Here is a 57671-nt window from a genome sequence, read left to right as displayed (position 1 = left end):
GCGTTTGGCAAAACGTGACATGCATATCATCGTTGTTGATTTAAACCTTGACGCTGCAAACTTAGTGAAAGATGAAATTCTTCGCGACAGTGGCAGTGCCGATGCGTACGCCGTCGATGTTGCAAACCATCAACAAGTTCACGAGTTATTTAATACGATTACCAAGCACTACCCCATTGATATTTTGGTTAACAACGCCGGTATTGCCCATATCGGCAATATCGAAAACACCACAGAAGCTGATTTGGACAGACTCTATAACATTAATGTTAAGGGCGTTTATAACTGTATTCATGCAGCTATCGAGAGCATGAAATCTCGAAAAAGCGGCGTCATTATTAACCTTGCTTCGGTTGCATCTTCGGTTGGTATTGCTCAGAGGTTTGCATATTCAATGACGAAAGGCGCGGTATTAACCATGACCTATTCCGTTGCAAAAGACTATATAAATGATGGCATCCGCTGTAACTGTATTGCGCCTGGTCGAGTGCACACCCCATTTGTTGATAATTTTTTAGCCCAAAGTTACCCAGATAATCAAGCTGAGATGTTTGAAAAGCTCTCCAAAAGTCAACCTATAGGCCGCATGGGTAAACCAGAAGAAATTGCCGGACTGGTCGAATATCTCTGCTCAGATGATGCAGCCTTTATTACCGGCAGTAATTTTCCCATTGATGGCGGCTTCGTCACCTTGAATAACTAATAGAAGTAAAGAGAATCATCATGAAACTACTAAGATACGGCCCTTTTGGCCAAGAGAAACCCGGCATTATTGATAGCGATGGTAAGCTACGTTGTTTAAGTAACGTGCTCAAAGACATCAATGGCCAAGCTTTATCACCAGTAACACTCAATTTTATTAGTCAAATTGACTTAAACACCTTGCCGCTTATTGAAGAGCCTGTGCGTATCGGTTCATGTATTGCTGATGTAGGTAAGTTTATTTGCATTGGCTTAAACTATGCTGATCACGCCGCAGAATCTGGAATGGCGATCCCCAATGAGCCTGAAGTATTTAGCAAGGCCACCAGCGCGATTAGCGGCCCTAACGACGATATCATCAAGCCCAAAAATAGCGAAAAGCTAGACTGGGAAGTTGAACTTGCCATTGTCATTGGTAAACACGCCTCGTATGTCGATGTAGAAAACGCTTATGATTACATTGCCGGTTATTGTGTATGTAACGATGTGTCTGAACGAAACTTCCAGCTAGAACGCGGTTCACAATGGGATAAAGGCAAAGGCTGTGACACATTTGGACCACTTGGCCCATGGTTAGTCACCAAAGATGAAATTCCGGATCCACTTAATTTAGATATGTGGTTAAAGGTGAACGATACCCAATACCAAAACGGCAACACAAAAACTATGGTGTTTGATCCAGCGTTTATAGTTAGTTATCTCAGCCAATTTATGAGCCTACAACCGGGTGATGTTATCTCTACCGGAACGCCACCGGGAGTAGGTTTAGGGCAAACGCCACCGGTTTACTTAAAAGACGGCGACACAGTTACCCTTGGCATTGAAGGCCTTGGCGTACAACAGCAAGTCGTCGTTGATTATAAAAAATTACACTAATTAATAAATCCCAAATTGCATTTGATCTAGACCCAAAATCCGATAGAGCAACAGCCTATCGGATTTTTATTCAAACACTAATTGGCGAGTTTCAAACCAATAATGCCAAGAGCAATCAGCAGTAAGCTGGCAATTTTTAATAGACTTACGCCTTCAGATAATAACGTCATGCCAATAATTGCAGAGCCAATTACGCCGATACCTACCCAAACTGCATAAGCCAAACTGAGTGGTAATGATTTAAGCGCCACGCTTAAGCAATAGAAGCTCGCAGCCATGGTTAAGATGGTAAAGAATGAAATGAGTGGTTTAGTAAAACCGTTTGATTGTTTTAGGCCATAAGCCCAAGCGACTTCAAGTAAGCCAGCAGCAATAAGTAGGATCCAATTCATGGTCGACCTCTTTATGGGGTCGTCCCCGAATTTAAATAACAACTTTAAGGTCGTCCTCAAAGCGGTGTAGTACATCACCACACCCAACGAAATCTAGCACGCCCAAATTAGTAAGGCAACTAAAGCCAAAAAAAAGCGAGCAACCTGCTCGCTTTTCTCTACTTGTTTTTTTTTATCGCCTATTAACTCACAGTTAGCGACCAATAATCAGTGCGCCACCTTGAGCTAATAAGTTTAAGGTTAACTTGCCACTGTTACTTACTGTGACTTGCTTAGTACCAGCACTGCCATCTTTTTTGTCAAACATCAGGGTGACTTTATTGCCCGCTAACATAGGTAAATCGATATCGAATGTTTTGGCTTTATTTTCACCATTCACGGCTGCTACCCACCATGTTTGCTGATGACGCCTTGCGATCGTTACATCTTGACCCGGCTGACCTGCAATATAGCGTGTTTCATCCCATACCGTTGGCATCATCTTTAAAGTATCAATAACAAATTGAGGCTGTTCTTCAAGGTTATTTGGCGTCAGGCCAAAATGCTGTACTGGTGATTGATAAAGCACACCTGTTGCCAGTTCAAATGTATCTGTGGTTTTGCGAATAGTGCCGACGGTTTGATCTTGAGATAAGCGTTTGTTTAAAAACACTGGGGCAAAATCCATAGCGCCAATAGCATTACGAGTGAACGGTAAAATAGTCGCGTTATAGGCATGTAAATCTAACGAATTTTGATGAAAAACAAGGTTTTCCGATGCTAGAACCGCTTCAGATGTGACGAAGTTAGGATACATTCTTTCCCAGCCACGCGGGATAGTGCTGCCATGAAAGGTGATCACTAAACCATACTGATTTGCATCAGTGAGAATATCTTCATAGAGTTTAATGGTCTCTTGTTTGTCACCACCAAAAAAATCTACTTTAAGCCCTTTAACACCAATGCTTTGCAACCACGCCATTTCATTTCGACGTGCAGGTGCACTGTTCATTCTATTTTGTGGGGTTTGAGGTGCGTCATTCCACCAGCCATTTGAGTTGTACCACAAAATAACATCAACGCCCTTACCATTAGCGTACTTAACCAATTCAGCCATTCTCTCGCGGCCAATGTTTTTATCCCACCAATTGTCGATTAATACATATTCAAAATTTAATGATGAAGCTAAGTCAATAAATTAGATTTGATCATCGTAGTTGATACTTGGGTCTTGCCAAACAATCCAGCTCCATGTTGAACGACCCATTTTATAATCTTGGCTTGCTTGATAAAGGGGTTTAACTAAATCAAACGCCACGGTTGATTCAACGATTGGTTTTAAACTTGCTCCTAACGTGATGGTGCGCCAAGGTGTGGTTGCAGGCATTGCCATAGCCGCATAAGTTGCACCAATGCCATTGTTTTCTCCAGCCTGAGGAAATGAAATACGGTAAATACCGTCTTTTGTGCCTTCGCTTAGTTTAGAGCCAAGATAATGACTATCAACACCGGTTTCAGAAATTAATAACCAACCTTTATCGCTATTTTTAAATAATGCAGGAAAGGTATAGCCCACGCCGTTCGCTGACGGTGTTCCAAGGGCTTCGTTAAAGGTGTAAGGCTCTTCGTAACTTGGTTTTGTTTGCATCCAGCCCGTTTCAGGTAAGGCTTGTGGGCTTATAAATGTAGTTGCATTATCTGGTAGGTTAAAAGCACTGTATTCAGCTAACACCTTAATACGGGTATCTGTTTCAGCACCCGATATCTGATAACGAAATGCAACATCACTATCAGACACGTTAAATTCGACGCCAAGCATTCTGCCCTCTTGGTTTTCAAATTGCGCTTTGAGTGAATTTGCCGTGTAGTTTACTTCACTCACCTTCGCATTATGCAGCTTATAGCTTTCATTGACTGAAGCAGTTGTATGGCTTTTATATTTTAGGCTTTGTGAAAAATCACCCAGGTTGGTATTTAAACCAAGCTGTGATTGCTGCAAAAACTCTTGGTTGCCATAATTTACGCTATAAACAAGCTGATTTTGTTGTTTTTCGAGTTTTACAGTTATTTGTCCATCTGGGCTTGTAACGCTAAGCGGTAATTGTGCGTGAGCAAGCATAGAGCTTGTTAGAAGTGATATATAGATACTTGGTTTTATCATTGTTGTTATCCTTAAGCTGCAAAAGCATTAAGTGATATCATAATACAAATGTAAACTTTTTGTCACTCAAGCCAATTAAAATAAGCTGTGATCGAAAAATGTACTCCATCCGTTAGATATTGTTACAGTTACTAGGTTGTATATTTACGGCAAAAGGCTAAGCTTTAGATAAATAACAAAAACTTAAACAATTTATGAAACTACTAACCGTATTTTTTTTATTCGCCTCATATCAAGCTCTTGCGGGCCTTACGCCTGTTAGCTTTGAAAAAAATGGCGAAATCATCACTGAAGAAGCGGTGCGTTTCAACGGCGGATATGGTTATAACTTAGATGCCAAACATGTTTTAAAGCTCGTTACTTTAGATTGGCCTCCTTATATAGACGAAAACTTATGCAACAAAGGCTGGCTTTACCAATTTGCTGTAAGCTCCTTACTTGAAAAAGGCTATGGCGTGCACATTAGCTTTTATCCTTGGGCACGCGCCGTAAGAGAAGCTGAATTAGGTCGCGCTGATATTCTCTTTCCTGAATATTTCATTGAAGATGATGTTATTTCAGATAATTTCCTCGATAAAACCCGCAACGATTTACTCGCCTTGAGTCATGCTATTCCAGGTGGGGATTTATCATTCGTGGCATTAAAAGGAACTCAAATTCCATTTAATGGGGATTTAAACTCTGTAAAAGACTTGCCTATTGGTGTAGTTCGCTCATATAAAAACACCAAAGAACTCGATGCCATGATTGATAATAAAGAAATCGATACAATCGTCGCTAATAATGAGTACCAACTAATTCACCTGTTACTTAGCAACCGCGTAAGCCTAATTGTGGCAGATCTTGAAGTGTTAAAAGCAAGCGTTTACAAGTCTGAATTATCAATTAGCGGCAAACGACAAATACTAGAATCACTGGTCGCATTAGAGCCCAAGCTTGAATACAAACCGCTATATTTTTCTGTCAGCAAATCAACGCCGCACTGGCAAAAAGTTTTAGAAGACTTAAATGATGAAATAGAACTCATGCAACAGAGCGGCAAGTTTGACGAGTTTATTGAAGGTATGAAGCAACAGTGCTACGGATTAGACAAAGCGGCGTAACCGCCGCTTTATTTAAATTATATCTGTGCACAGCTGTGTACTATTGAGGAACTCGAACCCAGCCTTCCATTAATACACGTGCACTTCGGCTCATACTTGCTTTTGTGACTTGCCAATTGCCATCAACAAGTGTTGCAGCAGCGCCGACTTTTAAAGTGCCAGAAGGATGACCAAAGTTTACTTCCTGACGCTCACCACCACCTGCAGCAAGGTTTACCAAGGTACCAGGAATAGCAGCTGCAGTACCTATTGCAACCGCAGCCGTGCCCATCATGGCATGGTGCAACTTACCCATCGACATAGCACGTACTACTAAATCAATATCGGCTTCGTTTACAACTTTACCGCTTGATGCATGATAAGTTTTAGCTGGTGCAACCCAAGCTACTTTTGGCGTATGTTGACGTGCCTTTGCTTCATCAATATGAGAAATTAACCCCATTTTCAACGCCCCATAGGCGCGAATCGTTTCTAACTTTTCAAGTGCCGATGCATCACCGTTAATGGCTTCTTGAAGCTCTGTGCCATCGTAGCCAACTTCACTGGCGTTAATGAAAACTGTAGGAATACCCGCATTGATCATCGTTGCAGACAACATACCAATACCCGGCACCTCTAATTCATCGACTAAGTTACCTGTTGGAAATAAGGCCCCTTCGCCATCTGCAGGGTCCATAAATTCAAGTTTCACTTCAGCGGCTGGAAAGGTCACGCCATCAAGCTCAAAATCACCAGTTTCTTGCACTTCACCGTTAGTAATTGGCACGTGCACTATGATGGTTTTACTAATATTGACTTGCCATACTTTAACTTCAACAACGCCGTTCTCTGGAATTTTGCTGGCATCAACAAGACCGTTTGACACAGCAAAGGCCCCGACTGCTGAGGTTAAATTACCGCAGTTACCACTCCAATCAACAAACGCCTTATCGATAGCAACTTGACCAAACAGATAATCAACATCGTGATCAGCTTTAGCGCTTTTCGATAAAATCACCGTTTTACTGGTGCTTGAGGTTGCACCGCCCATACCATCAGTTTGTTTTTGGTAAGGATCGGGGCTGCCAATCACACGTAATAACAGGTTGTCGCGCGCCTCACCTGCCACTTGGGCAGGCTCAGGTAAGTCAGTTAAGTTAAAGAACACCCCTTTACTGGTGCCGCCACGCATATACGTCGCTGGCACCTTAATTTGTGGTTTAAACGCCATCGCTTAGTGCTCCTCAGATTCTAAGAAATCTTGCGCGAAACGTTGCAGTACACCACCCGCTGAATAAATTGACACTTCTTCAGCGGTATCTAAACGGCACGTCATTGGTACTTCAACGATTTCACCATTGGCACGGGTAATCACTAGTGTCAATGTTGCGCCTGGTGTTGGCTCACCTTTGACACTAAAACTCTCACTACCATCAATACCTAGCGTAGTTCGCGTCGTGCCTGCTTTAAACTCAAGCGGTAATACGCCCATACCAATTAAGTTAGTGCGGTGAATACGCTCAAAGCCCTCGGCTGCAATCACTTGAACACCAGCTAAGCGAACACCTTTTGCAGCCCAGTCACGTGATGAACCTTGACCATAATCGGCACCTGCCACAATGATAAGCGGTTGTTTGCGCTCCATGTAGGTTTCGATAGCTTCCCACATACGCGTCACTTTGCCTTCTGGTTCAATGCGAGCATATGAACCTTGCTTCACTTCACCATTTTCTTTAACCATTTCATTCAATAACTTAGGGTTAGCGAATGTAGCACGCTGTGCTGTTAAATGGTCACCTCGGTGAGTAGCATACGAGTTAAAATCTTCTTCTGGGAGACCCATTTTAGCCAGGTATTCACCAGCAGCACTTGACGCTAAAATCGCATTCGAAGGTGATAAGTGGTCAGTAGTGATGTTGTCGCCCAACACAGCTAACGCACGCATATCACTCAGAGAGCGTTCACCCGCTAAAGCGCCTTCCCAATAAGGAGGACGGCGAATATAAGTACTTTGTGGACGCCATTGGTAAAGCGGGTCGTTGTCTTCACCGTAATCTACACTTAAATCAAACATTGGCTCGTAAACCTTTTTAAACTGCTCAGGTTTAACACTTTGTTTGATCACCGCATCAATTTCTTCATCTGATGGCCATAAATCCATAAGGCGAATTTCGTTGCCTTGTTGATCATGCCCTAATACATCTTTTTCGATATCAAAACGAATAGTACCGGCAATAGCATAAGCAACAACCAGTGGCGGTGAAGCTAAGAATGCTTGTTTAGCATAAGGGTGAATACGACCATCAAAATTTCGGTTACCCGACAGTACAGCCGTTGCGTATAGGTCGCGGTCAATCACTTCTTGCTGAATTTTTGGATCAAGCGCACCACTCATGCCATTACAGGTTGTACACGCAAAAGCGACAATACCAAAGCCAAGTTGCTCAAGCTCAGGCAACAAATTAGCTTCTTCTAAATAAGACTTAACCGCTTTAGAACCCGGTGCCAGTGATGTTTTAACCCATGGCTTACGAGTTAAACCTTTAGCGTTGGCATTACGCGCAAGTAAACCTGCAGCAATAACGTTGCGTGGGTTACTGGTATTAGTACAACTTGTGATTGCTGCAATGATACAGGCGCCATCTGGCATTAAGCCTTCTTCATTCTCAACAACGCCAGTGATACCCGCTTTATCAAGATCGCTAGTTGCAACACGGCGATGTGGATTCGAAGGGCCCGCAATATTGCGACCAACTGATGATAGATCAAAGGTTAACACACGCTCATATTCAGCCGTTTTAAGGCTATCACTCCAAAGGCCAGTCTCTTTTGCGTATGTTTCGACTAGTTTAACTTGCTCTTCTTCACGACCAGTTAAACGTAGATAATCAAGTGTGTTGTCATCGATGTAGAACATCGCTGCTGTTGCGCCAAACTCTGGCGTCATATTAGAAATAGTTGCTCTATCACCTAGGGTAAGTGCATCAGCACCTTCGCCATAAAATTCAAGGTAGGTCGACACAACTCTTTCATTACGTAAAAATTCGGTGATCGCTAATACAATGTCGGTTGCAGTAATACCCGGTTGTGGCTTGCCTTTTAGTTCAACACCCACAATGTCAGGTAAACGCATGTAAGATGCACGGCCAAGCATCACGCTTTCAGCTTCAAGACCACCAACACCGACTGCAATAACACCTAGCGCATCGACCATAGGTGTGTGGCTATCTGTACCAACTAATGTATCTGGGAATGCCACGCCATCACGTTTTTGGATCACAGGTGACATTTTCTCTAAATTGATTTGATGCATAATGCCGTTACCCGGCGGGATCACATCAATATTTTTAAATGCTGTTTTCGTCCAATTAATAAAGTGGAATCGGTCATCGTTACGACGGTCTTCAATAGCACGGTTTTTTTCAAATGCGTCAGGTTCAAAACCTGCGTGTTCAACCGCTAATGAATGGTCAACAATTAACTGTGTTGGTACCACAGGGTTCACTTTTGCAGGATCGCCGCCTTTTGCAGCAATAGCATCACGCAGACCTGCTAAATCAACTAACGCTGTTTGACCTAAGATATCGTGACACACAACGCGCGCAGGAAACCATGGAAAATCTAAATCACGCTTGCGGTCAATTAACTGCGACAGTGCATCATTTAGCATTTCAGGATCACAGCGACGAACTAAGTTTTCGGCAAGTACTCGCGATGTGTAAGGAAGTGTGGCATAGCTGCCTGGTTTAATTGCATCAACAGCAGCGCGAGTATCAAAGTAATCGACTCCGGTGCCTGCTAATGGTTTTCTAAAATTTGTATTCATGATGATTCTACTTGTACTTGGTGACGGTGAACAAAGATGGGCTGATTGTTTTTGTATTTATTTCGCCCCTTCATAAAGGGGCAGCTAAGCTACCCCTATCACTGATTTAATTACGATTAACGCTCAGAAATTGGCGTATAGCTACGCGCTTCTGGGCCCGTATAATCTGCACTTGGGCGAATAATACGGTTATTAGCACGTTGCTCTTTCACGTGTGCTGTCCAACCTGTTACACGGCTCATCACGAAAATTGGCGTGAATAACTTAGTTGGGATACCCATGAAGTGATACGCAGATGCATGGAAGAAATCAGCATTACAGAATAATTTCTTTTCACGCCACATAACTTCTTCACAGCGAACAGACACAGGATAAAGCACATCATCACCCACTTCTGCTGCCAGTTTTTCTGACCACTTTTTGATGATCACGTTACGTGGATCTGATTCACGGTAAATGGCATGACCAAAGCCCATGATCTTGTCTTTACGTTCAAGCATGCCCATCAGCGCATCTTCAGCTTGGTCTGCACTTGTGAAGCCTTCAATCATATCCATAGCCGCTTCGTTCGCACCACCATGTAATGGACCACGTAAGCTACCAATCGCACCCGTTACACAAGAGTGAATATCAGACAATGTTGATGCACACACACGCGCAGTGAATGTTGATGCATTAAACTCATGCTCTGCATAAAGAATTAAAGACACATTCATTACTTGCTCAAACAGTGCTGATGGTGCTTCGTCATGTAATAAACGTAAGAAGTGTGCACCTACCGAATCATCATCTGTTTCAGTTTCAATACGAACGCCGTCATGGCTAAAACGATACCAGTAACAAATAATGCTTGGGAATACGGCAACTAGGCGATCAATCGCATCATTCGCTTCTGAGAAATCTTGCTCCATTTCCAGGTTACCTAGCATAGAACAACCAGTGCGCATTACATCCATTGGGTGCGCGTCTTTAGGAATGTTCTCAAGCACTGTTTTTAGTGCATCTGGTAAACCACGTAGTGATTTTAACTTTGCTTTATATTCAGTCAGCTCAGACTCTGTTGGTAATTCACCACGCGACAGTAAAAAAGACACTTCTTCAAACTGCGCTTTATCTGCTAATTCACTAATATCATAACCACAATAAGTTAAACCTGAACCTGACTTACCTACTGTACACAGTGCTGTTTCACCTGCTACTTGACCACGTAAACCTGCGCCGCCTAATGCTTTATCTACCATGAGTGTTCTCCTTATATGTTGTCGTTATGATTTTTTAGCTGAGAAAAGGTTATCGAGTGTGTTTTCATATGAGTGATAATCTAAAAACTCATATAATTCCGCACGTGTTTGCATATTGTCTACTTGGCTTTGTTGTGAGCCCTCGCTAAGAATAGACGAATACACATTAAGTGCAGCTTTGTTCATCGCTCTAAATGCACTAAGTGGATAAAGTACAATTTCAACACCCACTTCGCTCAATTGCTCTTTTGTATAAAGTGGTGTTTGACCAAATTCGGTGATGTTCGCAAGAATTGGCACATTTAACGCTTTAGCAAACGCTTGGTAATCTGCTAAATCATGCACCGCTTCTGCAAAGATAGCGTCTGCACCAGCTTCAACACACGCTGCTGCGCGGTCAATCGCTGCATTTAAGCCTTCTTTTTGGAATGCATCAGTACGCGCCATAATGTAAAAATCACTGTCTGTTTTGGCATCAACCGCAGCTTTAATACGGTCAACCATTTCATCTTTAGACACGATCTCTTTATTAGGACGGTGACCACAACGTTTTTGTGCTACTTGGTCTTCAATATGGAAGCCTGCTGCGCCTGCTTTGGTCATTTCTTTAACGGTACGAGCAATATTAAAAGCACCGCCCCACCCTGTGTCAGCATCAACAAGAAGCGGTAAGTCGGTAGCGCTGGTGATTCGACGAATATCTTCAAGTACATTATCAAGGCTAGTCATACCTAAATCTGGCATGCCGTATGATGCGTTAGCAACACCCGCACCTGAGAGGTAAAGTGCTTGGTGACCGGTTTTCTCTGCCATCATTGCGCAGTACGCGTTGACGGTGCCAACCACTTGTAATGGCTTGTTGTTGGCGATTGCCTGTTTGAACTTTAATCCTGCTGACATTGGATAACTCCTATCTTTGAACGGTTTCAGCTCTTTGGCTGACTCTATTTTTTAAATCTAAATTGTGACTGTTTAACTACCGCGCTACTGATTTTTTGCTGCGAGTAAGTCAAACTTAGTCTGAATATTTGCCTGAGACGCACTAATATGGCGCTTCATAAGCATTTCGGCTAATTCACCGTCATGGTTTTCAATGGCATTAATAATAGCCAAGTGTTCATCAAACGCTTTTGATACACGTGGCCCTACCATCCCCATTTGTACACGGTACATACGAATTAACTGGTACAACTCATTACATAAAAGATGAATTAAGTGTGCGTTTTTCGACCCTTTAATAATGCGATAATGAAAATCAAGGTCGCCCGCTTCTTGGTAGTATGATTCACCTTCTTTTACACGCTGTGTTTGTAAGTGCTGGTTCAATAACTGTTTTAAACCCTGCACTTCTTCAGGTTCCATGTTGTCGGCAGCTAACCGACAAGCCAGCCCTTCTAAGGCACTACGAACCTGATAGACTTCGATTAAACGCTCTGCGGTTAGCGCAACAACACGACAACCGACATTTGCTTTACGCTCTACCAAATAACAGCTCTCTAAACGATTTAGCGCCTCACGTAAGGTGGCACGGCTTACACCATAGCGTTTAGCAAGTTCTGGCTCAGAAATTTTGCTACCCTGCTCAATGGTGCCTTGGACAATTTCACGACGCATGTCGACAAACACTTGGTCTGATGCAGTTGTTATCGTGATATCGTTGTAGTTATCGTTGGCTTTTTGCTCTGTCATAATAGGTCTATCAAAGTACTAAATTAAGATTGTCGACAATTTGTGAGTTCACTATGCGCCCTATCATTGCATGTGTCAACCTTGAGAACGGAAAAACAGACTAAAAAACCATCAAAATGTCGACATAAAATGATATTTACCAAAAATAATGGCTATAAAGAACATTTATATTGGTAATATGTCGACACTTCAATCTCGCTCTTAAAAAGCTAAAAATATCCCCCGATAGCGCTATAAATGGTATGATCCAGCTAATATTACGTGATGTGAGAGCCATTTAGTGGACGCTAATACATATATTCCTGACTCATTTATTGATGATGTAAAAAGCTACCTTCCTGAACATTTATCATTAGACGATTTTATTGCAGCCTGTCGCCGCCCACTTAGACGATCTGTTCGCGTAAATACTTTAAAAATGTCAGTCGCTGAATTTCAGCGTCAATGCGCCAAAAAAGGATGGGAATTAACAGCAATTCCATGGTGTGAAGAAGGATTCTGGCTAACACGTCCTAGCGACGAAGAAGCGGCCCTTGCCATCGGAAATACCGATTTACACTTAAGTGGTGCTATGTATGTGCAAGAAGCCAGCTCAATGTTACCGCCGGTAGCACTGAGAGCCGAAGTTCAGCAAAGCGATGCGGTACTTGATATGGCATCGGCACCGGGATCAAAAACATCACAAATCGCTGCCATGATGGATAATAGTGGCGTGTTAGTGGCCAATGAATTGTCATCGTCACGCTTAAAAGTATTAGCAGCAACCCTTAAACGTTTGGGCGTAGGTAATTGTGCATTATCACATTTTGACGGTGTGATCTTTGGGGATTACATGTATGAGTGCTTCGACAGTATTTTGCTAGATGCCCCGTGTTCAGGTGAAGGCACGGTTCGTAAAGATGCAGACGCCTTAAAAAATTGGTCAATTGAATCTAATATTGATATTGCTGCTGTGCAAAAAGCCCTTATAAAAAGTGCCTTTTATGCCCTAAAGCCTGGCGGCACATTAGTTTATTCGACCTGTACTTTAACACCGCTTGAGAACCAACAAGTGTGTGAGTATCTATTAGCAGAGTTTCCTGATTGCATCGAGGTACAATCACTCGATACCCTGTTTGATGGCGCAGACAAAGCAACAACCAGCGAAGGTTATTTACATGTTTGGCCGCAAACTTACGACAGTGAAGGTTTCTTCATCGCTAAATTTAAAAAAATAGCGTCAAGCAATAAACCTAATCAAAAAGTTAAAAAAGGCGCATTTCCGTTTGCTGAGTTTGATAAAAAGCAAAGCCAAGCGTTTATGCAAACAATTAAAAAACAGTTCGGTCTAAAATCACTCAAAGGCACGTTAATGCAGCGTGATAAAGAGCTCTGGTTGTTTCCTGATGGCTTTGATGAACTGCAAGATAAAATTAAATACTCACGTTTAGGTATTCAACTTGGTGTGATCCACAAAGGTGGTGTTCGCTTAACTCACGAGTTTGCCACTGTCTTTGGCCAAGATTGCGATAAAAATACCTTTGAGATGTCTGCTTGCCAAGCAAACGATTACTTTAATGGTAAAGATATTAGGCTCGAAAAACCAACGCAAGATAATGGTGAAGTAGTTTTAATGTTATGTGGTTGTCCGGTAGGCTTAGGTAAGTGGCAAAAGAATAAAATTAAGAACTCTTTACCTCGCGATTTAGTCCAAAATACCCAGTTGATAACTTGGGTATAAGTTGCGCATAAAGACTGTATAAATAAGGCGCTAATTTAGGTAAAAAGCTGTAACAGACTGATTTTAAACTAGTATAAAATTTGTACATTTACCGTGCAATTTCCTGCTGATTAACTACACTTAAAAGTACTTTCTACTTCTCCCTACTGAATTTAGAAGGTGTTTTTTTATAGTTAGCGCAGGCTCACACGAGCCACCCCCTAAGCCCAGAACAATGCGGATTCGTTCTGGGCGTTTTTTTATTCAAAAGTCGCATAGCAAAGCATTAGCCTTTTTGATTTCATTGTAAAAACAATGATAAAGGATTGATTATGCTTAAACCCTTGTGCGTCGTACTACCATTTTTAATAAGCTGCCAAACTCTGGCAAAAAGCAGTGACTACCTAGGCTTTGACTACCCTAATAAGGCTAAAAATGCTGTCAGTATCACTTTTGATGATGCAAGACATAGCCAAGTTGATACCGGTTTAGCGCTTTTAAACAAATACCAAATAAAAGCGACATTTTATGTATCCCCTTTTAACGTAAAAGAACGTGTTGAAAAGTGGCAAATGGCTGTAAAAACAGGTCACGAAATTGCTAATCATACGGCAAGCCACTTGTGTACCGGCAACTTTGAATGGCTTCGTGAACTTGGGGTGTCGCTTGAACAATTTACGTTAAAAGAAATGGAGCAAGATATCTTAAAGGGGCAAGACTATATAAAAGCCACACTCAACGTGACACCAACCGCTTTTGCCTACCCTTGCGGTAACACCTTTGTTGGCCGTGGTGCAAATACTAAAAGTTATGTACCGTTAATAGCCAAGCACTTTAAAACAGGTCGAACTTGGCTCGACGAAACGGCGAATAACCCCAACTTTACAGACTTTTCGCAGTTAACTAGCTTACCCATTGATGGGCTTACTTTCGAAAAAATTAAAAAAACCATAGAGCAGCACCGAACTAACAATAGTTGGATCATTCTGGCTGGCCACGATATTGGCAAACGAAATCAGTACACTACAGGCACCGACACCCTAGAGCAGCTCATAGTTTATCTACAAGATCCTAAAAATGGTTTTTGGTTAGATACAGTAAGTAATGTTGCTGACTACGTTGAGGCGAATCGCAAAGCAATCGATTAATTATCGTTTAAATCAAATTCAGTTATTTGGTTATCAGCGTGAATAAGTTCATATTTAGCAAGCAAACCGTCATTGAGCTCAATTAAGCTGATAGCCGCATTACTGACCAAATACTTTTGTCCTTCGCCTATGGTTTGGTGTTTATCAACTTCCATTTGCCAACGTTTAGTGAAAAAGTTAAGTGGGCTTTTCGGGGCATATAAAATTGAGTCGAGCTTATCGAGTACATTAATAAGTTTGCGTGGGAACTCATTTTTAATACCACTGGCGGTTAACTGCCAAATCCGGTTTTTATGTTTACCAAAGCGCTTTTGCACTGAAAAACAAAATGAATAATGAACATCACCAGAGAGGATCAAGGTTTCTTTTGGTGTATCTTCACGGCGAAAAGTATCTAACAGCTTTTTAGCAGAACCTTCATGGGCCATCCAGTTTTCAACATCAACCAACAAAGGTTGCCCACAAAAATTAAAAATCGCTTGGATTGCTTCAATCGATTTAACACCAAACACTGGTGCTGGAGATACAATAATCACTTTATCGTGAGACAATAAGCTTTCTTCTAATTCGGTGAGCCTTTCCCAATCAAGTAAACCAGATGGTTCATTGAAGTTTTGCTCATTACGCCAGCGATGGGTTCGGGTATCGAGCACCACAACTTTGGGGATGGTATTAAGCTCGTAATGCCAATGGTTAAAATTGAGTATTAGCTTATCAAAGTCGTTAAAATGCCAGCTCTGTTGTTGCAGGCTTTGTTTAAAACTGGCTAATAAAGACAGCGAGTTATCACCTGCATCATTACCAATCCCCTGCATTAACCAATAACTAATCAGGCCATTATTTACAATACGACGGCTAGCTGGGTGCTGATAAATAGCTTGCTCCCAGCCTGCGGTTAAATTCCAATCATCGGTGACATCATGATCGTCAAACATCATTAATGTCGACACATTGGCGAATAACCTTTCAACGCTTTGAAGACCCTTTGCAAAACCAAGCAGTGCATCTTTTTCAAGTTTAAATAGATTAGCGTATTTAGGGGCTAATGCTGGGCATTCAATTGACTCGAACTCAATTAGCTGCCAAGTAACCGCGCTGAAGTTTAATAAATAAAGCGCTATAAATTCTTGAAAATGGATTAAGTGGTTTTCAGCTTTTAAGCTTGAGAAGTGCGGCTCATCTTTTTTTAGCCAATAACCAACACCAAATTTGCTTCGTTTCTGCCAAGGCACTTTGGGTAAGTGTAAATGGCGCTGATAAAGTTGCTGCTCAAACTCTTCTGGTAAATCTAAATCAAGCGCTGGCTCTTGAAACACACCAAATAGACTAATCACTTTTTCAATCGCGAGCAGCATAGGCCCTGCGACATCATCCGCATATATTTGGTCGCCAGATAACAATAATAAGTCAGCACCTGCATTAAGAGATTGGCGCTGATCATTTTGCCAATTATCTGCAGCAACAAGGCTGTCTTTTGCAGGGTGATGAGGGTTGCGACAAGAGCCATGCAGAATTCTATCGAGTCTATTTGGGATCACAAATGCCGGAGATTCGGCACGTTCATAGCAATAAGACGATAAATCAAGGCTTTTTTCTTCATCATGTAATGAATAGTAGGTCAGTGAATCAACTGCAAACTGGCCACTGACTGGCATGACATTAATGAAATTTAAGTAAAGGTGTTGCCCTAATTGGATTGATTCTAGGCTCGAGAATGTTTCAACACCTTTAAACTCTATTCGGTATTGGCAAGGCCTAGTTGTAACAAATTGAAAGCACACTCGCCCTGCATCTGCTCGGCGTACCATTGGCCCCATTACTAACTGAGGTAAATTCGATACGCCGTGCACTATTACGCCCTTTTAGCCTGATTGAACAACGAATAAAAGTTGTTAGTTGTTGCTTCAGCTAATTCGTTAAAAGTAAGTCCTTTTAACTCAGCGATGTAATAAGCGACATCTTCAACATAGGCTGGTTGGTTTGTTTTACCACGATATGGAACAGGCGCTAAATACGGTGAATCTGTTTCGATTAGTAAACGATCTAGCGGAATTTGCTTTACAACGTCTTTTAACTCTACGGCATTTTTAAACGTAACAATGCCCGAAATCGAAATATAAAAGCCCATATCAATGGCTTTTTTGGCCATTTCCCAATTTTCTGTAAAACAATGCAATACACCGCCACAATTCTCGGCATTGTGAGCGCGCATTAAGTTAATAGTGTCTTCTCTAGCGTCACGTGTATGAATAATAAGCGGCTTATTTAGCTCATTGGCAACGTCGATATGACCAACAAAACTCTCTTGCTGAACAATATGGGTGTCTTTTGAGTAATAGTAATCAAGACCGGTTTCGCCAATAGCTACCACTTTGTCGTGGCTTGCAAGTGAAATAAGCTTTTGCTTATCGAGTGCGTCTTTTTGATCAAGTGGATGCACACCGCATGATGCAGAAACATCTGGATAGTGTTTAATTTTATCCAGCATACTTGGGAATTGATCTAAAGTTACGCTTACACATAAAAAGTGTTCTACTTTCTTTGCACGAGCATTATCGAGTACTTGGTCTAAGTCTAAGTCGAGTTTATCAAAATCTAAACGATCTAAATGACAATGAGAATCTACAATCATGGTACTACTTTTATTACATGGTATAGGTCGGATTGCCGGAGTTTAACATAGTACCGAGTAGTTTTTCGATTTTCGCATTCAAATTGGTTTTATCGTCGATAAAATTAACACCGATACCTGGTGGGTTTGAGCTTTGTGCACCTTGCGGTGTGATCCAAGCAACTTTACCTGTTACTACATCATCCTCTAGTGCATCTGGTAATGTAACCTTTAAAGCCAATGAATGACCCATTTCAAAGCGCATATTAGTGCGAACAAACAAACCACCATTTTTTAGATAAGGCATGTAACAGCGATATAATTCTTCTAAGTCTTCAATATCTACTAATAATTCTTGCACGATACTTCCTAATTTTGGCTTTCACGTAAAGTAAACGCTAATTTTGAAATGGCTAGTTCCAAGTTTAAACCAAGCACATGTGAACTGTTATAAAGAAACTCTGAAATTGCAGATTGTGCTTTCTGATAATTGAAAAAGTCCATTCCTAACACTAATTGCGTTTTAAGATGCTCTGTTAAGAACAAAGCAAATACATTAACCAAGCTATGATCTTTATTAAGGATGTCGACTAACGCACTGAAATTATGGCTGTCTTTTATCTCAGTTGCAAATTTATAAAGAGAATCGACAGCTTCAAGTTGGTTGTCATTTTGCCACTGCTTAACAAGAAGTGGCTGCCTAGCGAATAACTCTAACCATGAATAATTAGCAATATTTAATGATGCTAACCATTTTTTCGTATATTCAGAGTTAACTTTTATTTCGTGTACGGCACAGCGACTTAAAATTGTTGCAGGTAGTAATGCTGTTTGTTCGCACGTTAACAATAAATAACGGCGCAAACTTGGCTCTTCAAGGGTTTTTAATAAAGCATTAGCAGCTGCAGTGGTCATTTTATGACACTGTTCAAGCACCACTACTTTGTTACCATTTTGCGCCGCTGAATGGTTGATAAAATCACTGATCTCACGAATTTCATCAACGCCTATTGTTTGGCCTTCCACCTTTACAACGCGTTTATCAGGGTGAGTACCCGCTTGATTAAGTTGACAGCTTTTACAATTGCCACAGGCTTTTAAATTTACAGGTGACGTGCAAAGTAAGCCATCGGCGAGCGATTCGACTAAACATTGTTTGCCAACACCTTTATCACCGTTAAATAGCTGAGCATGATGAAAGCGTTGCTGTGCAAAACTTTGCGCTAGTTGCTGATAAAGCCCTTCAAGCCACGGCAAAGGCATATTAATTTAAACCTGCAAAAAAGTTATCAAGCACGGTTGTGATTGCCGCATGTACTTCTGGCATTGTTTGGTTTGCATCCACTGTTTTGATACTGCTATCAGTTTTAGCTATTTCAAGGTAGCGTGCGCGAGTGCGCTCAAAAAAGCCTAATGCTTCTTGTTCGATACGATCAAGTTCACCACGGCCTTTTGCACGGGCAAGACCCACAGCTGGGTCAATGTCTAAATAAATAGTTAAATCAGGCTTTAAACCATTTAGCACCATATCAGCTAAAAAAGAGAGTTTAGTTTGTTCAATACCACGACCACCACCTTGATATGCTTGTGATGAAAGATCATGACGATCACCTAAAACCCAAGTGCCCTTTTCAAGTGCCGGATTAATAACATTAGCAACCAATTGTGAGCGTGCTGCATACATGATTAACAGCTCTGTTTCACCCGTCACTGTTTCTTGGTGAGCCTGTTTGACGATATTACGCAGCTCTTCAGCCATAGCTGTACCGCCAGGCTCACGTACATTAATAAAATCGACTTGCTTGTTTTCTAAATAAGCTTGGCATACGGCAATAGCCGTTGATTTTCCGGCCCCTTCTAGGCCTTCAATCACTATAAATTTCGCTGTCATATGACTCAATTCTGGTTGTTAGTTTAATTGGTACTGCTTTACCGCTCGATTATGTTCTTGCAATGTTTTCGAAAATTGATGGCTGCCATCCCCTTTCGCAACAAAATACACATATTCAGACTCAGGTGGATTAACCGCGGCCAAAATCGCTGCTTTCGAGGGCATGGCTATGGGTGTTGGCGGCAAGCCTTTTATCTTATACGTGTTATACGGTGTATAGGTTGTTAAATCTTTTCGTTTTATATCGCCATCAAAATCAGCACCAATACCATAAATAACCGTTGGATCGGTTTGTAAGCGCATATTGGTTTTTAAACGATTGGTAAATACCGCAGAAATTAGTGGTCGCTCAGAAGCAAGGCCCGTTTCTTTTTCGATGATAGAAGCCAGTATTAACGCTTCATACGGTGAACTTAATACTAAATCTGCTGCTCTAGTTTGCCATGCAGCGTCTAATTCCTGCTGCATTTTGCTGTATGCGCGTTTTAATACGCCGCTGGCAGTATCTTCACTATGGTAGTGATAGGTGTCAGGGAACAACCAGCCTTCTAAATTTTCTTGTGTGCTACTTATCTGCGTCGCTAAATTTTCTGTGTCTAAGTCTTGTGTTAAATGTGCTTGTTTTTGGATATTAGCAACAACGTCACGAAGTGGCTGACCTTCAATAATTGTGAAGCTAAAGCTCACTTGTGCACCTTGATTGATACGACGAATATTATCAATAACGGCGCTTGTATCTAGTTCATAAAGACCCGCTTTTAAATCGGTAAGCGTAGGATCTAATTTTGCGAGTACCTGAAATTTAAAGCAGCTATCAACCCACTGCTTTGTTTGCCATGCTTGGCAAAGCTGATTAAAGCCAGTGCCACGTTCTACTTTAAATAAAGTACTGTTTTCAACTTTTAACGGCATTTTTAATGCTGATTGAAGCTGTTGATAGCCAATACCACAACATAGCAATGCTAATAACAGCACGCTAACAATGACTTTTATCACACACTCTCCTTGGCAAACTGCGCCGTTAATAGCGCTTTACTGCATTCAATATCAAACTGTGTATCAGCAATCCGTGCAACGGGAACCACGCCCATTAAACTGTTACACATAAATACGGCATCCATAGCTAAAAGCTCATCGAATTGGATTGCTTTAAATTCAATGGCTAACTTATCACATAAAGCGCTGAGATAAACCCCAGTGATACCGCAGCGGTCTAACTTAGGTGATATAACTTGACCGTCTTTAATAGCAAAAATATTTGCAGCAGAGCACTCAATCACATTGTTATCATAATCAAGTACAACAACGTCATCACATTCAAGGCTGCTCATTTGCTTTTTGATAAGCACTTGCTCTAAACGGTTCAATGTTTTTAAGCCTGCAAGTAAAGGTTGATGTGCAAGTTTCACGTCGCTGACCGCTAGGTTTACACCCTGCTGTTGCCAACTTTTATAGTGTGAAACTGCAGGCATGATACTGATCAACACTTGGATACTTGGTGTATCTGGTAAGCCATAACCACGCCCACCTGCACCACGGGTGATAACTATTTTTAAAATACCGGTTTGTGTATCAGTGATTGCGTGGTTAACTTCACGCTCAATTGCTCTTAAATCTAATTCGGGGAAAAATAGTCTTTGCGCGCATTCTTCTAAACGCGCTTTGTGTAAACCCCAGTGCTCAACGACAGAATTCACCACAGAGGCCGTGGTAAAAAAGCCGTCACCATAATTTAAGCCACGATCTTGCGCGCTTATTGTGGTGTCTGGTGTGATTATTTTTATTGTTTGTTTTAATTTACTCATACAAAAAAGCCCAGTTAAACAACTGGGCTCTTCTTTTTAGTCCGTTGTTAAAAAGAATTATACCTTTTTAAATAGCAACGAGCCATTAGTACCACCAAAACCAAATGAATTACATAGTGCGTAATCCAATTTAGCATCACGTGCAGTATGCGGTACGTAGTCTAAATCACAGCCTTCATCTGGGTTATCAAGGTTGATTGTAGGGCTTACTTTCTGGTCAACAAGTGACAAGATAGTAATGATCGACTCTACCGAGCCTGCTGCACCTAACAAGTGACCCATCATTGATTTAGATGAACTTACCATCACATCTTTCGCTGCATCGCCAAAAATAGTTTTAACAGCTGATGTTTCGGCTTTATCGCCTGCATTAGTCGATGTACCGTGAGCATTAATGTAACCAACTTGGTCTGCATTAACTTGTGCATCGTTTAGGGCATTTTCCATCGCTAGAGCTGCGCCTGCACCGTCTTCAGGTGGAGACGTCATGTGATAAGCATCGCCACTCATACCAAAACCAACGAGTTCAGCGTAGATTTTCGCGCCACGTGCTTTAGCATGCTCATATTCTTCAAGTACGATAACACCTGCACCATCAGCAAGAACAAAACCGTCACGGTCTTTATCCCAAGGACGAGATGCTGCTTGTGGATCGTCGTTACGAGTTGATAATGCACGTGCTGCATTAAAGCCACCCATACCAATTGGTGTCGATGCTTTTTCAGCACCACCGGCTACCATTGCATCTGCATCGCCGTATGCAATCATACGTGCAGCATGACCAATGTTATGTAGACCTGTAGTACAGGCTGTAACGATTGAAATATTAGGGCCACGTAAACCGTGCATAATCGATAAATGACCAGAAATCATATTGATAATGGTCGAAGGCACGTAAAACGGAGAAAGCTTACGCGGGCCGCTATTTAATAGTTTGATGTGGTTTTCTTCAATTAAAGTTAAACCACCGATGCCAGAACCCACTGCTACACCAACACGAGTGGCGTTTTCTTCAGTGATCTCTAGACCAGAATCTTGTAGTGCTTGTACACCCGCTGCAATGCCATATTGGATAAACAAATCCATTTTCTTTGCATCTTTCGGTGACATGTAAGCTGATGCATCAAAGTCATTCAGCAAACCTGCGAATTTGGTGCCGAAACTTGAGGTATCGAAATGCGTGATAGTTTGAATACCACTTTTACCGTTTAACAAACCTTGCCAAGTAGATTCAACATCATTACCTAGCGGTGTCAACATTCCTAAGCCAGTTACGACGACTCGACGTTTAGCCACGGGTTGCCTCCAATAAGGGAATTATTTTAGGTGGGGTGTATACCAAATTTATTAGTATCATTCTATAGATAGACTAAGGGCAGCTTAATGCTGCCCTTAAAATCAAAATGCGTAAAATTACTCAGCGTGAGCTGTAACGTAATCGATCGCAGCTTGAACTGTAGTGATCTTTTCAGCTTCTTCGTCTGGGATCTCAGTGTCGAACTCTTCTTCAAGAGCCATTACTAGTTCTACAGTGTCAAGTGAATCAGCACCTAAGTCGTCAACGAAAGAAGCTTCATGTTTTACTTCTTCTTCTTTAACACCTAGTTGCTCAATAATAATTTTCTTTACGCGTTCTTGGATGTCGCTCATTCTTCTTTCCTTTATTAAAAACGCCAATGCGTTATTTTCAGATTGCGGCGTAGTTTACGCCGCATAATTCTGTGATTCAAGGATTTGCTGATAATTACTTATCTGGTCAAACCTCTCGAATAGTATTTGTTCATTTATCGCTTATTTTAATAGCGAATTCAAGTATGTTTAAAGCAAGATCACAAAAAATTCAACAATTTTCGATAATCTTTCGTTAGCAAATTTTTGCTAACTTTCATTAAACCATGTACATCGCGCCATTTACGTGCAATGTTTCGCCTGATACATACGCAGCAGCGTCAGATGCTAAATAACATACCGCAGCAGCGATTTCTTCAGGTTGGCCTAAACGCCCTGCAGGTACATTTGCAAGCGTAGCTGCTTTTTGGTCTTCAGTCAGCTCATCTGTCATATCTGTTTGGATAAAACCAGGTGCAACAACGTTCACTGTAATGCCACGTGATGCCACTTCGCGTGCTAATGACTTAGTAAAACCAATTACACCCGCTTTCGCTGCAGCATAGTTAGCTTGACCCGCATTACCCATAGTGCCCACAACAGAACCGATATTAATGATACGGCCATTTTTCTTTTTCATCATAGGGCGTAAAACAGCCTTAGATAAACGGAAAATTGAGCTTAGGTTAGTATCGATGATGTCATCCCACTCACCGTCTTTCATACGCATTAATAAGTTATCGCGAGTAATACCCGCATTGTTAACTAATACGTCGATATCGCCTAAATCAGCCTTGATCGCAGCAAGTGTCGCCTCAATCGATTCAGGATCTGTAACGTTAAGGGCATAACCTTTACCGTTGTCACCTAGGTATTCACTGATTTTAGCAGCACCTGATTCGCTTGTAGCAGTACCCGCTACTTTTGCACCTTGTGCAACTAGCGTATTTGCAATCGCTTTACCAATACCACGGCTTGCACCAGTGATTAGGACAACCTTGCCCTCAAGAGAAAATAAATTTGTCATTCTATTCCTACTTATTTCGCTTCATCAATAGCAGCTTGCGTATTAACCGCACCACATACCATTGCTTTATCAATTCGTTTAGCAAGACCCGTTAATACTTTACCTGGGCCAAACTCATAGCTTTGTGTGATACCTTGAGCAACTAATGCTTGTACAGTTTCAGTCCAGCGAACTGGGCTGTAAAGTTGACGTACTAATGCATCTTTAATTGCTTCACTTGATTGCTCAGCTTTTACATCAACGTTGTTGATTACATCACACTTAGGTGTATTAAATGTTAAAGCGGCTAAATCAGCAGCTAATTTCTCAGCAGCTGGTTTCATTAGTTCACAGTGAGAAGGTACGCTTACTGCAAGTGGTAAAGCACGTTTAGCACCTGCTTCTTTACATGCTTCTGATGCACGCTCAACTGCCGCTTTGTGGCCAGCGATAACAACCTGACCTGGTGAGTTGTAGTTTACTGGTGAAACAACTTCACCATTTGCTGATGCTTCACACGCTGCTTTGATTTCGTCGTCACCTAAGCCGATGATTGCAGCCATAGAACCAACACCCGCAGGTACTGCTTCTTGCATATATAAACCACGATTTTCTACTAGTTTAACTGCTTCGCTTAAGCTTACAACGCCAGCACAAACTAATGCTGAATACTCGCCTAAACTGTGACCAGCCATAACAACATCGGCATCAGGGTTTGCGTCTAACCATTGACGGTAAATAGCAACACTAGCAGTAAGAAGTGCTGGTTGTGTACGATGGGTTTGATTTAATTCTTCTTCTGGACCATTTAGTACAAGTGCAGCTAGATCATAGCCAAGAGCTTCAGATGCTTCAGCGAATGTTGCTTTAGCAATTTGTGAATCAGCTAATAGTTCAGATAACATGCCCACAGTTTGTGAGCCTTGACCTGGAAATACGAGTGCAATTTTATGTGCCATACTTTGCTCTTATAATTAAACAAAAAAATATTCTGTAGCAGGCAGCATAACAAGTTTTAGATATGCTGCACTACTTTGTTGTTGGATGTGTTTGCTCAAAAATCGCAGCGATTTTTTCAGGGAGTTGGCGTTCGACTTCCCGCGCGGCTTCATCAATAGCAGCATGAAACGCCTTTGGAGAGGCATTGCCATGGCTTTTAACAACAATACCGCGCAATCCTACCAGACTTGCGCCGTTATACTGGTCGGGGTTCACCCGCTTGTAGAGTTTTTTTATCACTGGACGCAATAAAAACGCTAAACTTTTGTATAAGAAATGCTTGTGTAAGGCTTTGGTGAGTTTATGCATGATCAGTTTGGCAATACCTTCACAGGTTTTTAATGCCACATTACCTACAAATCCTTCGCACACAATAACATCGGCTTTACCGCTGAAAATATCACTACCTTCACTGTAACCTGTGTAGTTGAGATATTCACACTGCTGCATTAACTGTGCAGCTTGTTTTATTCCTTCATGCCCTTTGATGTCTTCAGAGCCAATATTCAATAAACTAACTCTTGGGTTATCACACCCAAGTGCCTGCCCTGCTACCACAGAACCCATAATGCCAAATTGATAAAGGGTTTGAGCGTCACAATGCACATTAGCGCCTAAATCAAGTAAATAAACAGGGTTTTTACGTTCGGTTGGAACAGCAGAGATTAATGCAGGACGTTTTACGCCTGGAAGCATCTTTAATACATAATGCGCCATAAAAAATAACGCGCCTGTATTACCAGAGCTTACACACGCTTGCGCTTCACCCGATTTAACTAAATCGAGGGCAACTCGCATTGATGAATCTTTTTTAGAACGAACCGCTGAAGCAGGTTCACACGCATTTGTGACCACTTCGCTACAATGGCGAATAATTAAACGAGGGTGTGAAACAGAATCGAGTGCTTCGAGTTCTTTTAGAATAACTTGCTGATTACCACATAAGATGAGTCTTAAGTTGGTATTAGCATTTACCGCTTGCACGGCAGCGGGGATAGATGAACGGGGGCCGTAATCGCCCCCCATCATATCTAACGCTATGGTTAGATTGGTCAGCATATAGCAATCTCTTAGTTAGAAATTACTTTAACGCCTTTGTAGTAACCGTCAGCAGTTACGTGGTGACGACGGTGAGTCTCACCAGAAACTTGATCTACAGTTAAAGTTGGACCACTGATCGCATCGTGTGAACGGCGCATGCCGCGTCTTGCACGAGACTTTTTGCTTTTTTGTACAGCCATTAGTCTTCTCCTAAGAATCTTTCTTAAGTTGTTTCAAAATATCAAATGGATTTGGTTTGTCATCTTTTGCTGCTAATTTACCAAAGCTAGTAGGCTCTGATGAATAACTGCATGAAGCTTCGTTGTGTGTAGGCACTATTGGAATAGCTAAAATCAGTTCGTCTTCGATTAACTCAAATACGTTGATTTCACCGTTTTCGTCCAGCTCTACTTCATCGTAACCTTCAGGTAGATGATCTGACTCTGCATCCAAACCAATTGGCGAATACACAAAGTCTTGTTCCAAATCCAACCCTAATTCTCCATTACAGCGTTGACAAGTTACAGTTACATGTGTTGATAAGTTACCACTTATTACCACTAAACCTTGCTCGTCAATTTTGCAATGAATCTTTACCGCTATTTCACCTGCTTCCTCCTGCACAACTTGCTCTAAACGAGAAAGTTTTTCAAGCGGGACAATACCGTCATACGTTAAACGATGTTGAGCTGCTTTGCTGGGATGAAGAGTGATGGGAATTTTCACCTTTTGCATAGGGGCTGCATCATATAGATAGTTAGTAAGTTAGTCAAAGTAAAAAACCAATTTTGGTAGGTTTTTAACGATCTTCTGCTTTGTTTTCGGATTCATTGTGGCTTATCCTTGGCAAAATACAATTTTCATCCAGAATTTATTATGAAACCAACACTTATATTAGCGTCAAGCTCACCATTTAGACAGCAATTATTAACTAAGTTTAACTTACCTTTTCAAAGTTTTTCTCCAGATATTGATGAGTCCCCTATCGCAGCTGAAACGCCAGAGCAATTAGTTGCTCGTTTAAGCGAACAAAAAGCCCGTGTTGCCAAACAACATTTTAGCGAAGGATTGGTGATCGGCTCTGATCAAGTTGCGGTATTCAACGATACAATTTTAGGTAAACCTCATACTAAAGAGAATGCCATTAAGCAGCTTTCATCGTTTAGTGGCCATACAGTGACCTTTTTAACGGGTTTAAGTGTATTTGATATACAAAGCGATAAAGCAATTACCACCGTGGTGCCATTTGATGTGACATTTAAAGCAATCACACTTGAACAGATCAACGCTTATTGCGATGCAGAGCAGCCATACAACTGTGCAGGTAGCTTTAAAAGTGAAGGATTAGGCATCTGTTTATTTGAAAAGCTCAGTGGCGATGACCCTAATACATTGATAGGCCTGCCACTGATCACATTAACTAAAGTGCTGGCTGAGTTTGGTGTTGACGTGTTAGCGCTGCAAGGGACGTAGTTAAAACCTGCAAAAGTTGTTGGTATGAATCAACAACACATAACGGCGTATGTTGTTGCAACTGCGCCGGGCTATGAGCACCAAAACTCACTCCAATACAAGCAATACCTGCGGCATTAGCCATTGCCATATCGAGTTGGCTATCGCCAATCATCACAGCATCACTTTTTGCGATGCCCTGCTCACGTAAAATTTGCTCAAGCATATCTGGAGAGGGTTTCGACTCAGCATCGTCAGAGCATTTTACATTCAAAAAGTACTTCCCAAGGCCTGACTCATTTAGAAGCCTATCGATGCCTTCACGTCCTTTACCGGTAGCCACAGCCAATTGTATACCTGCATCACTTAACTGCTTTAAAACGGATTCTACATCTTTAAATAAAGGTGTAGGTGTAACATCTAACTCACGGTACTGTGCTTTGTAACCTGCAACGAGTTCATCGCTTAAATGTAAATGCGCCGGAAAAAGCACTTCAGTGGCTTTTGCCAGCGATAAACCAATAACGTCTTTTGCTTGTTGCTCTGTTGGAACAGGAATACCTAAGTCTCGCGCAGTATTTCGCAAGCAGGTAACAATTTTTGGCACAGAGTCCATCACAGTGCCATCCCAATCAAAAATAACCAGCTTAAACTTGTTCATTATCGGCACGTAGCTTTTTGATACAGTTTTGAAGTGCATTATCGAGTGGCGCTTCAACATGCATGGTTGTTTCATTTTTAGGGTGCATAAAACGTAAATCGTGGGCATGTAAAAACAAACGATTTAAACCAGTCAGCTTATTTACGTATTGATCAAACTCTGCAACGCCATATTTATCATCACACGCAATTGGATGACCTTTACATTGCGTATGTACACGAATTTGGTGAGTACGCCCTGTTACCGGCGACGCTTGCACTAATGAGCACTCAGCATATCGCTCAAGCACACGAAAACGCGTGTGTGATGGTTTACCTTCGGTATTATCAACACGAACCACACGCTCACCAGACTTCAAGGTGTTTTTACGAAGTCCTTCGGTAACGTTTTTCGTTTTAGAATCCCATTGACCATCAACTAATGCCCAATAGTTTTTCTCCATGGTTTTTTCACGTAACTGTTTATGTAAATCAGTTAACACTGAACGACGTTTAGAAATAAGCAAGCAACCTGATGTGTCACGGTCTAGGCGGTGTACAAGCTCTAAACTACGCTCTTCAGGGCGAAGTACGCGAAGTGCTTCGATTAAGCCATAACTTAGGCCACTGCCACCATGCACAGCCATACCCGAAGGCTTGTTGATCACCATTAAATACTTGTCTTCAAACAAAATGGCGTCTTCAAGTTGTTTTACTTTATCGAGTTTTTTTGGCACAAACTCTTCTTTTTCGGCCACTTTAATAGGTGGAATACGAACCACATCATTAAGTTGTAGTTTGTAGACAGGTTTTATGCGTTTTTTATTTACTCGCACTTCGCCTTTACGAAGGATTTTATAAACTGCACTTTTAGGCACACCTTTTAGGTGAGTAATAAGAAAGTTATCAATACGTTGACCTAGATGGTCTTCACCTATGGTAACAAACGAAACTTGTAAGCCGGTTTTTTCTGACATTGCCTAATCACTGATTTAAGTAAATAATTTAGTTGCTAACGCGACTGTAATAGTGGGATAATCACCGTCGCGAACATAAAGTTTGCAAGTAACAACGGTGCTTTTATCACATTAATACATTCGTGAAGCATATTCTGGGTTGCCGATCATACAGATCCGCGCTAAGTTTTCCAAAGCTTTTATAATTACCCAGCCAACACGAGCGTTCAATTATCGGCGATGCGCGTAATATATTGCCTGAATAATTTGAGCACGAATGTTGATTAATGAACATAAAAAGCAATTGAACAAGATAAATTGACTGATAGTGACGACGTAGCAACGTCATTCAGAAGCAGCTGTTGTAGCAAGACATTGAATAAAAATTTGAACATGGTCGACTTCGGGACAAAACTCGTAAATTAAAACCGCAGAATTGGCGGCAGTTTTGACACCTATAAGAATTTAATAACGTGAGAACATGTTATTGTCAGCCACACTTAGTGATGCTCAATGTAAGCAAACAACTTCAGGTTTTGACTTTACCCAGTCGTGAGACTGCACAAAAACAACCGTCAGAAACCACTGAACAGACGAGTTTATATCGTCATGTCAGCGACAGAATTAGTAGAGTAACAATATGAAACGTATGCTAATCAATGCGACGCAGCAAGAAGAAATGCGCGTTGCACTGGTTGATGGCCAGCGCCTGTATGATTTAGACATAGAGAGCCCAGGTCACGAACAAAAAAAAGCAAATATTTACAAGGGTAAAATTACCCGTATCGAACCGTCACTAGAAGCTGCCTTTGTTGATTATGGCGCTGAGAGACACGGTTTCCTTCCTCTCAAAGAAATAGCTCGCACCTACTTCCCACAAGGCTATACATTCCAAGGTCGTCCAAATATCCGTGACGTGATCAAAGAAGGCCAAGAAGTAATTGTGCAAGTTGATAAAGAAGAGCGTGGCCAAAAAGGCGCTGCGTTAACGACTTTTATCAGCGTTGCAGGTAGCTATTTAGTACTTATGCCTAACAACCCTCGTGCCGGTGGTATTTCTCGCCGTATCGAAGGTGATGAGCGTACTGAACTTAAAGAAGCACTAAGCCGTTTAGAACTACCTAAAGGTATGGGCTTAATTGTTCGTACTGCAGGTGTTGGTAAATCATTTGAAGAACTAGAGTACGACTTAAAAGCACTATTAGTGCATTGGCAAGCGATTCAGCAAGCTGCTGATAGCGGCCCTGCTCCGTTCTTAATTCACCAAGAAAGTAACGTAATTTTCCGCGCAATCCGTGACTATTTACGTCGTGATATTGGTGAAATTTTAATTGATAAAGCACGCGTATTTGAAGAAGCGAAAGCGCATATTGAGCGTTTCCGTCCAGATTTCATGAGCCGCGTTAAGCTTTATCAGGGCGATGTACCACTATTCACCCACTACCAAATTGAAAGCCAAATTGAGTCAGCTTTCCAACGTGAAGTTCGCTTACCATCAGGTGGTTCAATTGTAATTGACCCAACTGAAGCGCTTACATCTATCGATATCAACTCATCTAAAGCCACTAAAGGCGGTGATATCGAAGAAACAGCACTTAATACAAACTTAGAAGCGGCAGACGAAATTGCTCGTCAATTACGTTTACGTGACTTAGGTGGTCTTATTGTTATCGACTTCATCGATATGACTCCACCACGCCACCAACGCGAAGTAGAGAATCGTTTAAAAGACGCTGCTCGCCCTGACCGTGCCCGTGTACAGATTGGTAAGATCTCACGCTTTGGTCTGCTTGAAATGTCGCGTCAGCGCTTACGCCCTTCATTAGGTGAAGCAAGCCAAGGTCCATGTCCTCGTTGTAATGGTCAAGGTACAATTCGTTCTAACGAATCAATTGCACTGTCTATCCTTCGTTTAATCGAAGAAGAAGCAATTAAAGACAACACATCACAAGTAAATGCACAGGTGCCTGTGGCTGTTGCCGCTTACCTATTAAACGAAAAACGTCGTAGTGTGCAACGCATCGAAAAGCGCCATAACGTTGATGTTGTGATCATTCCTAATCAACACATGGAAACGCCACATTACGAAGTAGTTCGCTTACGTAAAGACGAAACAATCGAAACAGTAAGCTACGAGCAAGTTGTTGCTCCTGAGCCAGAAGCATTTGAAATGGCTAAAGCCCCTTCAGCACCAGTTCGTGAAGAGCCGGTTCTTAAAGGTGTTGTTATGCCTACTACACCTGCACCTCAAGCTGCACCAAAAGCTGAGCAAACGACTCCTGCGGCTAAAAAGTCAGACGGTGGATTATTTGCTGCTATTGGTAAGTTCTTCAAGTCGTTATTCAGCAATGCCGAAGAAGAAGCTGAAAAAGAGCAAGAAGAGAAAAAAGCAGCACAAAGACGTAGCAATAATCGTCGCAACAACGACAACCGTCGCCGTAGCAACAACCAGCGCCGTCGCAACTCTCGTAATAAACGTCCTGACGATGCACAAGCTAAAGAAGAAAACACAAGTACTTCGAATAAGCCTGAGCAAAAAGAAGGTAACGAGAATCGCAACAAACGTCGTCGTAATTCTAACAACAGAAAACGTAATGAAAAACGTAATGATGATGTAGAACAAACGAATAAAGACACTGCACCAGAGACGAAATCTGAGCAACCAAAGGAAACTAAACCTAAGGTTCGTCGTCAACGTCGCAACTTACGCAAAAAAGTTCGCGTAACAGATGAAAGCGCAGATGAAGCAAAAGCAGTACAAACAACTGAAACAACTGAGCAAGCACCTAAAGCTGAAAAACCAGCTAAGCCTGCAAAAGAAAAAGTAGCAGTTGAAACTGAACAATCAGAACAGCCTGTTGCTGAAAAGCAAGTACCTGCAGAACCAGTAAAAGCTGACGCTGAGCCTAAACAAGCAGAGCAAACTGAATCGGTAGTTGAATCATCAACTGATGAAGAACAAGCTCAACCTCGTACACGCTCTCGTCGTTCACCTCGCCACTTACGTGCTGCTGGTCAACGTCGCCGTCGCCCTGAGCATGATGAAAAATCGAGTGATGAGAAAACTGATGCGCCAGCATTTATTCCAGTTGCCGACCAAGCTGCTGCTGAATATGAAGCTGAGCTAAAAGCAAAACAAGCTCAAACTGAAGAACCAGCAAAAGCTGAAGAATCAGTTCAAGTTGAAGAACCAGCAAAAACTGTAGAACCAGCAAAAACTGAAGAACCAGCAAAAACTGAAGAACCAGCAAAAGCTGAAGAGCCAGTGAAAGCTGAAGAGCCAGTGAAAGCTGAAGAACCAGTGAAAGCTGAGGAACCAGTTAAAACTGAAGAATCAGTTAAAACTGAAGAACCAGTACAAGCTGAAGAGCCAGTACAAGCTGAAGAGCCAGTACAAGCTGAAGAACCAGTAAAAGCTGAAGAACCAGTACAAGCTGAAGAACCAGCAAAAGCTGAAGAGCCAGTGAAAGCTGAAGAGCCAGTGAAAGCTGAAGAACCAGTGAAAGCTGAGGAACCAGTTAAAACTGAAGAATCAGTTAAAACTGAAGAACCAGTAAAAGCTGAAGAACCTGCTAAAAATGAAAAAACTGTTTTAGTAAAAGGTTCAGCAAGCGCTGCAATGGCAAAACCTACGCCAGTTGCAGATAGTGAGCCAGAGCCAACGCCAGCGGCTATGGCGCATGACAAGCGTACAGCTATTCCAGATAGCGGCCTTCGTGCAGGTTCAATTAAACCTGCTGGCAGAGCCCGTGCTGATATGGCAAAAACCTTAGCGGTTGATTAATTTACTCGCTTAATAATAAAGCCGCGTTTATAACGCGGCTTTTTTGTATGTATTCTTATAAAGCAATATCTTGTGTACCTAGGTGATTGGCATAGCCGCCTACAAGCACTTTGCTTACCCCCTGCTCATCCGAAAAAACACTGGCTGAAATATGTGAACTGCACCCCATTGCTCGGCCTTGTTCAAACATAAAATGGTTTTCTTGCTGTACAAATACGTGTTTTGATAAATAGCATGCAAGCGCGCCACTTGCGCTACCGGTTGCTGACTCTTCGGGTATACCAACCAAAGGCGCAAAGTTACGACAACTTGCGGTCAGCTCACTTTGCTCTTCACATAATTCAAAGGCATGCACACCAATCACATTATGCTGTTTGCAGAACTCGCTAAGCGCTGCCTCATCAATAACAATTTTATCTAAGTAGCCATTCGGTACAGCGACTATAATATCTGGCAATCCTGTAGTTATTACATCGATTGGCAAGCCTGTTTCTACCAGAGTCGTTTCATCAAGCCCTAGTAAGCCTGCAAGGTCATCATAAGCAAAGTTGCCAAGGTACTTTGGTAAGGCTTGCTCCATGGTAATTTGACCATCTGCGGCAATTGTTACACCTAACAAGCCCGCTTTTGTTCGTTGAGTGTAATAACCTGGTTTTAATAACCCTTGTTCGAAGAGCGTAGCAAACACCGCTAGGGTTGCATGGCCACAAAAATCAACTTCTTCAGTTGTCGTAAAAAATGATACAGCAAAGTCAACTTCATGATCTTGCGCCACAAATGCGGTTTCTGAAAAATCTATTTCTTTTGCAATCGTCAGTTTTTCAGCGCTGGTGAGTTTATCTGCATTCAAAACGACACCTGCTGGGTTCCCGCCTGTATTATTTGCACTAAACGAGTTAACTAAAAATGCGGTTATTGTCATTATTGAGTGCCTTGGATTAAATTAAACTCATAAAACAACATGCCATTTTCCTTAGATGCTTGCTCTTCAAAAGCCAACTTTTTTAAAAGTTTAATTGATGGGACATTTGACTCATCAACACCTGCGATGAGCTTATGCCAGTGTGACTGAGTGCTAGCCAGATTGATAAAACCCTGCAATAACTCAAATGCAAGACCCTGCCCCCAATATTGCTCAGCTAACAAATAACCAATATGAGCATCATGGTTTTCGGTATAGATAAATAAAAGCCCAACAACATCTTGATGTTGAGATTGCAGCATTAATAAGCGGCACTCGTTAAGCATGTTAGCCAACCACTTTTCTGCAGCAGCTATAGAATCTATCCCCTGAAAATAACCAGGTAAATTAGCAATTACAGCGGGGGTAAATATCGCCGGCAAGGCAATCGTCAATTGATGATGCTCAACCATTGACGAGCTTGCGTCTATTTCAATCACATTTAATCTTTTTGTAGTGAAAGATAAATTCATTTTTCATCACTCAGAAAAGCATTAGTTAAGCCATTTATTTGAAACAATTAAGATTGCAACACTAACGCTTATTACAGCAAATAAAAGACCAATAATCAGTTGCTGGTATGCAATGAAGATCGAAAACCCAATAGCGGCACCGATACAAAAAAGTAGCCCAGTATTAGCTTTGTTACGTTTTATCATGGTCGTGTCCCTTATTTAGCTATTGCTTTATTCCTAGTACTCATTTTTTACATTACTTCTGCCCTAAATATCCATGTTGCTGCAAGGCAAAATTATTAAATGAAGTTACTTTTCTATGACCTCTAGTACATCGTATTCATATTTTGAAATTTTTATTGCATAGGATTTACTGCGCCACTTACTTCTCGACTCAGCGGATATATTTGCATGATCTAGCGTTGTTTTAATCATAAGTAAGAATGAATCATCATGTTCTACAAAACTAACGTATTGCCAGCCTTTGGATTTTGGTAATTCAAATAAGGCTGGAACTTCGTAAAGATCGCCTGTATTTACTGATATGAATAACCTAGCATTTGGGCAAGTTTGATATTCACCATCACATTCAGTCTGCGACTCCCAGCTTTGAATGACCCTAATTTGCGGGAAAGATTTATTCTTATAAAGCACTTCCATAGAAGAAAGTATAAAGCTAAGTTCAGTATTAGACAGCTTCTGAACCGATTTAGCCTGAAAGCTTGACGCAAGCATTAACAACACAAGAATCCTGTACTTCATATAATCAACCTTGTTATTCGGTATTCATTACTGTTTCGGTAAGTCAGGGTCGAGTTTCCCGCCTTCGTTGATATATGTGCTGTCTTTTATCAATTCCGACAAGTACCCGGCATAGCCTTTTAACTCAGGATCAGTCACTGATTTCAATGCTGTTTCCAAATCGTCTAAGTAACCTACATGTTTATTTTGCTCTGCAAACTGCTTTGAGTAGTTAGTCGCCAAATAAAGATATTCAAGTTGTTTATATCCATTTAAATCTCCATTAAGGGAATGTTGAATATCTTTAAATGCTCTAGCTCGATAGCTATTTGCCTTATCAAGGTTGCCTAAAGACTGCTGCCAACGAGCAAGGATCCTTAGCAACTTATTTTTAAAAAATTCATCTTTTTCGCGAAGTGCGTAAGTTTGCTCGAGCAAAGCTATCTTTTGCTCGAGAGTTGGCTTCGAAATGTGTTGAGACGCAAGAAATTCCGTTATTCTCTCAATTTCTGCAGGTTTAAGTTCGTCAAAATCACCAATTAAAGCTATAAAACCCGATGTTTCGCAATACCAAATGCCATTTCTATCCGTATGTGGCCAAAACACCTGGTCATATTTTGATGGCCAACTGTAAATATAACCACCATAGCTTGCAGGCTCAGCAACCGCACATTTTGCCCCCTTGACTATTGGGTCATCTACTTCTAACTCTCCCCAAGTTGTTGAGTTAGCAAAAGACGATAAAGCCAAAAAAGCCACCGATAACTGTTTTTTCATAAAAACTCCCTTATAAACACCTTTAAAGATTTGATGAGTAGTTACTTCTTCACGATATTCACTAAAACGTTTCAAAATCAGTTAAGGGGTTATAATTGTCATTATAATTTTCAGCTGGTTGGTTTTGTGGATTAATTACCACTTGCCTGAGGCCTCCTGAGGGCATGCATTTTTTATCTCTGTGACAAGTTTTCTTTGCTGAGCCGTCGGTTCACCTTCGACATTAGCTACCTCATCGACGAGAGAACAAATTGAAGCTGCTTGATCTTTTGTTACTTTATCTAAGCATCGCTCAATTACTTTGTGAGGTTTATCGTAAACGTCGCTAGTATGCCCTAATAAATGCGTACTTGAGCGTAATAAATCAGTTGCTTCTTTCATAGTTAAATGAAATTCGCTGTTAAAAAGAGCTAGAATTTTTTCTTTTTGTTCTTTACTCATTTCACCGTCTATTTTGGCCACTGCGACCATATATAACGCAGCTACATCCATGGGTGAATCTAACTTAAATGCAGGATTTAAATCATGGTGTTTCCTGAATTTACGACGTCGGTACCAGCTAAAAGGATTCAACCAACCAATATCTATCCCCCCTTCTTGAAGTCGATTCAGTAACACCAAAATGGTCACTACAATACCTAAAACACCTAATACAACATGCATAATTTTTCCTTATTTTTATTGCAGTCTATTGTTATTTATATTTTTTAAATTCTTCAGCCGTAAAATTACTTTTAAATGTAAAAGCATTGGGTGTGTCGCCGCTTTCTCGCAGATACTGCAACCTCTCTAATGCCTCTTGGGGGGTTGGAATATGGTTATCTTCAATCCACCATAAAACATAGCTATCTTCTGCTAAGCGGTGAAACCATTCGCCTTTTCTGCGCATGAAATCTCTGTGATGTGTGCGAAACATAAAATTTTTAAGATCTTCAACGCTTTCCCACACAGACATATTGATTATCATATTCGGATCATCAAACAATTTAATATTGGTGGCATCGCCTGATTCGTCTTTTAATCGCCATACAAAACCTGCACTGTTTTCAGCAACGCCATTTATTAAATCAAGATTATCAACAAAATCTTTTATTTCAGGGGCATCCAATGGATATTTAGCAAGAGCAATATTTAGTTGGGCAAGTTTCATTTATGACTCTCCTTAGCCATCGGGGGAATTTGTACCTTTAATGTCTTAAAACTAAGCGATACTGAAGGAAAAGAAAAGCATTATTACGCCTTCCACTATTCGAATTTTTATATTAACCATGCTTAAAACCATCAGTAGATGTTTTACTAAATCAATGATGGCAAATGGAACTACTTTATCTAATCTCCGCCACCGCAATCACCGCCGCCGTCAGAACATGAACTGTCTGATAAACTAAAGCTACTCCCTGTGGAGGAGCTTCCACTTGATGGCGATTTTCTAGAAATGCCTATCCCTAATAACAAAATACCCACGACCAGGGCTGGCCATGCAAAAGCTAAATGATGATCATTAAAAATATTAACAATACCAATCACAATTAAAAATATGGCTAAAACAATCATACTGAATATCCTTTTACTATTTTGAAGCTTAGAAAACATCGTTGCTAATTTCTCTATAAAAGCAAAGAAAATATTAGAAGTAAATTTTTACTTTAGCTTAGGTAAATCGAGTTGAAATTCTAGAGCTGTAAATTCACCTCTAGTGTAAGGCCCTAAACCGAAATGTATTTATCGTTTGACGCAATGTTTCTTCCTGTAGTGATTGTGTTTTCAAGCACCTAAAACTAAAAAGCCCAGCAAGTGCTGGGCTATAAAAAGAGTATTTATCAGCTTATCGCTTAAAACTTAGAGCTTTAAGCTTAAGCAAGATTAACTTTCGTCTTGCTCCATAAAGCGCTGAAGCTGGTCTTTAAGATTTGGTGGAATACCTTTGATCACCAGTGTATCGGTTGCTTCGTTATACATGACGCGCTCACCTAAGTGTTTACGTTCAAAGCTCACGCTAACACCGCCGCCCATGCCAGAGAACTTCACCATGCTAGTGACTGTTTTCTTATCAACAGGGAACGACTCTTCTAAGTCATAGCTTTGCTCTTGGCAGAAGCTTTCAAATGGGCTGTCGTCATTTTTCGATAAGGTTGCAGAAAGTTCTTTAACGTTGGCATCTTCACCTGTGGTTACGCAATCATTACAGTAATCAAAAACTTGCTTACGTAGCTCATCTTTCTCTGACTTGTCGTATTGTTGCTCAGATAAATAGTCTTCTACAGCACTAAGCATAACTTGGCTTTGCTGTTTAGGATCAATGCCCTCTTCGCAGCCTAAAAAGTCTAAAAAGAAGTCAGCCACTTTTCGACCTGCACGACCTTTAATAAACGACACATAGCGATTATCTTCTGGTTGCGTATCCCACGCAGTTAAATCGACACGTGCAGCTAGTTGCATACGCGAAATATCTAAGTGACGAGATGAAGCTAAATCAAGCTCAGAAGTAATTGAGTAATGCTCTTTAATATTGATCATCGCAATTAACAAGAAGTCACTTGCAACATATTGATAATGGCAAAAAACTAAATAACCCGTTTCATTAAAGGCATACTTATTTAACTCTTCTTTTAGCACATTTGTTGCTTGCTCTGTCATGTGCCAAAAACCAAGTTCGTCGTTACGGTAACTTTGCATTGCCGAAGCAACAATGCTGTTTTTCTCGCCGCTGAATGCACAATAGCCTTTACCTGGCTTACCATTATATGCATGGTGTAGCTGCTCTATAAAAACGGCTACTTTATCGTTAACAACCATCTCATCATTGCGTAAATGAATATCTGTATCGTCATCTTTTTTGTCTACATAATGAACGACTAATTTTTTAACATCTATTGTCATCTTTGTTTTTCACGCCTCTGGTGTTAAAATACGGGAATATAACTCTTTTTATCGAACCAACTGATGCCTATCATATCAAAATATTCTAATGAGCAAGTAGAACAAATCGTTGATCAGCTGATTGATGTACTAACAGAGCACAAAGCGCCTGTTGATTTAAGCCTTATGTGTTTAGGAAATTCTATCACGCATATTTTAAAAGAGCATGTACCATCAGAGAAAAGACAAGCTGTTGCCGACAACTTTGCAAAAGCATTAGCACAGTCGGTTAAATAAGATTTATGAATTTATCGCAACAAAGTCAGTTTTCTTCAAAAGTAAGTCAGCTTTTAAGTTGGGGCCATTGGTTCACCTTTGCAAACATAGGTTTAGTGCTATTTATTAGCTTAAGCTACTTAGTTGCAGACAGTGCACCGACAACCTTCATGGGCTATTTATACATGCTCGTGACCTGGTTAAGCCACACCAGCTTTATTACTTTTATTGCCTTTGTTTTAACGATATTTCCATTAAGCTTAGTGTTTCCATACCCTCGGCATATCCGGGGGATGGCAGCCATTATTGCAACCCTCGGTGCGTCATTCTTAACGCTTGATGCCTATGTTTATTTTAACTTGGGCTATCACTTAAATACGTCTGCTCTACCTGAAATCGTTTCTTTGTTGTGGCACCGTTTAACAAGCTCACCGGCATTAACAACAATTCTTGCGGGCGGCATTGTGCTGCTAATTTTAGCGTTCCAATTATTAGTCAGTAACTACACCTGGCACCACTTGGCGCGTTTAAAGCAATATAAGTTCCCGCGCTATGCAACCAGCACAATTTTAGTGTGTTTTGCACTTAGCCACAGTATTCATATTTGGGCAGATGCCAATTTAAAGTTTGATATCACTAAACAAGATAATGTATTGCCGTTGTCTTACCCTACAACAGCTAAAAGCTTATTAGCTAAAAACGATTTACTAGATCTAGAAAGCTACAAAGAAGCACACGATGTGAGGCTTGACCCACATAATATTGATTACTTAGCTCCTACTCCACTTGCCGAGTGCAAAGCTGAGTCGAGTGCGGCTATCGATATTTTAATATTTGAAAATAATGCTGACCTTGAGCAATTTGTTGCCACTGAGCCTGCATTACGTAAGACAGACTTGTTCTTACAACCTGTAGAAACAGAAGATACGTTATTTAGTTTAGTGTATGGCCTGCCAGCATTTTACAAAGCCCCTATTCTAGACAAACAGCAACTGCCTGTGTGGCTTGCTGATAATCGCTCAATTCAAATTAATGGTTTTGAGCAATTCGAATTTATTAATAACGACGACCAAAACCCAGCGGTTCGCCTTGTACGTGCAGACGCCACAACACAAGCACGTGAATCTGCTAATGCTGTGTTTGCCTTTAGTCTTACACAGCAGAGCAATGGTATTGTTACAGCTTCTCGTTTATACAGCTCAGATAAAAAAGTTGTACAAACCGAAGGCCTTATTCAACCAAGTGATATTATCGCCACCAGCGTGGGGCATTACCTTGGTTGTAAAACACTCGCAAAACAAAGCATGTTGGGTAGTAACTTATACAAACGCCATGACGACACCGGTGTTAACTACTCGCAGAATGTATTTATCGCATTCAAGAAAGACAGAATTACCCTGATTGATTCAGACGGTAACTTTAAAAACATTTCAGCAGCACAAGGCTTTGCCATTGAACAAGGGCTCGATATTCCGTTCTTAGTGCAAAGCATTAAAAAGCTGAAACGATATACGCCCTAGCGCTTATTGATAAATCAATATTTCGAGCTAGCTTTAGATATTAGACACCTTATTTGATTAGGAGACACGGACGTCATGAAAGCCATAATCATTTATCTAATATCGCTTACACTAGTTTGTTTTACCAACACATCTCTTGCTGCCACCACAGAATACTATAAATGTGTCACAGACAGAGGCACGGTATTTAGTGAGTTCCCCTGTGGTAGCCGTGCAACCAAGCACAAAATTCAAGTAACCGATCCAGACTTACAAGCTCCGCAAAACTTTGTTAAAGAGCTCAACGAGCTTGAGCGCCAGCAAATTATCAGAAACCTCGAAGCTGAAATTCGCAGCTATAAACACCGTTTAGATATTTTAAGCCGTGATCGAGACCGAGCTCAGTACCAGCAAGAGCAGCGCTTAAACCGAATTTTGTCTGACAAAGAAGCAAAGCAAATTAGTAAAGACATTAAAAAGCAGCTAAAAGCAATTAACAAGCAATACGGGCGCGACGTAAAAAGTGTTAATAAAAAACTCGCAAAACTTGAGAAAAAACTCGCTCGCTATAATTAAATACACTTTACTATTGGGTTTGTAGAATAAATAACATATTCTTAACACCAATAGAGTTATTGCTCTATGTTGGTATTAGTAAGGAGTTTATATGCAGCCACAACACATTGCAGAGTTAATTTTATCTGGGTTTCGCAATCACTATAAACTCTTTCAAGCAATTACAGCCAAAGCACCACTTGCGTTTGCACATCGAGATTGGCAAAAAATAAATGAGATTAGCAAACTCAGAATTAGCCATTACGATGATCGGGTTAACGAAACCATTGCTAAGCTCAAGTCGCTCAACGAACAGCAAATTATTACCTTAGATCAAACCTGCTGGCTCGAAACCAAACAGCTCTATCAGCAATTTTTGCGCTTTCACCCTCAGGCAGAACTTGCCGAAACCTTTTACAACTCTGTTTTTTGTCGTTTATTTCATCGTCGTTATTTTAATAATGACTTTATCTTTGTAAAAGCGACGCTTGCAGATGCCCCCGCACTACCAATGGAAGTTGAATACCGCAGTTACCACCCTGTTGTTGATGGCTTAAGACCCACGATACGCAAAATTATTAATCAGTTTGATTTTAAAGCGCCCTTTGTTGATTTAGAACGCGATATTCGCTTGCTGGTAAAAGCCTTTTATAAACAAGCGCCCGATACACATCACCAAGCATGGCAAATGCGCTTTGATATACTGCAAGCCCCGTTTTACCGAAACAAAGCGGCTTATATTGTTGGCCGCGTGGTGTCAGAAAGTGGCGTACAGCCATTTATTATTGCGGTGTTACACCATGAAGACAAAGGGCTATACCTTGATGCCCTACTCACCAAATCATCGCAAATGCGGGTTATCTTTGGTTTTGCCCGTGCTTATTTTATGGTTGAAACCCATGCGCCATCAGCGTTAGTACGCTTTTTAAATCAACTTATGCCAAACAAGACCCTGGCAGAGCTTTACAATGCAATAGGCTTTCATAAACAAGGTAAGACCGAGTTTTACCGAGAGTTTTTAAGTCATTTAGATCATTCAAACGATCAGCTTGTAATTGCCCCTGGTACACCGGGTATGGTGATGATGGTATTTACCCTGCCTTCGTTTGGCTATGTATTTAAAGTCATTAAAGACACCTTTGGTGAAAGCAAACCTTTTGGCCGCGATACCGTATTAAAACGCTATCAATTAGTAAAAAGCCATGACCGTGTTGGCCGCATGGCCGACACCATAGAGTATTCGAACGTCGTATTTCCACTAGCCCGATTTGATAGTAAATTACTTGCAGAGTTACATAAAACCATTGGTTCTTCGATGATTATTGAAGGCGAATGGTTAATCATCAAGCATTTGTATATAGAAAGACGCATGACACCGTTAAATCTCTATCTTGAAAATGCCAGTGAACAACAAGCGTTTGAAGCAATAGAAGAATATGGCCAAGCTTTAAAAGAAATGATCGCCGTAAATATTTTCCCAGGCGACATGCTGTTGAAAAACTTTGGGGTAAGTAAACATAATCGCATTATTTTTTACGACTATGATGAAGTTCAGTACCTAACAGACATGAACTTTCGCGCCTTACCAAAAGCAAAGTCGTACGATGATTACTTAACCAATGAGCAAAGTTACTCTGTGGCACCACAAGATGTGTTTCCAGAGCAATTATGTACCTTTGTGACAGCAAATCCGGTGTATAAGCAATATTTATTGAGTACACACCCAGAGCTTGAAGATCCAGCCTATTGGCGACAAGCACAATACAATTATAAGCAAGGTGTAGTTAGCCACATTTATCCATACCCTGCTGCACAACGATTTATCCATTATTGGTAAACACCAAGGACACACAATGAATATAAGTAAAATAGATTTAAACTTACTTGTTTACCTAGATACTTTACTAAGGGAGTGTAATGTAACTAAAGCTGCTAACCAGCTAAGCATTACCCAACCTGCCATGAGTAATGGCCTAAAAAGACTCCGTAATTTATTCAACGACCCTATTTTAGTGCGTACCAGCGAAGGTATGGTACCAACTGAGCGCGCAAAAGAATTACAGCCGGTGATCCGCGGCATTTTAATGACCCTTGAAGAAACACTTGCACCAAACCGCGAATTTGAAGCATCACAAAGTAAACGTGTTTTTCGTATCATGGCCAGTGACTACGCAGCAAGCACTCTTGCCCCACGCTTATTAAGTAAATTACACGAAGAAGCCCCCGATACTACACTCGATATTTTGACCCCAAGTGATGTTACCTTCCACGATGTTGAAAACGGTAAGGTAGATATGGCTATCAACCGCTTTGAAAACTTACCGCAATCGTTTCACTATAAACAAATATGGAAAGATAGCTTTTGTTGCCTAGTAAAAGCAGATAACCCAATTATCAAAGACTTTAGCCTCGACAGCTATTTAAAAGCACGCCACATCTGGGTAAGTAAAACAGGCTTTGGTGTGGGCGTTGGTATGGACCCTAAAGATGTGCAAAAGCTAGGTTGGGTCGATGAGGCGCTCGCTCACTTTGGTAAACACCGTAATATTGCCACCTTTACCCGTAACTACCATGTAGCTATTCACTTAGCGAAAGAACAAAACTTGGTTGCTACATTACCATCAAAAGCCGCAAATATTTATTTAGACGATCCGGGCCTTAAAATTCTTGAGCCGCCATTCCCTATTCCGCCGTTTGAGCTCGATATGATTTGGAGCCCACTATTACACCGTGATGCAAGCCATATTTGGTTACGCCAAAAGGTTGCCGAAGTAGCCGACGAGCTTAAGTAAGATTTTACCAACCAAATTGTAATTATTGCTGATAAGCAAGGTGTTAGCTTAGCTTATCAGCAGTCCCCCTTCTCTTAAAAACCAATAACCACTTGAAATACAATAACTTTATATTTAAGTAATGAACTGGAATATGCTTTGCAAGTAACTCATTGCATTGTTTTTAATATTCAAAAAGAGGTCATTATGAATACTCATCAAGGACAAGACGTTCATCATATTGCAGATATCATCCAAGTTATGAATAGCGGTATCGATTTTTATGAAAAAGCACAGGAAAAAGTAACCGACCCAAGCATTATTGCCTTATTTCAACGCATGATAGATGCGCGAAAAGTAAGTGTTGAGCGCTTACAACCTTATGCTATTAACGAAAATGGCGAGCGCGAAAATGGCTCTGATTTTGCTGTAGAAGCGCGTAAAGCTTATACATCAGTAATCACCAAACTCGGTGCCGACAAAAATGCCACCTATGTTAGTGAACTTGAAGAAGTTGAAGATAAAACACTAGCCGAAATCAAGCATGCGCTAAAAAAGCCACAACCACATGATTGTGAAGCCGCGTTATCAAAAACCCTGCTGACAATTCAAAGTTGCCATGCTGAAATGAGTAAAATGAAAAAGCATTAAATTGTGAGAGTGCAAAGCCCAGTTAAGCTGGGCTTTTATCTGTTTAGATTTAGATAAGCGGTGGGTAGCACATCTGAGAATTTAACTATAGGTGTGAACATCAATTGAGTGGCATCAACTGACTGATTCACCACCCGAAGTGAGAACTATCCCAAAGTTCCGCTAAGTTCCAACTGCTGACCACCAAGCATGACTAACCAATCAATGTATGAGTTACTCCAAATAAGATTTCAATTATTTCTAGCAATAGACAACTTTAACAATTCATTTTTTAACTGAAGGTAATTACCAGTCAGAAACTCTCCCTGTTTCCAGTACGATTGCGAAGTTTGCACTGACATATTAACTTTTGAGCTTAATTCATCTATGACAGAGTTTAATCGCTCAGTTCCAAACTGTATAGACTCTACACTATGCTTCCTCATATATGCTTCAACATGTTGCTTAATCATAAATTTCGCTGTTAATGGATCGGATTCCTCAAGTGTACAAAAGTCGAAAAAATCTTCTAGTTCTGTTCCAGAAGCCTTACAAACAGCTAATATACTTTCTAAATCTGAAACCCCACAAAAATGTACATTATCTAAAGGTAGTTTTTCTTGAACGACATCATCAATCCGACCTCTGTATTCATCACCGAGGTAAGATGCAAGCTTTATCCCATTTCCAAAATAAAAGTCTTGGTGGGTAATGACTACTGCGTACCTTTTTTCAAATGGTGCTATTTCAACTTCGCTAACTTTAATCAACTTATCAATACATTCAGCTGCTTGTGTAATTCCTTTTAAAATAGTATCTCTAAGTTTATCTTTAATTATGATTTCATTGTCTGTTAAAAGAAGGTCTCGTTTCGGTTCAACTCCTTTAGCATCAAAAAAAATACTCACCTTTTGGTTTGAGTGAAGGAAGTCAACAATTTTTCCTTGTATGTTGTTCTTTTTATAAAGTGCACTAAGTTCTTTTTCTGTTTGAATCGGATAATCAAAATCTTTAAAAAGTGATTCAATATATCGCTCAAAAGCAAATGAAAACTTTTTCCTGAATTTTTCTGGTGATGCCATTTTAAGACTTCTTAATACAAACTCACTAACACCTATCAAAGCAATATAACTATGGGGTGTGCATAATCCTTCAGGTAAAAATATAATTGGCTTTAACAGTAACTTAGGCTCAGCAAAATACTCTTCTCGACTAGCATGCTCGGTATTTGACTGATGCCTTATATCCATTAAAAATTTTTGCAATGAATTAAGGTCACTTCCAATCGAACGTAAAGCTTTCTTAACAAACTCATAGCTAAAACCCGGAACTAAAACTGGAATCAGTTTACTGTAAGAGTAATAAGGCTTTTCATTGTCTTTAAATATTAAGTCGAGGAAAAACGCAAAAACAAAAAACTCATCTAACTCACACTCCGTATGTTTTCTAAACTCTTCTTTAAAGTATGAGCTTGAACTTTTATCACACATCAAAATATAGAGCCGAGCCAGAAAGTAAATGTTTTCGCTTTGATTAGTTTGAAACCTTAACTGTTGAAGAAGCATTATTCGCATAGTTAGCCAAACATTGTTAGATTTACTCAAATCCAAAGCATCCGAACTTACCATCCACAATTTGTCTAAAAGTTTCTGAACATCTCTCGGAGTGGCTTTTTTTGTTGATTTGTTACTCTCCAATTCAAGGGTCCATTCTAGCATTAAGCAAACAATCCATTGACGCATATACGCTTGAGGTTGATTCTTATCTTGGCTATGCAGCCTTTGTATTAGATTCTCGATAATGGATATTTTTGAGAATCTCTGAATCGAATTGCGAATCTGAAATACTTTTTTATCAAATGACAAGTGAATTCTCCGATAAGAAGAGATTTAAATTTTTGCAATTAAAGAAAGTGTTCACCCAAAAAGCTAAAATACTCAAAGAGATTAATGCTAGCATTCGTTATATTTCATCAGCAATAAAAAGTAACTCTCCTAATGGATGATCTTTAGTTTAAGTTTGCAATTGGCGGTACATTGATGTTTCTTTTTAACACAACTTTAATGTAAATTTATATCTAACTTCATACACCAAGAAAATAAGCGCCTAGCGCATTTTCATTTTTCTAAATATCTTTATAAACAAAAATTTTATAGTTGGCAATGCGTTACATTATTTGTTAAAAATAGATTAATTAATATTTGAAGCGTGTAATCTGCAGAAATATACGCTACGTGCAAACTATCAAAACATTGTTATATTTTTTTATGGGCAGCGGAGATTAATGTGGTAAGAGGCTGGGTCTACATTATTACAAATGAATCAATGCCAGATCTGGTCAAGATTGGATATTCTAAAAAAGATCCAATTCTCCGAGCTAAAGAACTCAACAATACGGGAGTTCCTCACGAATATCGAGTTGCTTACGATGCTCTGGTCATTAACCCTAGAGAGTGTGAAGTTATTGTGCACAATAAATATAGTTATCGAAGAGAGGCAAAAGAATGGTTTAAATCCAGCGTTTCTGAAGCGGTATCAATAATTCAAGAAACATTATCTGAAATCATTCTTCTTGAAAAAATGCATGTTGATATTGAAATAACCAATGAAAATGAAACGCACGCTGATATCGAAATAACTAGTAAAGAAGAAATGCAAAAAAACAATATTGAGCTTTGTACTTTTATAGGGTGCGATGATGATGCAAACAAAGAGTTTAAAGGAAAAAGATATTGTATTTGGCACTTTCGAGAATTGGTTCATCCAAGTAAAAAAGAATCTATTAGGTTACTGCGAGAAGAATTTAAATCCTCACAGAGAAAAATATAAATAGGTGCTGTAGTCGCTTCGCTGGGACCTCTGTTTCGTTGTGGCCCTTAAGCACGCCATTAGGCTATAAAGGATAGGCATGGAGCCAATGAATACTATTGAAATCGATTTTGATAAAAAACTAGAAATCAAAATTAATAATGAAAAACCAGTTAACTTGACTGATTTAACTGTGTCTTTATTAGACCTTAGTTCTCAATTCCAAAGGTTTGTTGAACGTGAGTCTTCAGAAGACTATGACATTTCAAGTGAGTTATTAATTAAAGAAGTTCGTTCTGGTTCAATAATTGTTGAATTAGTAACTAAAGCTGCACCTCTTGTTCCTCTTTTGTGGCAAGGCGGCTCACTTTACCAATGGGTATCAACTTCTTCCAATATTATTGATTGGTTTTTAGGCAAGGTTAATAACCCACCTCAGAATTTAACTAAGAAAGATCTACAACAATGGAAAAACATTATTGAGCCAGTAGCAAAAGATGCAGGCTCTCAATTAGTTATTTCTGCTAGTGACAATGCCACCGTTATTAATCAATTAATTGTAAGTTCTGAGCAAGCTAATGCAGCTCAAAATTTTATTAACCGAAAAATCGCTGCCATGGGTGAACCCGCAGATCATATTCATTCAAAGAAAGTACTTGTATGGTATCAAACGAAGTTTGACACCAACTCAGAAACAGGTGATAAAGCAATTGTTGAAGATATTAGAAAGAACCCTACAAAAGTCATTTTTGAAAACAATGCTGTAAAAGAAGCTATGTTGCATGGGCATAACAATTTCAATAAACAATGGCATGAATTAGCCTACGTAGTAGATATAGAAGTCCAAACTATAAATGGAGTTCCCAAACTATATAAAATCTTGCGGTACTATGAAGATTACACATTTGACCCAGAAGAATAATCCTGCAAAAAACGCATAAATAAATGAGCGTTAGCGTATAAATTTTTATTCTATATTTAATTAATACAGCTAACGACCTAAATTCAGCCTAATGTCTCTTCTCCCCCATACACACCTGTCAGGTATATTAATTCCTTTTAATCAAACCTGACTGATACACTTAAGACTTATTGCCCCGTTAAACGCTTCGCAAATGAAATCGCATAGGCTGTTGAGCGTAATTTAAGTACTTTGTCATCACTTGGCATAAACCCTTTAGATAACAGATTTGGGTCATAATTTGTGAGGTCGCAGCCTGACTCACCTGTCGATTCTATGGTTAGCTTTCCTAAATTAATTGTTTTGCGATCCGCAGGCCAACGAACTGAAGGGTCAGTTAACACATCACCCTGCTCGGCTAACTCTGCTTGAAAACGATAATGCACCTTCCCTTTCGCTAAATCCTCTTCAAGTCGCTTAGCCAAAAATGATTTAGGGAAGGTTTTCATTTGCTCTTCTGTTAGCACCTGTTCTGGCTCTTCTGGCACCATGGTCCATCTAAAGGCATGTTTAGCGCCCTTTTCATCAACCATGTAAAAGGTATGCACACCAAAATAACGCGAAGACACATACGATGCTGGCGGGTTGTGGCTTTGCAGCCAATTAAATTGCCCTAAGGTACTCGGGTTTTGCTCTCTGTATGCTTTTACTTTTGCAAAATCGATTTGCCCAGTTTTTTCGTCAGGTACTAAGGTGCTTAGCAAACCAAAAAACGCTTCTGGGCTGTTACCTGCAAATACCGGCGTAGTTAGCCCTGCAATATTATGTACATCACCATTTTCTAGCACAAACTGCACCCCCATGCCTCGTGGGGCACGAGATGTTTCATCAGCGTGAGGGTTACCACCGCCCATAGAAAAACGAATATTTGCTCTTGATGGCGCATTAAATAAAGGGCTGATTGAATACTGCTTTGCTGCTTGATTAGGTGTAAATGTGCCAACAGCGCAAACACCTTTGGCGTGACCTTTTCTGATACCGGGCTGCTTTCCTGACAGCTTTTCAAATAAATTAATAAAATCTTGCCCGTTTACTGGTTGTTCAGCAAAACTTGCTGTTGGTAATACAAGGCACATAGCACAAACTAAAGACTTAATTTTTAGCATTTATCCATCCTTTAAACTTAGTTCCAACAAAAATGACCTGACTAACCTCAAAATCATTTCATCAAAGCTAATAAATATTTTTACCTACAAAAACGCTACAAACATTTAATAAACTTAGAATATTTATTTAACTACCGTTTTTTTAAAAGCTGCTAACTTTAAATTTAGGATCCTAAAAACTGCTGTGGCGCCCAGCATTTTAAAAATAATCCGTGGTATTAATCACGTCTATGGCTAGTCCACTTAATCGTAACTTTTGTGGCTTGGTCAAAAACAACAAGGACCTAATTATGGTGAAACAACATAAAAAAACCACTGCAAACGCTGATGTAGATATGACCCCTATGCTTGATATTGTGTTTATCTTGCTGATATTTTTTATCGTCACAACCTCATTTGTTAAAGAGCGCGCTATTGAAGTAAATCGCCCTTTAGCAAAACCAAGTCTTGAAAACCCTAAAAAACAAGCGCAATTTACTATCACTGAAAACGACAGTATTTATTTTGCAAATAGGCTTATCACACCAGAGCAAATAATCGCTAACCTTGCGTTATTTGCCGCACAGTTTGAAATGACCAACGTGCAAGTAACAGCAAGTGAGCAAAGCAGCCACAAAACCTTAGTAACCTTGCTTGATAAAATAAAACAATATCAAGATGTGCCAATTTCTATAAGCACGTCTCTATAACTTACCTAAAAGGGTCATTTGACCCTTTTTTAATATTAAAAATAAAAAACCGTCACATCTTTGTAAAAAAGCCTCTCTATTATTGTCTGCAACAAATCTGGTCTAGTCCAGATTAATTTAAAAATAAGAGGCTCAACAGATGATTAAACGACGTACACTCAGCACAGCTGTTTTTTTGTGCAGCTACCCATTTTTATCAGCGCATAGCGCTTTTGCCACTGATGCAAAAATTCAAGGCTCTATCACAGATCATAGTAATCGCTTGCCAGGTGCTTTGGTTAAAGTCGTTGGCACAAATCAATCAACAGTGACTGATTATGATGGTAAGTTTGAGCTTGCTAAATTAGATGCAGGTCGCTACCAACTTGAAGTTTCGTATATGGGTTATAGCAGCCAGATTGTGGATGTTGAGATAAGCAACAATGAAGTTAAATTACTGTCTCCTATTGTGATGGATAATTCAGCTAACACCATTGAAGAAGTCGTTGCTGTTGGTCAAATTCAACGTGGTGAAATGGCTGCGGCCAATAGCCAAAAAAATGCTAAAAATATTAAAAATGTTATTTCGGCTGATGGCATCGGTAAGTTGCCAGACCGTAACGCAGCTGAAGCAGTTCAACGCATCCCTGGTGTTTCTATAGAACGCGATCAAGGCGAAGGCCGATTTGTTGCTGTTCGCGGCTTACCTGCGCAGTGGAGCTCTGCAACAATCAATGGCAACCGATTACCAACTGCAGAAGAAGAAACCACCAGCCGCGCCACTGCGTTTGACTTTTTCCCGAGTGAGCTTATTGAATTTGTAGAGGTATCAAAAGCATTAACGCCAGAAATGGAGGGAGATGCTATTGGTGGTAACGTTAACTTTATAACCAAAAAAGCACCTGATGATTTTGTATTTAATGCCAATTTAGCACTCGGTCAAAATGAACTAGCTGATGGAAATAACTACTCTGCCAACTTACTTTATGGCGATCGTATCTTAAATGACAAATTAGGTTTTTTAATTAACGCAACAGCTTGGCAACGGGACTGGGCAACAGATAACTTTGAGCCTCGTAGAGGAAATGATGGTTTAGGAATTTATCGTTTAGAGCTAAGAGATTACACCGGAACTCGTGAAACTTACGGTTTAAATGGTTCTGTTGAATACCAGCTAGAACAAGGCAGTATTAGTGCGAGTGCCATGTACGGCACACTAATCGACGATGAAACGCACTATAAGCATCGTATGCGTTTTGATAAAGACAGAGCAGAGCTACAACATATAAGAAATGAGCTCATAACAGAAATGACTGGCTTTGAGTTTGCTGGTGAGCATTTCTTTGGTTACGACAAAACATTAAATTGGTCTTTATCTAGCTATGAAAACGAATTTAGGTATGGCAACACGCCTAACAGCGAAGATAACAGTTATTTTGTAGTTCGATTTGACCAAAAAAATGTCGGTTACGAAGGCCTTGAAGACAGAGATACAGGCAAAAACTACGCTTATAACACGATTGATGGTGGCTCAGATCCATGGGACCAAATCAGTACTCACCTACCAAGTGGCTTTTCGTTTGATCCAAGCCAAATGGGCTTATCGTGGGTCGAACTATATAAAATTAAGGTGAATGAAAAAGATAAAATTGTTGCCGCTTTAGACTTTGAGTGGCAACTCAACAGCGACCTTATTGTTAAAGTAGGTGCAAAATACCGCGATAAAGAACGCGTTGCTAGGTTCAGTGATGAATTTTATGCATGGGATACTGAAAACTATGGCGCAGCCCCTACTCTGAGTGATTTTACATTAGCGGACCAACCGGGCCGAAGTGACTATTTAAGCGAGCTTTCTTACGATTATCAAAGTCAGTTTTCGCAAGTTGCTAGTACTCATGATTTAGCAAATTTTTGGAATAAAAATAAAGACAAGTTTGTCCTTGATAAGAGTGAATCTGCTTTAATCGAAAATGGTGGAGCGCTTGGCAGAAACTTTGATGTTAATGAACAACATGCATCTTTATATGGTATGGCAACATATACCATTAACGCTAATTGGGAAATGCTAACAGGTCTTCGTTTAACTCAAACAGACACCGAAGTTGACGGTTATATTTACCTTGCAGATGAAGATAAAGTCGAAAGCGTTAAAGCAAACAATGACTACTTGTCTGTGTTACCTGCATTGCATTTAACCTACCACCCTAACAGCCAAACCAATTATCGACTCGCATTAACTCGCTCTTTTGCTCGTCCTGACTTTGGCTCATTAACTCCAGGGGCGACTTACTTAGAAGCAGACAACGAATTAACTTCTGGTAACCCAAATTTAGAGCCGACTTATTCAAATAATGTCGACTTAATGGCTGAATACTTCTTTGACCGCTTAGGGTTAGTTTCTCTGGGGGTATTTTATAAAGATATTACCGATCCTATTTTTCAAAGTAGCTCTATAGGAGAGTTCGGCAATAACACTGGGGTTAATATTATTCGCCCTGAAAATGGCGATAGCGCATGGCTTGCAGGCCTCGAGGTGGCGTTTAATCGTGATTTAAGTTTTATTACACCTGAACTAGATAACTTTGGCATCATGGCTAATGCGACCTTCATGGATTCAGAAATGACGATTCCAGATCGCGCAGACAAAGTCTCAATTCCTCGCCAAGCAGATAGTCTCTACAACTTTACGGTGTATTACGATAATACGCATTTTGCAGCTCGATTAGCCGTTAACTTCAAAGGTGAATACATTGAAGAGCATGGCAGCAGCAAACAATTTGACAGCTATTATGGCGACAATACAAGCGTTGATTTTACGACGTCATATCAGCTTAACGAAAACGCATTAGTCTACCTCGAACTGAATAACTTAACCAACGAGCCTCTTAAATACTACCTAGGCGATGAAAGCCGTCCTCTACAAGTAGAGTACTACGGTGTACGCGGCATGGTTGGCTTTAATTATCAGTTCTAATCAGTCTTTGAGTTGTATGCGGGGCCATTGCCCCGCAAAGGATACCTAATGTTTTCACACCCTAATTGGCTTAAACGTGCCCAAGGAACCGGTTTTGTGTTATTTGCAGCCAGTGCTGCATTTCTCACTTACTTTTCTATGTACGCATTTCGTAAGCCATTCACTGCAAATAGTTACACTGAATTCGACGATCCGAGTTGGCAGGTAAGCTTTAAAATTGCACTGATTTTGGCGCAAGTTTTTGGCTATTTATGCGCTAAATTTATTGGCATAAAAGTTATTTCAGAGATGCAGCATCAGCAACGAGGTTTAACAATTATTGGCCTTATTGCCGCTGCAGAAATATCGCTGGTGTTATTTGCTATCACTCCGATTGGGTTAAATGTTATTTGGCTATTTTTTAATGGCCTCTCACTAGGCATGATTTGGGGACTTGTTTTTAGCTTTCTTGAAGGAAGAAAAACCAGTGAAATTCTAGGCGCAATTTTGAGTGTCACATTTATATTGGCATCAGGCCTTGTTCGCAGTGTAGGCAAATGGCTTATTGATACACTAAATGTACCTGAGCTATGGATGCCTGCAGCGACAGGTGCGCTATTTTTCCCGCTGCTATTGTTTAGTGTTAAATGCTTAACCCTCATTCCAGAACCAACAGCAGAGGACGAACAAGCAAGACAAAAACGCTTACCTATGGATGGCAAAGCACGTTGGCAATTTTTTAAACAATATTGGTTTGGTATTAGCTGCCTCATTTTAAGCTTTATGCTGTTTACTGGTTTCCGTGATTTCCGTGACAATTTTGCAGCTGAAATTTGGCAAGCTCTTGGCCATGGTGAAGAACCTGCCATTTTCGCCTACGCGGGGATAAGAATGTCATTTATTGTCCTTATCGCATTAGGTGCGATGGTTTTGGTAAAAAACAACAAAACCGCATTTTATGTCAATCACGGCTTTATTTTATTCGGTGCTGCTTTGTTATTGTCGAGTACCTTTGCTTTTGAAGCTGACTTGATATCCGCAAAAGCGTGGATGGTATTACTTGGTTCAGGTCTCTATATCAGTTACATCCCGTATAACTGTTTTCTATTTGACCGAATGATTTCAGCCGTTGGCTCCGTCGCTAATGCAGGTTTTTTAATCTATCTTGCTGATTCTGCTGGCTATCTTGGCTCTGTCAGTATCTTACTGTACAGAACGTTTGCTATGCCTGAGCTCAGTTGGCTTAACTTCTTTATTAACGCTTGTTACTTAGTTGGCATTGTAGCCGCCGCTTTAGTTGCATGTTCACTGTGTTATTTCACAGTACGTTTATCCCCTATTCGAACTCATCACTCAAAACAGGTTGTTACCTGAAACAATTAAAAGAGAATCTTATGAAAAACATAGAAGCTATCATTTTAGATTGGGCTGGAACTGTCGTGGATTATGGCTCAGTTGCCCCTACCACCATTTTTGTTGAAGCATTTAAACAAGCTTATGACTTTGAGATTTCACTTGCAGAAGCGCGTATTCCAATGGGTATGGGAAAATGGGATCACATTGCCACACTTGGAAAATTGGAGTCAGTTGCTTCACGCTGGCACTCACAGTTTGGCCGAGCAATGTCAGACTCAGATATTGATCACATCTATCAAACTTTCATGCCATTGCAAAAGGCAAAAGTAGCAGACAGAGCAATGCCTATTCCTGGTGCGCTTGAAGTGATCAATCGCTTAAAACAGCAAAACATCAAAGTAGGCAGTTGTTCGGGCTATCCTCGCCAAGTTATGGAAGTGTTAGTCAGTGCCGCTGCAGACTATGGTTATCAACCGGATCATTGGGTAGCAAGTGATGACCTTAAAGCCGGCTCTCGCCCTGGCCCTTGGATGGCTCTTGAAAATGTAAATGCTTTAGGCATTAAAAAAGTCGCTAACTGTATAAAAATTGATGATTCTGCCCCCGGCATCGAAGAAGGTTTGAATGCCGGAATGTGGACAATTGGCCTCGCATTAAGCGGTAATGCTATCGGCTTAACAGAACAAGAGTGGCAAGCTTGTAGTGCTGAGCAAAAGCAGCAACTGACACGTCAAGCTTACCAAAGCTTGTACTCTGCAGATGCGCATTTCGTGGTTGACTCGCTGGCTGATATTGAAACTGTTTTGATGGAGATTGATGCCAAGCTAAGCCGAGGGGAGCGCCCATAATGCAGTTTCAACCTTTTTGGTTTGATAACGCAATGCAAGAGGAAGCCTATGCGCTTCCTCTTTCATTACCTACAAAGCACCATTGCGATGTATGTATCATAGGTGGTGGCTTTACGGGTCTTTGGACTGCTATCAAACTCAAGCAGCAACAAGCTAATTTAAAAGTTACCATCATTGAAAAAGGCTTTTGCGGGCAAGGTGCATCAGGGAGAAATGGCGGTGCAATGTTAACTTGGTCAACTAAGCTGCCCAGTTTAAGTAAGTTAGTAGGTCTCGAAAAGGCACTGTTTTTAGTCAAAGAGTCTGAGTCAGCGGTTCATCAAATTGCAGAGTTTGTTCGTCAGCACGGTATCGACTGCGATTGTCGAATTGATGGCTGTTATTACACCGCCTCAAATGAAGCACAAAAGCACTTGTTAACCCCCGCAATAAAAATGCTTGAGGATAATAATCTTAATGCGTGGCAACACTGTGATACTCAAACACTCATCAATACAGGGTCAGCCGCCAATATTAGCGGTCATTATTCACCTCATGGTGGTAGTATTCAGCCGGCAAAATTAGTTCGTGGTTTAAAACAGGTCGCTGAAAGTTTAGGCGTTAAAATTATTGAACAGTGCCAATACAAAGCACATAGCGGACAGTCCCCTCTAAATGTTGAAACAAACCAAGGTAATATTTGTGCTAATCATCTTGTATTTGCCGTTAATGCGTGGCTCCCTACCCTAAAACCGCAGTTTCAACGCAATATCGTGCTGGTTTCAAGCGATATGGCAATTACTAAACCGATGCCTGAAACCCTTGCGCATTTAAGTCTCAATCATGGCGCTGCAATAATAGACTCCCGTATTTTTGTAAACTATTACCGCACCTCTACTGATGGTCGATTAATGCTAGGCAAAGGCGGAAATTATTTTAGCTTCGCAAACAGAATGAGTGATAAATTTGAGCAACCGAGTCGCTATCAAACGCTATTAAATAACTCTTTATCACACTTTTTCCCTAACCATAATTTTGAAATTGATCGAACTTGGACAGGCCCTTCTGACCGAAGTGTCACTGGCTTCCCGTTGTTTGGACATTTGAATAATCAAGCAAACGTTATCTACGCCGGGGGTTATTCTGGTAATGGCGTCGTACAGTCTTTTTTAGGGGCTAATATTCTGTGTGCTTTAATCTTAAAAAATGCACCTGTTTGGCAACACTGTGGCCTTGTAAATCAAGCATTAGACAACTTTGTAGTTGAGCCCTTTCGAACTGTCGGCGCTTACCTAATTCGTAATGCAATTCGTCGTAAAGAACGAGCAGAAGACAACAACACCCATGTAAATCAAATAGATACGTATCTTGCCAGCTTCATAGGCAGCGCAGGAAAAGTTGATATGAAATCGTAGAGCTTTTTTAAGATGACCATTACACACCAACCAACAATTACACAGATCCGTTATTTATTTGAGCAGTTTGGTTACCAACACTATGACGAAATTTGTACTCAGTATTCTCATGCAGCCCAGTGCGCTGGGCTTGCATTGCAGCAAAAATTAAGCGCTGATACTGTCGTTGCTGCATTTTTACATGATATTGGGCATTTAATCGCACAGCAGCAAAATCTCACGATGACCAAGCAAGGATATGTCAATCACTGCGAGCTTGGCGCAATTTTTTTAAAAGAAAATAACTTTAATGCTGCTGTCGTTGCCATGGTTTCTCAACATGTTCAAGCTAAACGCTATTTAGTCGCAAAGAATGCTGGTTATGAGCAAACACTTTCGCCTGCCAGTACACTCACCTTGCAACAACAAGGTGGCCCTTTGTCGTTACAACAAGCTAATCAATTTGCAGCCCAGCCATATTTTGAAGAAATTTTACAATTAAGAGAACTTGACGACTGTGCAAAAGATCCAAATATGCATATTGAACCACTTTCTTTTTGGCTAGATTACTTAGATAACTATTTAATTTCATAATCAAACGTTATAAATCCTTTTATTATCAGTTAAGCTAAAGCTGTATTTAGCAAAAAGGCACGGTATGCTTTTATATCAACAAATCAGAAATTACATACATCAATTACTAAGCGAAGGGACTCTGAACACGGGTGACAAGCTCCCTTCTGAGCGTTTGTTACAAGAACAATTTAACTCGACCCGTATTACAGTCCGTGAGGCACTACTTCGTTTAGAAGCTGAAGGATTGATCTATAGCCAAACGCGCCGTGGTTGGTTTGTAACGCCAACAAAACTTAAGTGGAACCCTGCCACTAAAGTAAACTTTTATGAACTGGCAAAACAACAAGGCTTTGTTGCTGATACCCAAGTGATTAGCCATCAAGAAATTAGCAATCATGATTTAAAAGCAGAATTTTCTGCATCAACTTTGCACCATTTGCAACGTGCCCGCAGCCTTGATGAGCGCTTAGTGATGTTTGAAGATATTTTTTGTGATGCTGCGCGTTTTGATAGCCTTGCTGAGCACAACCTAAATGGCTCGATAACACAAATAATGGCAAATCAATACGCAACAAATGTAGTCAATGAGCAGTGCGCAATTAGTGTGACTGTCCTTCCTGACGATGTAGCACAGGTATTGCAAAAAAATAGTGGTACTCCCTGTTTAAAAGTTATTCGTAAACGCTTTGATGAACTAGGAAGTTTAGTGGATTACAATATTGAGTATTGGTTGCATAATGCCATTGAAATGACTGTCGAAGGTCACTAAGGCAATAAATGAAAAAAGGCTTTGTTAAACAAAGCCTTTACACGGGTGAACATTCTTTATAACCAATATCTGCTGTTTGATATTGCTTTAATTAAACGTGTAATATCGTTTTCGAACACATGACCAATATTGCCAATTCTAA

At 40.5% G+C, this 57671-nt stretch carries 58 protein-coding genes (2 of these 58 only partly in view); 22 read left to right on the top strand and 36 right to left on the bottom strand.

Annotation, left to right across the window (positions count from 1 at the left end):
• Together PASHI_RS08570 and PASHI_RS08565 are read left to right on the top strand one after the other, a co-directional pair.
• Positions 1–703, top strand: partial view of an SDR family NAD(P)-dependent oxidoreductase gene (locus PASHI_RS08570; RefSeq protein WP_062565273.1) — the 3' portion only. It extends 74 nt beyond the left edge of the window; only the last 703 of its 777 coding nucleotides appear in the window; its start codon lies beyond the left edge, outside the window; it ends in the stop codon at positions 701–703.
• Between the two features lie 20 nt (positions 704–723).
• Entirely contained in the window at positions 724–1578 is an 855-nt protein-coding gene (locus PASHI_RS08565) for a fumarylacetoacetate hydrolase family protein (RefSeq protein WP_062565272.1), read from the top strand.
• Between the two features lie 77 nt (positions 1579–1655).
• On the opposite strand, the gene PASHI_RS08560 is transcribed toward PASHI_RS08565, so the two are convergent.
• From PASHI_RS08560 to PASHI_RS22140, 3 genes are all read right to left on the bottom strand, one after another.
• On the bottom strand, positions 1656–1970 hold the full coding sequence (locus PASHI_RS08560) for a DMT family transporter (RefSeq protein WP_062565271.1): 315 nt from the start codon (positions 1968–1970) through the stop codon (positions 1656–1658).
• A 193-nt stretch (positions 1971–2163) separates the two neighbouring features.
• A complete protein-coding gene (locus PASHI_RS22145) occupies positions 2164–3144 on the bottom strand; it encodes a glycoside hydrolase family 97 catalytic domain-containing protein (RefSeq protein WP_208855490.1) in 981 nt (326 codons plus the stop codon).
• A 3-nt stretch (positions 3145–3147) separates the two neighbouring features.
• Entirely contained in the window at positions 3148–4110 is a 963-nt protein-coding gene (locus PASHI_RS22140) for a glycoside hydrolase family 97 N-terminal domain-containing protein (RefSeq protein ID WP_208855488.1), read from the bottom strand.
• Positions 4111–4304: 194 nt separating this feature from the next.
• Between PASHI_RS22140 and PASHI_RS08550 the strand changes: the two genes are divergently transcribed.
• Entirely contained in the window at positions 4305–5213 is a 909-nt protein-coding gene (locus tag PASHI_RS08550) for a substrate-binding periplasmic protein (protein WP_062565270.1), read from the top strand.
• Positions 5214–5253: 40 nt separating this feature from the next.
• Here the strand turns inward: PASHI_RS08550 and prpF are convergent, their stop codons facing one another.
• The 5 genes from prpF to PASHI_RS08525 all read right to left on the bottom strand — a co-directional run bounded on the left by prpF (position 5254) and on the right by PASHI_RS08525 (position 11948).
• On the bottom strand, positions 5254–6423 hold the full coding sequence (prpF, locus tag PASHI_RS08545; RefSeq protein ID WP_062565269.1) for a 2-methylaconitate cis-trans isomerase PrpF: 1170 nt from the start codon (positions 6421–6423) through the stop codon (positions 5254–5256).
• Positions 6424–6426: 3 nt separating this feature from the next.
• Positions 6427–9018: a Fe/S-dependent 2-methylisocitrate dehydratase AcnD gene (gene acnD / locus PASHI_RS08540; protein WP_062565268.1), complete on the bottom strand. Its 2592-nt coding sequence runs from the start codon at positions 9016–9018 to the stop codon at positions 6427–6429.
• A gap of 116 nt (positions 9019–9134) precedes the next feature.
• On the bottom strand, positions 9135–10259 hold the full coding sequence (gene prpC, locus PASHI_RS08535) for a bifunctional 2-methylcitrate synthase/citrate synthase (RefSeq protein ID WP_062565267.1): 1125 nt from the start codon (positions 10257–10259) through the stop codon (positions 9135–9137).
• Positions 10260–10283: 24 nt separating this feature from the next.
• Positions 10284–11159, bottom strand: a complete 876-nt coding sequence (gene prpB, locus PASHI_RS08530; protein ID WP_054561375.1) for a methylisocitrate lyase — start codon at positions 11157–11159, stop codon at positions 10284–10286.
• An 84-nt stretch (positions 11160–11243) separates the two neighbouring features.
• On the bottom strand, positions 11244–11948 hold the full coding sequence (locus PASHI_RS08525; RefSeq protein WP_054554723.1) for a GntR family transcriptional regulator: 705 nt from the start codon (positions 11946–11948) through the stop codon (positions 11244–11246).
• A gap of 280 nt (positions 11949–12228) precedes the next feature.
• On the opposite strand from PASHI_RS08525, the gene rsmF reads away from it, so the two are divergent.
• Together rsmF and PASHI_RS08515 are read left to right on the top strand one after the other, a co-directional pair.
• A complete protein-coding gene (gene rsmF / locus PASHI_RS08520; protein ID WP_062565266.1) occupies positions 12229–13668 on the top strand; it encodes a 16S rRNA (cytosine(1407)-C(5))-methyltransferase RsmF in 1440 nt (479 codons plus the stop codon).
• A 311-nt stretch (positions 13669–13979) separates the two neighbouring features.
• Positions 13980–14795, top strand: coding sequence for a polysaccharide deacetylase family protein (locus PASHI_RS08515; RefSeq protein WP_062565265.1), 816 nt, complete (start codon positions 13980–13982; stop codon positions 14793–14795).
• On the opposite strand, the gene PASHI_RS08510 is transcribed toward PASHI_RS08515, so the two are convergent.
• The 14 genes from PASHI_RS08510 to yceD form a co-directional block, all read right to left on the bottom strand.
• A complete protein-coding gene (locus PASHI_RS08510; RefSeq protein ID WP_062565374.1) occupies positions 14792–16612 on the bottom strand; it encodes an alkaline phosphatase D family protein in 1821 nt (606 codons plus the stop codon). The two genes, PASHI_RS08515 and PASHI_RS08510, sit on opposite strands and share 4 nt — an antisense overlap.
• Positions 16613–16647: 35 nt before the next feature.
• The gene (locus tag PASHI_RS08505; protein WP_062565264.1) at positions 16648–17427 is read right to left on the bottom strand and encodes a TatD family hydrolase; all 780 of its coding nucleotides are present in this window, start codon (positions 17425–17427) and stop codon (positions 16648–16650) included.
• 13 nt (positions 17428–17440) lie between these two features.
• Positions 17441–17767 (bottom strand): PilZ domain-containing protein, encoded by a 327-nt coding sequence (locus PASHI_RS08500; RefSeq protein ID WP_054554720.1) that lies wholly within the window; start codon positions 17765–17767, stop codon positions 17441–17443.
• An 8-nt stretch (positions 17768–17775) separates the two neighbouring features.
• The gene (locus tag PASHI_RS08495) at positions 17776–18669 is read right to left on the bottom strand and encodes a DNA polymerase III subunit (RefSeq protein ID WP_062565263.1); all 894 of its coding nucleotides are present in this window, start codon (positions 18667–18669) and stop codon (positions 17776–17778) included.
• A gap of 1 nt (position 18670) precedes the next feature.
• Positions 18671–19297 carry a dTMP kinase gene (gene tmk, locus PASHI_RS08490; RefSeq protein WP_054561369.1) on the bottom strand — a complete coding sequence of 209 codons (627 nt, stop codon included), beginning with the start codon at positions 19295–19297 and terminating at the stop codon, positions 18671–18673.
• Positions 19298–19315: 18 nt separating this feature from the next.
• Positions 19316–20293 carry an endolytic transglycosylase MltG gene (gene mltG / locus PASHI_RS08485; protein ID WP_062565262.1) on the bottom strand — a complete coding sequence of 326 codons (978 nt, stop codon included), beginning with the start codon at positions 20291–20293 and terminating at the stop codon, positions 19316–19318.
• Positions 20290–21102 carry an aminodeoxychorismate lyase gene (pabC, locus tag PASHI_RS08480; protein WP_062565261.1) on the bottom strand — a complete coding sequence of 271 codons (813 nt, stop codon included), beginning with the start codon at positions 21100–21102 and terminating at the stop codon, positions 20290–20292. Before pabC ends, mltG begins: the two co-directional genes overlap by 4 nt.
• Before the next feature lie 57 nt (positions 21103–21159).
• Complete coding sequence (fabF, locus tag PASHI_RS08475) at positions 21160–22398, bottom strand: beta-ketoacyl-ACP synthase II (RefSeq protein WP_054554715.1); 1239 nt, start codon at positions 22396–22398, stop codon at positions 21160–21162.
• 117 nt (positions 22399–22515) lie between these two features.
• Positions 22516–22752, bottom strand: a complete 237-nt coding sequence (acpP, locus tag PASHI_RS08470; RefSeq protein WP_016707440.1) for an acyl carrier protein — start codon at positions 22750–22752, stop codon at positions 22516–22518.
• Between the two features lie 238 nt (positions 22753–22990).
• A complete protein-coding gene (fabG, locus tag PASHI_RS08465; protein ID WP_054554714.1) occupies positions 22991–23737 on the bottom strand; it encodes a 3-oxoacyl-ACP reductase FabG in 747 nt (248 codons plus the stop codon).
• 11 nt (positions 23738–23748) lie between these two features.
• Positions 23749–24675, bottom strand: a complete 927-nt coding sequence (gene fabD, locus PASHI_RS08460) for an ACP S-malonyltransferase (RefSeq protein WP_054561366.1) — start codon at positions 24673–24675, stop codon at positions 23749–23751.
• A gap of 70 nt (positions 24676–24745) precedes the next feature.
• Positions 24746–25774, bottom strand: coding sequence for a phosphate acyltransferase PlsX (plsX, locus tag PASHI_RS08455; protein ID WP_054554712.1), 1029 nt, complete (start codon positions 25772–25774; stop codon positions 24746–24748).
• An 11-nt stretch (positions 25775–25785) separates the two neighbouring features.
• Positions 25786–25956, bottom strand: coding sequence for a 50S ribosomal protein L32 (rpmF, locus tag PASHI_RS08450; RefSeq protein ID WP_036967969.1), 171 nt, complete (start codon positions 25954–25956; stop codon positions 25786–25788).
• A 10-nt stretch (positions 25957–25966) separates the two neighbouring features.
• Positions 25967–26491: a 23S rRNA accumulation protein YceD gene (gene yceD / locus PASHI_RS08445; protein WP_054554711.1), complete on the bottom strand. Its 525-nt coding sequence runs from the start codon at positions 26489–26491 to the stop codon at positions 25967–25969.
• Positions 26492–26632: 141 nt separating this feature from the next.
• On the opposite strand from yceD, the gene PASHI_RS08440 reads away from it, so the two are divergent.
• Complete coding sequence (locus PASHI_RS08440; protein ID WP_062565260.1) at positions 26633–27229, top strand: Maf family protein; 597 nt, start codon at positions 26633–26635, stop codon at positions 27227–27229.
• On the opposite strand, the gene PASHI_RS08435 is transcribed toward PASHI_RS08440, so the two are convergent.
• On the bottom strand, positions 27177–27869 hold the full coding sequence (locus PASHI_RS08435) for an HAD family hydrolase (RefSeq protein WP_062565259.1): 693 nt from the start codon (positions 27867–27869) through the stop codon (positions 27177–27179). The two genes, PASHI_RS08440 and PASHI_RS08435, sit on opposite strands and share 53 nt — an antisense overlap.
• Positions 27856–28824, bottom strand: a complete 969-nt coding sequence (gene rluC, locus PASHI_RS08430) for a 23S rRNA pseudouridine(955/2504/2580) synthase RluC (RefSeq protein WP_054561362.1) — start codon at positions 28822–28824, stop codon at positions 27856–27858. The genes PASHI_RS08435 and rluC overlap by 14 nt, the downstream gene beginning before the upstream one ends.
• Positions 28825–29443: 619 nt before the next feature.
• On the opposite strand from rluC, the gene rne reads away from it, so the two are divergent.
• Entirely contained in the window at positions 29444–32587 is a 3144-nt protein-coding gene (gene rne, locus PASHI_RS08425) for a ribonuclease E (protein WP_062565258.1), read from the top strand.
• Positions 32588–32642: 55 nt separating this feature from the next.
• Here rne and PASHI_RS08420 read toward each other — a convergent pair whose 3' ends face one another.
• From PASHI_RS08420 to yejK, 9 genes are all read right to left on the bottom strand, one after another.
• Positions 32643–33509 (bottom strand): PhzF family phenazine biosynthesis protein, encoded by an 867-nt coding sequence (locus PASHI_RS08420; protein ID WP_062565257.1) that lies wholly within the window; start codon positions 33507–33509, stop codon positions 32643–32645.
• On the bottom strand, positions 33509–33988 hold the full coding sequence (locus PASHI_RS08415; RefSeq protein ID WP_208855487.1) for a GNAT family N-acetyltransferase: 480 nt from the start codon (positions 33986–33988) through the stop codon (positions 33509–33511). Before PASHI_RS08415 ends, PASHI_RS08420 begins: the two co-directional genes overlap by 1 nt.
• A 54-nt stretch (positions 33989–34042) precedes the next feature.
• The gene (locus tag PASHI_RS21990) at positions 34043–34207 is read right to left on the bottom strand and encodes a hypothetical protein (protein ID WP_156426470.1); all 165 of its coding nucleotides are present in this window, start codon (positions 34205–34207) and stop codon (positions 34043–34045) included.
• Between the two features lie 105 nt (positions 34208–34312).
• A complete protein-coding gene (locus PASHI_RS08410) occupies positions 34313–34765 on the bottom strand; it encodes a hypothetical protein (protein WP_062565255.1) in 453 nt (150 codons plus the stop codon).
• Positions 34766–34792: 27 nt separating this feature from the next.
• Entirely contained in the window at positions 34793–35521 is a 729-nt protein-coding gene (locus PASHI_RS08405) for a hypothetical protein (RefSeq protein WP_062565254.1), read from the bottom strand.
• Between the two features lie 135 nt (positions 35522–35656).
• On the bottom strand, positions 35657–36184 hold the full coding sequence (locus tag PASHI_RS08400) for a tellurite resistance TerB family protein (RefSeq protein ID WP_062565253.1): 528 nt from the start codon (positions 36182–36184) through the stop codon (positions 35657–35659).
• A 31-nt stretch (positions 36185–36215) separates the two neighbouring features.
• Complete coding sequence (locus tag PASHI_RS08395) at positions 36216–36671, bottom strand: DUF3291 domain-containing protein (RefSeq protein ID WP_062565252.1); 456 nt, start codon at positions 36669–36671, stop codon at positions 36216–36218.
• A gap of 179 nt (positions 36672–36850) precedes the next feature.
• On the bottom strand, positions 36851–37075 hold the full coding sequence (locus PASHI_RS08390; protein ID WP_062565251.1) for a hypothetical protein: 225 nt from the start codon (positions 37073–37075) through the stop codon (positions 36851–36853).
• Positions 37076–37384: 309 nt separating this feature from the next.
• Positions 37385–38401 (bottom strand): nucleoid-associated protein YejK, encoded by a 1017-nt coding sequence (yejK, locus tag PASHI_RS08385; RefSeq protein ID WP_054554703.1) that lies wholly within the window; start codon positions 38399–38401, stop codon positions 37385–37387.
• Between the two features lie 63 nt (positions 38402–38464).
• On the opposite strand from yejK, the gene PASHI_RS08380 reads away from it, so the two are divergent.
• From PASHI_RS08380 to PASHI_RS08355, 6 genes are all read left to right on the top strand, one after another.
• Complete coding sequence (locus PASHI_RS08380) at positions 38465–38677, top strand: YejL family protein (RefSeq protein ID WP_036967930.1); 213 nt, start codon at positions 38465–38467, stop codon at positions 38675–38677.
• A gap of 5 nt (positions 38678–38682) precedes the next feature.
• Entirely contained in the window at positions 38683–40176 is a 1494-nt protein-coding gene (locus PASHI_RS08375; protein ID WP_062565250.1) for a DUF3413 domain-containing protein, read from the top strand.
• Positions 40177–40251: 75 nt separating this feature from the next.
• Complete coding sequence (locus tag PASHI_RS08370) at positions 40252–40731, top strand: DUF4124 domain-containing protein (protein ID WP_062565249.1); 480 nt, start codon at positions 40252–40254, stop codon at positions 40729–40731.
• Positions 40732–40822: 91 nt separating this feature from the next.
• Positions 40823–42547: a bifunctional isocitrate dehydrogenase kinase/phosphatase gene (gene aceK, locus PASHI_RS08365; RefSeq protein WP_054554699.1), complete on the top strand. Its 1725-nt coding sequence runs from the start codon at positions 40823–40825 to the stop codon at positions 42545–42547.
• 16 nt (positions 42548–42563) lie between these two features.
• Complete coding sequence (locus tag PASHI_RS08360; protein ID WP_054554698.1) at positions 42564–43502, top strand: LysR family transcriptional regulator; 939 nt, start codon at positions 42564–42566, stop codon at positions 43500–43502.
• A gap of 186 nt (positions 43503–43688) precedes the next feature.
• Complete coding sequence (locus PASHI_RS08355; RefSeq protein ID WP_058584881.1) at positions 43689–44132, top strand: ferritin-like domain-containing protein; 444 nt, start codon at positions 43689–43691, stop codon at positions 44130–44132.
• 230 nt (positions 44133–44362) lie between these two features.
• Here the strand turns inward: PASHI_RS08355 and gapS1 are convergent, their stop codons facing one another.
• Positions 44363–45976, bottom strand: coding sequence for a GapS1 family protein (gene gapS1 / locus PASHI_RS08350; RefSeq protein ID WP_062565248.1), 1614 nt, complete (start codon positions 45974–45976; stop codon positions 44363–44365).
• A 421-nt stretch (positions 45977–46397) separates the two neighbouring features.
• Here gapS1 and PASHI_RS08345 point away from each other — a divergent pair, with 421 nt between their 5' ends.
• Both PASHI_RS08345 and PASHI_RS08340 read left to right on the top strand, forming a co-directional pair.
• Positions 46398–46940 carry a GIY-YIG nuclease family protein gene (locus PASHI_RS08345; RefSeq protein WP_279625942.1) on the top strand — a complete coding sequence of 181 codons (543 nt, stop codon included), beginning with the start codon at positions 46398–46400 and terminating at the stop codon, positions 46938–46940.
• 88 nt (positions 46941–47028) lie between these two features.
• Entirely contained in the window at positions 47029–47841 is an 813-nt protein-coding gene (locus PASHI_RS08340) for a C12orf4 family protein (protein WP_244269380.1), read from the top strand.
• A gap of 167 nt (positions 47842–48008) precedes the next feature.
• Here the strand turns inward: PASHI_RS08340 and PASHI_RS08335 are convergent, their stop codons facing one another.
• On the bottom strand, positions 48009–48986 hold the full coding sequence (locus PASHI_RS08335) for a catalase family peroxidase (RefSeq protein WP_062565245.1): 978 nt from the start codon (positions 48984–48986) through the stop codon (positions 48009–48011).
• A 290-nt stretch (positions 48987–49276) separates the two neighbouring features.
• Between PASHI_RS08335 and PASHI_RS08330 the strand changes: the two genes are divergently transcribed.
• The 7 genes from PASHI_RS08330 (at position 49277) to PASHI_RS08300 (ending at position 57529) form a co-directional block, all read left to right on the top strand.
• Positions 49277–49675, top strand: a complete 399-nt coding sequence (locus tag PASHI_RS08330; protein WP_055021032.1) for an ExbD/TolR family protein — start codon at positions 49277–49279, stop codon at positions 49673–49675.
• 139 nt (positions 49676–49814) lie between these two features.
• A complete protein-coding gene (locus PASHI_RS08325) occupies positions 49815–52628 on the top strand; it encodes a TonB-dependent receptor (RefSeq protein ID WP_062565244.1) in 2814 nt (937 codons plus the stop codon).
• Positions 52629–52676: 48 nt separating this feature from the next.
• Complete coding sequence (locus PASHI_RS08320; protein WP_062565243.1) at positions 52677–53981, top strand: DUF5690 family protein; 1305 nt, start codon at positions 52677–52679, stop codon at positions 53979–53981.
• Positions 53982–54001: 20 nt separating this feature from the next.
• Positions 54002–54811, top strand: coding sequence for a phosphonoacetaldehyde hydrolase (phnX, locus tag PASHI_RS08315; protein WP_062565242.1), 810 nt, complete (start codon positions 54002–54004; stop codon positions 54809–54811).
• Complete coding sequence (locus PASHI_RS08310) at positions 54811–56205, top strand: FAD-dependent oxidoreductase (protein WP_062565241.1); 1395 nt, start codon at positions 54811–54813, stop codon at positions 56203–56205. The genes phnX and PASHI_RS08310 overlap by 1 nt, the downstream gene beginning before the upstream one ends.
• 12 nt (positions 56206–56217) lie before the next feature.
• On the top strand, positions 56218–56778 hold the full coding sequence (locus PASHI_RS08305) for an HD domain-containing protein (RefSeq protein WP_062565240.1): 561 nt from the start codon (positions 56218–56220) through the stop codon (positions 56776–56778).
• 64 nt (positions 56779–56842) lie between these two features.
• Positions 56843–57529 (top strand): UTRA domain-containing protein, encoded by a 687-nt coding sequence (locus PASHI_RS08300; protein ID WP_054553070.1) that lies wholly within the window; start codon positions 56843–56845, stop codon positions 57527–57529.
• Positions 57530–57585: 56 nt separating this feature from the next.
• Here PASHI_RS08300 and phnW read toward each other — a convergent pair whose 3' ends face one another.
• A protein-coding gene (gene phnW / locus PASHI_RS08295) for a 2-aminoethylphosphonate--pyruvate transaminase (protein WP_062565239.1) crosses the window boundary here: on the bottom strand, positions 57586–57671 show its final stretch. 1009 nt of this gene lie beyond the right edge of the window; 86 of the gene's 1095 nt are visible here — the last part of the coding sequence; the start codon falls outside the window, past its right edge; it ends in the stop codon at positions 57586–57588.

It is taken from the genome of Pseudoalteromonas shioyasakiensis, from assembly GCF_001550135.1.
GTDB classification, from domain to species: Bacteria; Pseudomonadota; Gammaproteobacteria; order Enterobacterales; family Alteromonadaceae; genus Pseudoalteromonas; species Pseudoalteromonas shioyasakiensis.
This window is presented reverse-complemented; position numbering and strand designations above follow the sequence as displayed.

Excerpts from the sequence above, each read along its gene's own strand:
- PASHI_RS08565 (WP_062565272.1), top strand. The coding sequence starts at position 724 with ATGAAACTACTAAGATACGGCCCTTTTGGCCAAGAGAAACCCGGCATT.
- PASHI_RS08560 (WP_062565271.1), bottom strand. The coding sequence starts at position 1,970 with ATGAATTGGATCCTACTTATTGCTGCTGGCTTACTTGAAGTCGCTTGG.
- PASHI_RS22140 (WP_208855488.1), bottom strand. The coding sequence starts at position 4,110 with ATGATAAAACCAAGTATCTATATATCACTTCTAACAAGCTCTATGCTT.
- PASHI_RS08550 (WP_062565270.1), top strand. The coding sequence starts at position 4,305 with ATGAAACTACTAACCGTATTTTTTTTATTCGCCTCATATCAAGCTCTT.
- prpF (WP_062565269.1), bottom strand. The coding sequence starts at position 6,423 with ATGGCGTTTAAACCACAAATTAAGGTGCCAGCGACGTATATGCGTGGC.
- acnD (WP_062565268.1), bottom strand. The coding sequence starts at position 9,018 with ATGAATACAAATTTTAGAAAACCATTAGCAGGCACCGGAGTCGATTAC.
- prpC (WP_062565267.1), bottom strand. The coding sequence starts at position 10,259 with ATGGTAGATAAAGCATTAGGCGGCGCAGGTTTACGTGGTCAAGTAGCA.
- prpB (WP_054561375.1), bottom strand. The coding sequence starts at position 11,159 with ATGTCAGCAGGATTAAAGTTCAAACAGGCAATCGCCAACAACAAGCCA.
- PASHI_RS08525 (WP_054554723.1), bottom strand. The coding sequence starts at position 11,948 with ATGACAGAGCAAAAAGCCAACGATAACTACAACGATATCACGATAACA.
- PASHI_RS08515 (WP_062565265.1), top strand. The coding sequence starts at position 13,980 with ATGCTTAAACCCTTGTGCGTCGTACTACCATTTTTAATAAGCTGCCAA.
- PASHI_RS08510 (WP_062565374.1), bottom strand. The coding sequence starts at position 16,612 with ATGGGGCCAATGGTACGCCGAGCAGATGCAGGGCGAGTGTGCTTTCAA.
- PASHI_RS08505 (WP_062565264.1), bottom strand. The coding sequence starts at position 17,427 with ATGATTGTAGATTCTCATTGTCATTTAGATCGTTTAGATTTTGATAAA.
- PASHI_RS08495 (WP_062565263.1), bottom strand. The coding sequence starts at position 18,669 with ATGCCTTTGCCGTGGCTTGAAGGGCTTTATCAGCAACTAGCGCAAAGT.
- tmk (WP_054561369.1), bottom strand. The coding sequence starts at position 19,297 with ATGACAGCGAAATTTATAGTGATTGAAGGCCTAGAAGGGGCCGGAAAA.
- pabC (WP_062565261.1), bottom strand. The coding sequence starts at position 21,102 with ATGAGTAAATTAAAACAAACAATAAAAATAATCACACCAGACACCACA.
- acpP (WP_016707440.1), bottom strand. The coding sequence starts at position 22,752 with ATGAGCGACATCCAAGAACGCGTAAAGAAAATTATTATTGAGCAACTA.
- fabG (WP_054554714.1), bottom strand. The coding sequence starts at position 23,737 with ATGACAAATTTATTTTCTCTTGAGGGCAAGGTTGTCCTAATCACTGGT.
- fabD (WP_054561366.1), bottom strand. The coding sequence starts at position 24,675 with ATGGCACATAAAATTGCACTCGTATTTCCAGGTCAAGGCTCACAAACT.
- plsX (WP_054554712.1), bottom strand. The coding sequence starts at position 25,774 with ATGCTGACCAATCTAACCATAGCGTTAGATATGATGGGGGGCGATTAC.
- rpmF (WP_036967969.1), bottom strand. The coding sequence starts at position 25,956 with ATGGCTGTACAAAAAAGCAAAAAGTCTCGTGCAAGACGCGGCATGCGC.
- yceD (WP_054554711.1), bottom strand. The coding sequence starts at position 26,491 with ATGCAAAAGGTGAAAATTCCCATCACTCTTCATCCCAGCAAAGCAGCT.
- PASHI_RS08440 (WP_062565260.1), top strand. The coding sequence starts at position 26,633 with ATGAAACCAACACTTATATTAGCGTCAAGCTCACCATTTAGACAGCAA.
- PASHI_RS08435 (WP_062565259.1), bottom strand. The coding sequence starts at position 27,869 with ATGAACAAGTTTAAGCTGGTTATTTTTGATTGGGATGGCACTGTGATG.
- rluC (WP_054561362.1), bottom strand. The coding sequence starts at position 28,824 with ATGTCAGAAAAAACCGGCTTACAAGTTTCGTTTGTTACCATAGGTGAA.
- rne (WP_062565258.1), top strand. The coding sequence starts at position 29,444 with ATGAAACGTATGCTAATCAATGCGACGCAGCAAGAAGAAATGCGCGTT.
- PASHI_RS08420 (WP_062565257.1), bottom strand. The coding sequence starts at position 33,509 with ATGACAATAACCGCATTTTTAGTTAACTCGTTTAGTGCAAATAATACA.
- PASHI_RS21990 (WP_156426470.1), bottom strand. The coding sequence starts at position 34,207 with ATGATAAAACGTAACAAAGCTAATACTGGGCTACTTTTTTGTATCGGT.
- PASHI_RS08410 (WP_062565255.1), bottom strand. The coding sequence starts at position 34,765 with ATGAAGTACAGGATTCTTGTGTTGTTAATGCTTGCGTCAAGCTTTCAG.
- PASHI_RS08405 (WP_062565254.1), bottom strand. The coding sequence starts at position 35,521 with ATGAAAAAACAGTTATCGGTGGCTTTTTTGGCTTTATCGTCTTTTGCT.
- PASHI_RS08400 (WP_062565253.1), bottom strand. The coding sequence starts at position 36,184 with ATGCATGTTGTATTAGGTGTTTTAGGTATTGTAGTGACCATTTTGGTG.
- PASHI_RS08395 (WP_062565252.1), bottom strand. The coding sequence starts at position 36,671 with ATGAAACTTGCCCAACTAAATATTGCTCTTGCTAAATATCCATTGGAT.
- PASHI_RS08390 (WP_062565251.1), bottom strand. The coding sequence starts at position 37,075 with ATGATTGTTTTAGCCATATTTTTAATTGTGATTGGTATTGTTAATATT.
- yejK (WP_054554703.1), bottom strand. The coding sequence starts at position 38,401 with ATGACAATAGATGTTAAAAAATTAGTCGTTCATTATGTAGACAAAAAA.
- PASHI_RS08380 (WP_036967930.1), top strand. The coding sequence starts at position 38,465 with ATGCCTATCATATCAAAATATTCTAATGAGCAAGTAGAACAAATCGTT.
- PASHI_RS08375 (WP_062565250.1), top strand. The coding sequence starts at position 38,683 with ATGAATTTATCGCAACAAAGTCAGTTTTCTTCAAAAGTAAGTCAGCTT.
- PASHI_RS08370 (WP_062565249.1), top strand. The coding sequence starts at position 40,252 with ATGAAAGCCATAATCATTTATCTAATATCGCTTACACTAGTTTGTTTT.
- aceK (WP_054554699.1), top strand. The coding sequence starts at position 40,823 with ATGCAGCCACAACACATTGCAGAGTTAATTTTATCTGGGTTTCGCAAT.
- PASHI_RS08360 (WP_054554698.1), top strand. The coding sequence starts at position 42,564 with ATGAATATAAGTAAAATAGATTTAAACTTACTTGTTTACCTAGATACT.
- PASHI_RS08355 (WP_058584881.1), top strand. The coding sequence starts at position 43,689 with ATGAATACTCATCAAGGACAAGACGTTCATCATATTGCAGATATCATC.
- PASHI_RS08340 (WP_244269380.1), top strand. The coding sequence starts at position 47,029 with ATGAATACTATTGAAATCGATTTTGATAAAAAACTAGAAATCAAAATT.
- PASHI_RS08335 (WP_062565245.1), bottom strand. The coding sequence starts at position 48,986 with ATGCTAAAAATTAAGTCTTTAGTTTGTGCTATGTGCCTTGTATTACCA.
- PASHI_RS08330 (WP_055021032.1), top strand. The coding sequence starts at position 49,277 with ATGGTGAAACAACATAAAAAAACCACTGCAAACGCTGATGTAGATATG.
- PASHI_RS08325 (WP_062565244.1), top strand. The coding sequence starts at position 49,815 with ATGATTAAACGACGTACACTCAGCACAGCTGTTTTTTTGTGCAGCTAC.
- PASHI_RS08320 (WP_062565243.1), top strand. The coding sequence starts at position 52,677 with ATGTTTTCACACCCTAATTGGCTTAAACGTGCCCAAGGAACCGGTTTT.
- phnX (WP_062565242.1), top strand. The coding sequence starts at position 54,002 with ATGAAAAACATAGAAGCTATCATTTTAGATTGGGCTGGAACTGTCGTG.
- PASHI_RS08310 (WP_062565241.1), top strand. The coding sequence starts at position 54,811 with ATGCAGTTTCAACCTTTTTGGTTTGATAACGCAATGCAAGAGGAAGCC.
- PASHI_RS08305 (WP_062565240.1), top strand. The coding sequence starts at position 56,218 with ATGACCATTACACACCAACCAACAATTACACAGATCCGTTATTTATTT.
- PASHI_RS08300 (WP_054553070.1), top strand. The coding sequence starts at position 56,843 with ATGCTTTTATATCAACAAATCAGAAATTACATACATCAATTACTAAGC.